Below are 55156 nucleotides of genomic sequence, written 5' to 3'. Positions count from 1 at the left end.
CCGGAAGCTAAGCCCGACAGCGCTGATGGTACTGCACCCGGGAGGGTGTGGGAGAGTAAGTCACCGCCGACCTAAAACTACAAACACCGCACAAGGGCGGGGGAGAAGACACACCACACCAGGTGATGCTTCACCCCCGCCCTTCGGCATGCCCAGACATTGCCCGCACCAACAATTATATTATGTCATTGCAACATCATTAGGTTACACAAGATAATTCTAGTAACATTCGTGGGTGTAAGAATACGTTTTTCGCCGGCTGGCGGGCTGTTATGGCTCGACGCTGGTTCCTCATACAAAGGTTAATTTATGGCACACAGCAGAACCCTCGCCGCAGTCCTCGCGGCCGTCGGAATCGCTTTCGCCGGGGTGCAGCCCGCCCAGGCCGAGGTCCAGGTTCCCTCCATCGATATGGCGGAGCCGGGTGGAGTGAGCGTCGATACGCTGCTCGACTGGGCGAGTAGCCAGTCCGAGGATGTACAGCAGGCTATCGCGGCGGTCATGGAGGAGGCCGAGGATACTGACCTCGCGGCGCTGTCCTCCGAAGTGCCCCAGGCCTTCACGGACACCAAGGCTGTGCAGCGCGGGGACTCCACCAAGAAGAGCAAGTTCTACTATCCCGCCCCGGTCCTCGGCTGCGGTATCGGGGATCTGCCGGTGACCGGTGCACTGGCCACAGTGCAACCCGGCCCCAACTACGGCTCCGGTCCGCTGCTGGGCAAGCGCAATCTTGCGGATCCCTATATCCCCGCCGGGTACGCCTACTTCCATGTGTTCACCGCGGATGAGCGTCTCGCACCGTCGGTGAAGGGCACGGACATGAAGGTGGCGTGGCTGAACCTGAAGACCATGAAGGGCGGCGTCAACGACCTCGATGAAAGCTTCCTCGGAGCGAATGTACACGCCCAGACCTCGGCGCTGGTGAACACCGGCTCCGGTCCCGTGATTGCCGCCATCGCCGGCACCGTGGCCTATGGCGACGATAGCTGCACGGTACTGCCGACCGTGGGCTCGACCACCGTCTCTTAATCTGTCCTGACAGAGAGAGCACAAGGGGCCGGATGCGATCGCGTCCGGCCCCTGATCGATGTTGTGGCGCTAGTCCGTGATCGCCTCGAGTGGGCGCGTCCGCGCGGCCGTCGCCGCCGGCCAGAGCGCAGCGAGCACGCCCACCAGCATGGAGCCGGCGAGCATGATCCCGACGGTGCCCCAGGGGATGACGATCGCCGTAAGCCCGGTGTCTTTCAGATTCTCGAGGAAGGCGCAGCCCACGGCGATGCCGACAACGGCACCGACGACGGCGCCATAGAGGGCGATCACTGCGGATTCCAGATAGAACATGATGCGCACCTGTCGGCGCTGCATGCCGACTGCCCGTAGCATGCCGATCTCTTGGCGGCGCTCGATCACCGAGAGCGCGAGGGTATTCACGATGCCCAGAATGGCCACGATCACCGCCAGCGCCAGCAGCCCGTAGAGAATGGAGAGCATGCCGCGCACCTCGCTGGCGGCTTGCCCCTTCACCTCATCGGGATCCTTGACCGAGGTCACCAGATCCCTATCGACCTCCTTGTCCAGGGCCGCCCGCACCTGGGCGGGGCTAAAGCCCGCCGCGGCGTGCACATAGATCTCTTGGGGCACCAGGCCCGTCTGATCGATGAGCTCTGCGGCGCTGGCTCGGGAGAGAACACCGCCGTACAAGGTGGAGGAATCCACTAGGGCCGTCACCGGCACCTCCACGTAGCTGTCTTGGCCGCGGATACTCACCCGCGCCATCTCACCCAGCCCCACCTGCACGTAGTCCGCAGCGGTCTCGCTGAGGATAAGGCCTGGGGCGTCAAGGTCGATCTCGCCGCCCACCGCGGTGAATTTCACGCTATCGAGCATGGAATTATCGGCCACTGGGGTGGTGGGCGGCCCGAAGTCATTGCCCATGGACACGTCATTGACCATGAAGGGGCCGGCGGAGACCACCGATATGGAGTCCACCTCGGGCAGGGCGGCGACGCGCTCCGCGGTGTCTTCCGGCATGCTTATTCCGGCGCCGCGTTCGCCGGTGAGCACAAAGTCGGCGGTGATGGAATCGTCCACGATGTCCTCGGTGGAGCGCTGCATAGAGGCAGCCAGCATGCCGATAGATGAGACCATGATCAGCCCGAGGGTGAGGGAGAAGGCGGTGGCCGCAGTGCGGTGCGGGTTGCGCTGCGAGTTGGTGGCCGCCAATCTGCCCACCGTGCGGAAGGGAGCGCCGAGGATCCGGCCCAATCCACCCACCAGGGGAATGGATAGCGCCGGCCCGGCCAGCCATAGTCCCAGCACCAGCGCCAGGGTTCCGGCACCCACCAAGGACAGCGGTATGCGCAGGGCCTCGGTGTCGATGAGAACCGAGACGATGCACAGCACAGCGCCACTCAGTAGCGCCGCGGCGCCGGCCAGGGTGCGCCACTTCAAGGAGGCGCGGGTGGGCGGCTGCGGCCGCATGGCTTGGACGGGGTGAATGGACCCGGCTTTGCGCGCCGGCGCCCATGCCGAGAGCACAGTGACCACCAGGCCCACGATCACCGGAGCGATGATGGTGGTGGGGGTGAGCGATACGCCAGCATCGGGCAGGCCCGCGTCGGAGCGATTGAGCAGCCAGGTGATCAGCCGCACGAGCCCCACGCCGGCGAGAACGCCAAGCAGAGAGCCCACCAGTCCGACCACCACGGATTCCGCCACCACGGATCGGGTGATCTGCGTGGCGGAGGCGCCCAAGGCCCGCAGCAGCGCGTATTCACGGTTGCGCTGGGCCACCAGCATGGCGAAGGTATTGGAGATGATGAAAGTGCTCACCAGCAGCGCGATGCCGGCGAATGCCCACAGGAAGTAGGTGACGAAGGAGAGGGCCGACTCGATACGTTCATTGGCTTGGTCTACGAGGTGCTGCCCGGTGCTGACCATGAAGTTCGGCAGGGCGTCGGCAAGCTCGGATTGCACGCTCTCGGCGGCGTCCGGGTCCTGCAGTGTCAGCGCGGCGAGCTGGGCATGCTCCCCATCGGTGAAGTGGGCGCGATAGTCCTGCTCCCGCAGCGCAATGGAGAGCCAGCCCGCCTGGTCGGAGGGGGCCTCGTAGATGCCGGTGACCTCTGCGTCGAGGCGGGTATCGGGGACCAGTACGGTCACGTGATCGCCGATGGAGATGCCGCCGCGCTCAGCGGCATTGCTGTTGATGGCGATCTGTCCCGCCGCGCTGGGCCGTGCGCCCTCGACGATAGTGCCCTGGCTGGGGATGTCCTCGCCGTGGAGAGTCTCCGGTGGCACGAGGGCAATGGCCTGGGTGGGAACCGCTCCGCTCTGGATGCGGGCGCCGTTGGGGTCGGTGAGGATCACGCTGGAGTCGCGACCCTGGATGGACACGGCGCGCACATCCGGGCGGGCGCGCAGCTCATCCACCTCCGCGAAGGGGATTCCCTGCGGCGAGCGTTCGGTGCCGGCGACCACCACGTCAATATCGTCGAAGGCGGTGGTCAGCGCCGAGTTCAGGGAGGAGGACAGGGTCGAGGTGAACATGGAGGAGCCGGCCACGAAGGCGGTGCCGAGTACCACGGCGAGCACCGTCAGCAGCAGCCGGAGCTTATGCGCGGCCACCGAACGCAGCGAGATCGTGCGCATGCGCGGCGGCGTCATGGTCGGTGTCGCCATCTACCGGCCCTCGATCCCGGCCATGATGGACATGATCTTCTCGGTGGTGGGCTCGGTGATGTCATCGCGGATGCTGCCATCGGCGAGGAAGATCACCCGGTCCGCATAGGCGGCCGCCGCCGAGTCGTGGGTGACGATCACCACGGTCTGGTTGAGCTCGTCCACCGCCGCCCGCAGAATCCGCAGCACCTCGGTGGAGGAGTTGGAATCGAGGTTGCCGGTGGGTTCATCGCCAAAGATGATATCTGGCCGCGACACTAGGGCGCGGGCGACGGCCACGCGCTGTTGCTGCCCGCCGGAGAGCTCGGAGGGCTGGTGGCGCAGTCGATCCTTCAGCCCGAGCCGCTCGGTGACCTCGGTGAACCATGCTTCATCGACGCGCTGCCCAGCGATGCCCACCGGCAGGGTGATGTTCTCCGCCGCGGAGAGCGTGGGCACCAGGTTGAAGGACTGGAACACAAACCCTAGGCGGTCGCGTCGTAGATTCGTGAGGGCGGCGTCGTTAAGCTGCGAAAGCTCGGTCTCCCCGATATAGGTCTCGCCGCTGCTCGGGGCGTCGAGCCCAGCCATGCAGTGCATGAGCGTGGATTTTCCGGACCCAGAGGGGCCCATGATCGCGGTGAAGCGGCCGCGCTCGAATTCCACGGTGACATGGTTCAGCGCCACCACCTGGGCGCTGCCCTCGCCATAGGATTTGTATAGATTCACGGCGCGGGCCGCGGGGATGGTGGGCATGGGGTCCTCGCTCTCTACCGGGGTCAATGGATCGTCATTCACGGCGCTTATCGACGCTCACTCGCGGAATATCCCGCCGTACTGGTGCTAAATCTACGCTGCTGGCCGGTGAAGGGATCGGTGAACGCCAGATGGGTGGAGCACAGCTGCAGGGGAGTGGCGTAGTTCTCGGGCTCATCGGCTGCGACCGTGGGATAGAAGGGATCGCCAAGGATCGGCGCCCCGGCCGCGGTCATGTGCAGGCGCAGCTGGTGGGTGCGGCCGGTGTGGGGGTGCAGCTCATAGCGGGCCAGGGGTGGCTGGGGGCCATAGTCGGCTTCGAGGCGCTGCTGCTCGGCGGCGCTGAGCGGGGTCACGGCCAGCACCTCGGTGATCGCGTTGATCGCCGCGCCGGGCAGCTCCGCGGCCTGGATCTCACCTGGGGTTTTGTGGATATGGGAGCGCCACACCGTGCCAGGGGTGATCTCCGCGTGCAGCGGCGCGATGGCCGTGTAGCGCTTGTCCACGGCCCGCTCGGCGAAGAGTCGCTGGTAGGCGCCGCGCACCTCGGGACGGGTGGTGAACATGAGGATTCCCGAGGTGAGCCGGTCGAGGCGGTGGGCCGGCACCACATCCATATTGCCGGTGCGACGACGCAGCCGCACCGTGGCGGTTTCGGTGATGTGGCGCCCGCGCGGCATGGTGGAAAGAAACGCCGGTTTGTGCACCACCAGCAGGTTCTCGTCGTGGTGCAGGATAGGGCAGTCGAAGGGGATGGGCGGCTCCGGGGCGGGGATGCGATAGAACCACAGATCGGCGCCCACGCTCACCATGTCCTGCGGGGCGTAGGCGCGGCCGGTGGGGGAGACCACTTCGCCGCGGCGGAAGCGGGCGAGTATGGCCGCTTCATCGTCCTCGGGGTGGCGGTGGCGCTGGTTGAACACCACATCGGTGAGGAACTCGAGGGCGCTCACCGCCCCGCGCGGGGTGTCCGGCAGGCGGACGCGGGACGGGGAGAGGCCATTCTTGACGGGCAGAGGGGGTTCGCGGCGGCGCCGCCCAGAGGAGGAAGTCATCGTAGTGTTCAGCGTATCTAAAAACCGTGCTGTTACGTACGTGTCCATGTTGTTTATTACCATGAGTGAGACAGTGCCGCCGCGTTGTGCGCTGGCCGAGCGAACTCCACGCTGAAGAAGAAGCGGAAAGAAGATACTGTGGCGAAGTTTTTGTATCACCTCGGCAAACTGTGTTTTCGGTTGAAGTGGATCGTGGTTCTGCTGTGGGTGGGCATTCTAGCGGCCGTCGGCGTGAGCGCCGTGGCCTTCCAAGACGGCTTCGATGATGCCTTCTCCATCCCCGATATGCCCTCCAGTGAGGCGGGGCAGATGATGGAGCACAACTTCGAAGGCGGCGTCTCCCCTGGCTTCGCCACCGATGTGGACCTGGTGTTCCAGGCCCCGCCGGGCGAAAAGCTGGCGGATCCGAAGAATCACGAGGCCATCCAGAAGGTGATTGACTCCCTGCGCGCGGATCTGCCCGAAGCCGCCGAGGAGCGCACCTTCGGCAACCCCGTGGATGTTAATCCCAAGCTCATCGAGGGCGTGGTGGAGCAATCCGTGGAGAAGGGCCTGCCCCGCGAACTCGCGGAAACCAATGCCTACTTCCTCCGCGTGCTCAGCGATGATGGCACCATCGGCACCACCCGCTTCGCCTTCGATGCCCCCGCGCCGGGGGATGTGAACCAGGAGCAGCGCGATGCGGTGAATAAGGCCATCGAGCTCGGCCGCGAGGCGGGGATCACCGTGGAAGCGGGCGGCCCGGGCTTCGCCGAGCCCATTGAGGTGCAGTCCAAGTCCGAGATGATCGGTCTCGGGGTGGCGCTGATCGTGCTGCTGTTTACCTTCGGCTCCGTGGTGGCCGCCGGCATGCCGCTGATTACCGCGGTGATCGGCGTGGGCATTGGCGCGCTCGGCATTGTGCTGGGTACTGCCGTGGTGGATCTGAATAACATCACGCCCGTGCTGGCGCTCATGCTCGGCCTGGCCGTGGGCATCGATTATGCCCTCTTTATTCTTTCTCGCTATCGCGCCGAGTTGGATGAGAAGGGCGAGGAGCAATCCCTGGAGGAGTCCGCGGGCATGGCCCTAGGCACGGCCGGTTCGGCGGTGGTCTTTGCCGGTCTGACCGTGATTATCGCCCTGGCGGCGCTCACCCTGGCGAAGATTCCCTTCCTTTCCTGGATGGGTATTGCCGCCGCGGCGACGGTGTTTGTGGCGGTGCTGATCGCCCTTACCTTCATCCCCGCCCTGCTGGGCGTGCTCAAGGGGCGCGTATTTGGGTTGAAGATCCCCGGGCTGCGCTCCACCAAGCGCGAGGCAGGCCCCTCCTATCAGCGCAGCTCCGGGCTGGCCTATCGCTATATCACGAAGGTGCAGCGCTATCCGGCGCTGGTGCTGGCGGCGGTGACCATCGGCCTGAGCGCTTTGAGTATTCCCGTCACGCACCTCGATCTGGCGCTGCCCTCGGACTCGGTGGCCGAGCGCGATACCACCCAGCGCAAGTCGGCCGAGCTCTTGGCGGAAGGCTTCGGCGAGGGCAAAAACGCCCCCTTCCTCGTGGTCATGGATGTCAGCGATATGAACACCCAGGCCGCGGCGCTGAGCTCCTATCGTGCCGCCGCCGGGATCCCGGAGGATGCCGGGGTGGAGCAGCTGGCCCCGCTGACCTATCAGATGGCGGCGGAGAAATTTAATGCCAACGCCGATGTGGCCCACGCCCAAGTGGTGCGGGTGAATAAGGCCGGCACCTCCGCCCAGATTCTGGTGACCCCGCGGCTGGGCCCCAATGATCCGCTCTCCACCGAGCTGCTGCACGCACTGCGCGCCCAGGCCGATGACCTGCGCCGCAGCCTCGGCATCGAGATCGGCATTACCGGCCTGACCGCCGTGCAGCAGGATGTGACCACCAAGCTCGACCACGCCATGCCCATCTATCTCTCCGTGGTGGTGGGCCTGGCTATCGTCTTGTTGCTCATGGTCTTCCGCTCGCTCATGGTGCCGCTGGTCGCTGGTCTCGGCTTCCTGCTCAGCGTCGGCGCCGCATTCGGCACCACCATCCTCTTCTGGCAGCAGGGGCTATGGGGCATCGTGGACACACCCGGGCCGATCATTTCCTTCATGCCGATCTTCCTCATCGGCGTCACCTTCGGCCTCGCGATGGACTATCAGGTCTTCCTCGTCACCCGCATGCGGGAACGCTATATCGAATTGCAGAAACACCCCGAGGAGAACACCACCCCCTTCAGCCTGGTGGATGCGTCCACCGTCCAGGGCTTCCTGCTGGGCTCGCGCGTGGTCACCGCCGCCGCGCTGATTATGATGGCGGTCTTTTTCGCCAATATCACCCAGCCGCTGCCCTTTGTGAAGATCTTCGGTTTCGCCCTCGGCGTCGCTGTGCTTGTCGACGCTTTCCTCATCCGCATGGCCCTCGTGCCCGCCACCATGTTCCTTTTGGGCCGGGCGACCTGGTGGATGCCGCGCTGGCTCGATCGCATCCTGCCCTCGCTGGATGTGGAAGGAACTAGCCTAGAAAAAGAGATGGAATCGACGGCGAGTGGGCGTCGATAAGCAGGAAAAGAGCTATAGCCATGAACTACTTTGATGTCACCAATCGCCTCGAGGGCCAGCACGGTCGCGCCGGGGTGATTCACACCCCGCACGGCGATATTGCCACGCCCGCGTTCATTCCGGTGGCCACGAAAGCCACCGTGAAAACCCTCACCCCGGAGCAGATTCGGCTCAGCGGGGCGCAGGCGATTCTCTCCAACGCCTATCACCTCTACCTGCAGCCCGGCCCCGATATTGTGGACGAGGCCGGCGGGGTGGCCGCCTTCGAGAACTGGCACGGGCCCACCTATACCGACTCCGGCGGATTCCAAGTGATGAGCCTCGGCGTGGGATTTAAAAAGGTGCTGGCCATGGACACCTCCGGGCTCGATGCGGGGGATATTCGCGCCCGGAAGAAGGACCGCATGGCGCTGGTGGATGAGGACGGCGTGGATTTCCGTTCCATCATCGACGGCTCGAAGCACCGCTTCACCCCCGAGGTGTCCATGCAGATCCAGCACCAGCTGGGCGCGGACATCATGTTCGCCTTCGATGAGCTCACCACCCTAGTGGATACCCGCGAGTATCAGGAGCAGTCGGTGGCGCGTACCCACCGCTGGGCGCAGCGCTGCCTGCTCGAGCACGAGCGGCTCTCCGAGGAGCGCCAGCACCGGCCGGAGCAGTCGCTCTGGGGCGTGGTGCAGGGAGCCCAATATGAGGACCTGCGGCGCCAGGCCGCCCGGGGGCTGGTGCAGCTCTCGAATGAGCAGGAAGAACAGGGCCAGCGCGGCTTCGGCGGCTATGGCATTGGTGGGGCGCTGGAGAAGGAGAATCTGGGCACCATCGTCGGCTGGGTATGCGATGAGCTGCCGGAGGATCGTCCCCGCCACCTCTTGGGTATTTCCGAGCCGGACGATATCTTCACCGCCGTGGAGTCTGGGGCCGATACCTTCGATTGCGTGGCGCCGACGCGGCTGGGGCGGCGCGGCGGGGTCTATACCCTCGATGGCCGGATGAATCTGGCCGCCGCCCGCTTCAAGCGCGACTTCAGCGGCATCGACGAGGAGCTCGGTGGCTATGTGAGCGAGAACTACTCCCGCGCCTATATCCACCATCTGCTCAAGGCCAAGGAGTTTTTGGCCGGCACCCTCTGCACCATGCACAACCTCTACTTCATGGTGGGGCTGGTGGATCGTATCCGGGCGTCGCTGGAGGGCGGCTACTACTACGAGTTCCGGGATGAGTTCATGGGGCGCTACTACGCAGCTAAGCGCTAGGAGCTGCGCGCGGGGGAATCCTGGGTGGCGGTGGCGGCGATAATGTCCTGCCTAGCACGCGCCACCCGGGAGCGGATGGTGCCGACGCGGCAGCCGGCGATCTTGGCTGCCTCTTCGTATTTATAGCCCAGTACCTGGGTGAGGATGAGGGCCTCGCGGCGGTCCGGGGGGAGTTTTTCAATCACCATCCGCGCATCGATCCACTCGGGTAGGGCGGCCGGGGTGGTGGAGCGGGGGACGTCATCGATTTCGGTGATGGATTTGCGGGGGCGCGCCATATCGTGGCGCACGCTATCGACCCAGACGCGGCGGGCGAGGGAAAGCAGCCAGGTGCGGGCGCTGGACTTGGCGGCGAACTTCGGCAGCGCCTTCATCACGCGAAGATAGGTTTCCTGGGTGAGGTCATCGGCGTGATCGCGGCCGGCGAGATGGGCGAGCAGGCGCCAGACATCTGCTTGGGTGGCCTGAATGAACTCCGTGAGGGCGGCTTTGTTGCCGCGCCCAGCGGCGAGTGCGAGTTCGGTGACGTGCTCGTCATCGCGCTCGGGGTTCCCTGCGCCGGCGGGTGCTCTCATACCTGATGATCCTAGCAAAACGGATCGCGAACTAAGGCTTGCCTTCGGTAATACCTATGGGTTAGGCGATGATTAATTGGAATTTTAGATACAACGGGTATACTTATTAAGCAGTAGCCATCAATTAGATGGCGCCTATAAAAATTCCTTTGAGGAGGACCCATGGCTGAACAGCACAATTCTGACCTAGATGCCATCGTCAACGGCGGTGCCCGCACCCCCGGTGGCGAGCAGACCACCCGCCTGAATGGCGCCCCTGTGAGCAGTGAAAACCACTCCGTCACGCAGGGCCGGCAGGGCAGCGTCGACCTGCGCGACGTGCACCTGCTGGAGAAGCTGGCCCACTTCAACCGTGAGCGCGTGCCCGAGCGCGTGGTGCACGCCAAGGGCTCCGGTGCCTTCGGCGAGCTGCACATCACCGAGGATGTGTCCCGCTATACCTGCGCCGATCTCTTCCAGCCGGGGCGCGTCACCCCGATGCTGGCGCGTTTTTCCACCGTGGCCGGCGAGCAGGGCTCCCCGGACGGCTGGCGCGATGTGCGCGGCTTCGCCCTGAAGTTCTACACCCAGGAGGGCAACTATGACCTCGTGGGCAATAACACCCCGGTGTTCTTCATCCGCGACGGCATAAAGTTCCCGGACTTCATTCACTCCCAGAAGCGCCTGCCCGATACCGGCCTGCGCGATGCCAATATGCAGTGGGACTTCTGGACCCGCACCCCGGAGTCCGCCCACCAGGTGGCCTATCTCATGGGCGATCGCGGTATTCCTACCAACTTCCGCCATATGGACGGCTTCGGCTCCCACACCTACCAGTGGGTGAATGAAGACGGTGAGCGCTTCTGGGTGAAGTACCACTTCAAGACCCAGCAGGGCTGGGAGTTCTGGACCGATGAGGAGGCGGAGGCCGCCGTGGGCGCCAATGCTGATACCTCCCGCGAGGATCTCTTCAACGCCATCGAGCGTGGCGACTACCCGCGCTGGGACGTCAAGGTGCAGATTATGCCCCTCGACGAGGCCGAGGATTATCGCTGGAACCCCTTCGACCTCACCAAGGTGTGGTCCCAGAAGGATTATCCGCTCATCGATGTCGGCTACTTCGAGCTCAACCGCAACCCGAAGAACTTCTTCGCCCAGATCGAGCAGGCCTCCTTCGAGCCCAGCAATCTGGTGCGTGGCATCGGCTTCAGCCCGGACAAGATGCTCATCGCCCGCAGCTTCGCCTATGCCGATGCGGCCCGCTACCGCGTGGGCGCCAATGCCCACCACCTGCCGGTGAACCGCCCGTTGAACGAGGTCAATACCTACGCCAAGGATGGCGCGATGGCCTATGAGTTCAATGATCCTTCCGATCCTGTCTACTCCCCGAACGCCTACGCCAAGGGCGCCGGTACGGACGATGATAAGGAGACCTCCGGTTCCGGCGTGACCGTGGGCGTGGCCGGAGATCTCGGATTGTGGGATGAGACCCACGGCACCGACTTCACCCGCGGCGCCTATGTGCAGCACCCCGAGGATGATGACTTTGCCCAGCCCGGCATGCTCTACCGTGAGGTGCTTGACGACGCCGCCCGCGAGCGCATGGCCGGCAATATTGCCCGCGCCATGGCTGGGGTGAGCGAGCAGGTCGAGCAGCAGGTCTATGAGTACTGGGGCAAGGTGGACCCCCATCTCTCCCAGCGCGTCAAGGAGCTCTTCACCCAGAGCTAAGACCGCGCGCAATGCCCGCCCCTGTGTCTCGGGGGCGGGTTTTTCGCGTCTGGGGTAAATGGTGTTCACCATCGCATAAATCCTAGGAATGTGACGGGTGACTCACTACTGTGTGGCGTATAACACTTTCGCACAGTAGTAAGGAGACTCCCATGAAGACCATCAACCACTACGTCGGTGGCCGCGAATGGGCGGGCAGCTCCACTGCCACCCAGGACGTGATGAACCCCTCCACCGGCACCGTCCAAGCCCAAGTACGGCTGGCCAGCACCGCCGATGTGCAGGAAGCCATCAATAACGCTCGAGTTGCTCAGCCCGAATGGGCCGCGTTGAACCCGCAAAAGCGCATGCGGGTGCTCATGGAATGGATCCGGCTGATCAACGAGCACATGGATGAGCTGGCCACCGCGCTCTCGCTGGAGCATGGCAAAACCTTCGCCGATGCCCAGGGCGATGTCCAACGCGGCCTCGAGGTGGTGGAAGTATCCCTCGGGGCCCCGCACTTCCTCAAAGGCGAGTTCTCCGACTCGGTGGGCACTGGGGTGGACACCTACTCCATGCGCCAGCCGCTCGGCGTGGTCGCCGGGATCACCCCCTTCAACTTCCCCGCCATGATCCCGCTGTGGAAGGCCGGCCCGGCACTCGCGGCCGGAAATGCCTTCATCCTCAAGCCCTCCGAGCGCGACCCCTCCGTGCCCCTGAAACTCGCCGAGCTATTCACCGCCGCAGGCGGGCCGGACGGAGTATTCAACGTGGTGCACGGCGATAAGCAAGCAGTGGACGCCCTCCTCGACTCCGAGGTGATCCAAGCGATCGGCTTTGTCGGCTCCACCCCAATCGCCCAGTACATCTACACCCGCTGCGCCGAGACCGGCAAGCGCGCCCAGTGCTTCGGTGGCGCCAAGAACCACATGCTCATCCTGCCCGACGCCAACCTCGACGAGGTGGCCGACGCCCTGGTGGGCGCCGCCTATGGCTCGGCCGGCGAGCGCTGCATGGCGATCTCCGTGGCCGTGCCCGTGGGCGAGGAGACCGCCACCGCGCTGCGCGCGAAACTGGTGGAACGCATCGAGGGCCTCAAGGTGGGCCACTGCCTCGACCCCGATGCCGACTATGGCCCGCTGGTGGCCGCCTCCGCGGTGGAGCGGGTGCGCTCCTATATTGACGCCGGAGTGGAGGCCGGTGCCGAGCTGGTCGTCGACGGCCGCGAGCGCGGCGCCACCGACAGCAGCTTCCAGGGCGAGGACCTCAGCGGCGGCTACTACCTGGCGCCCACCCTCTTCGACCACGTCACCCCCGAGATGTCGATCTACACCGACGAGATCTTCGGCCCCGTGCTCACCATCGTCCACGCCGAGAGCATCGACGAGGCCCTGCGCCTGGCCACCGAACACGCCTATGGCAACGGCGTGTCCATCTTCACCCGCAACGGCGGCGCCGCCCGCGATATCGCCCAGCGCATCCAGGTGGGCATGGTGGGCATCAACGTCCCCATCCCCGTGCCCATCGCCTATCACACCTTCGGCGGCTGGAAGGCCTCCGGCTTCGGCGACCTCAACCAGCACGGCCCCGACGCCTTCCGCTTCTACACCAAGACCAAAACCGTCACCTCCCGCTGGACGCGTGACGACGCCGCCATCACCCCCCACTCCGGCTCCCACTTCGTGATGCCGGTCGTGGACTAAAGAGAGAAGGAGAGAGCAATGACCACCATCGCTTTCATCGGCCTCGGCAACATGGGCGGGCCCATGGCCAGCAACCTCCACGCCGCCGGCTACACCGTCACCGGCTTCGACGTGGTGGAACCGGCCATCACCGCCGCCCGCTCGGCCGGGATCGACGTCCACGAATCCGCCGCTGCCGCCGCCCACGACGCCAGCATCATCATCACCATGCTCCCCAACGGTGCGCTTGTCGACGCCACCCTCCGCGAGATCATCGCCGAGCACCCCGGCAACGCGCTCTTCATTGATTCCTCCACCATCGGCGTCGACGAAGCCACCAGCAACGCCGCCACCGCCGCCGCGGCCGGGCACCGCTACATCGACGCCCCCGTCTCCGGGGGTGTGGTGGGCGCCCGCGCCGGGAAGCTGGCCTTCATGGTCGGCGGCGAGGTCGAGGCCGTGGAGCAGGCCCGCCCCGTGCTCGAGGTCATGGGGGCATCCCTCACCCACTGCGGCGGCCCCGGCGCCGGCGCGGCCGCCAAGCTATGCAACAACATGATCCTCGGTATCCAGCAGATCGCCATCGCCGAGGGCATGGTGCTCGGCGAAAGACTCGGCCTCAGCCCCCGCGCCTTCTTCGACGTGGTCTCGAACTCCACCGGCAGCTGCTGGGCTCTCACTACTAATTGCCCCGTACCCGATGTGGTCGATAGCGCCCCCGCCAATAGGGACTTCGCCGCCGGCTTCTCCACCAACCTCATCTGCAAAGACCTCGCGCTGGCCATCGACTCCGCCACCCAGACCAGCACCGACACCCAGCTGGGCCGGCACGCCCTCGAGCTATTCACCCAGCTGCAGGACGCGGGGGAAGGAGAGCGGGACTTCTCCGTGGTGATCAACCAGGTGCGTGCGGCGCAGTAGTTAGCGTGGCTGGGGGTGGCCGTCGATAAGCGACTGCAGCTGGGTGGCATAAAAGCCCACCAGCTGCTCGTGGGGAAAGGAGGCAAACTCCACATCCCCGCAGCGGCGCATCAGCGATAAGCCCGTGAGCAGGGACATCGCCGCCTGGGCGCGCAGCCGCGGCGCGGGAAAAGGATGCGGGGCCTCCGCCGCGATGCGGTCAGTGAGCACCTGCAAAATATCGCGCTGAATACGCTCGCCGATCGCCTGCAACGACGCCAAGGAACCATCCGCGATCGTCAACGCCCGCACAATCGAATAAGGCGCAGCCCACGGTGCCGTCAGCGTCTCCTCAATCGCAGTGGCACCCAGCTGGGCAAACGGGCCCGCGAACAGCGCCTGCGCCGACTCCGAAAAATCGAGAGTAGCCGCGAACAGGTTCTCCTTGCTGTGAAAATGCTTCACGATCAGCGCCGGCGACACCTCCGCCACCTGGGCGATCTCCTTCAACGACACCCCCGCGAAAGAGCTCTCCGCAAACAACTCGCGGGCCACCACCAGAATGCGGGTGCGGGCGTTCGCCGAATCAGTGCTCATGCCCCGCATTATAAGTACACCGGCCAGCGCCGGTGCCCAGAAAGGCAGAAAACATGGTACTCGGACTCAGCGGCATCTTCGGCTAGGGGCTGTGGATAGAAAAAGGGGTTATGCACAGGATGGCGTCGATAAGCGTGCAGCGTGATGACAACGCGCGGCGGGTGGGCCACGATGTGAGCCATGACCACCCTGCAGCGCGCCCGCGCCGATCTCGCCGCCGCCCTCGAGGCCGCCGAATCGGTGCTCACTACTGCCAGCGACGCCGAGATCGCCGAGCAGTGGGAGGAGATCGTCGCCATGGATGCGCTCATGGGGCTCAAAGCGCACATCGACGTGCTACTCGCGCACCGGCTCGCCAACGGACTATCCAGCGTGGTCGCCGGAACGGGGAAATCCGTGCGGGTGCTCGAAGAAGACTTCGGCTGGTCCCGCAGCCGCGCCACTACTGTCTCCACCCAGGCGCACCGGCTCTACGGGCCCATGGTGGATGACGCCACCGAGGAAGACGACGAGGTCCGCGCCCGCCGCGCCGAGGCCGCCGAGCTGCGCACCGCCAGTGAACATCTGCTGCGCCAGGCCCTCATCTCCGCAGAAACCCGCACCGTCATCGAAACGAAACTCGCCAAACTCAAAACCGACAACGCCCTGATCCGCGAAACCCTGCGCAATCAGCTCGTCACCTACGCCACCACCCATAGCTACGCCGACGTGCGCGCCGCCGCCATCGAACGCGTCCGCACCCTCAACGCCCGGCTCGGCGCCAACCCCGATCGCGGCCGCCGCAAGCGTTTCTTCCGCATTACCCGCACCGATGAAGACGGCACCTGCTCCATCAACGCGAAACTCCCCGCCGCCGCCATCGCCGACTTCAAAGCCCAACTCGACGCCGAACTCCGGAAACCGCGACCCCACGGCGATACCCGCACCTTCGACCAGCGCAGCGCCGACGCCGCCTGCGCCGTCATGAACCGCGGCGACACCAGCCGGAGCAGCGCCATGGTGTTCAGCTTCTCCGCCAAAGACTTCGACCGCGACGACCTCATCGCCGCCGGCTACACCCTGCCCACCAACACCGGGATCAACCTCACCCTCGACCAGATCGAGGAACTCGGGGCCAACAAATACGGCTTCTACGTCATCCACGACCCCTCCACCGGGATGGCGCTGCGCGTCGGCCGCATGCGTCGCACCGCCACCTTCGCCCAACGGCTCGCCCTCTTCGCCTCCGAAGGGGTGTGCTCCCACCCAGGCTGCTCCACACCGCTGTCGCGATCCGACATCCACCACATCACTGCGTGGGAACACGGCGGCACTACTGACATCGAAAACCTCACCGCGAGATGCCGCACCCACCACACCGACAACGACGACACCCAACGCGACCCGCGAAGACACCACGCCCGCCGCGACCCCCACACCGGAATCGTCGGCACCGCCCGCGGCACCCCGCACCCATCGGTGAACATCAACAACGGCTACGCCGCCTCCCGCTCCGCCGGCAGACGCATCCGCAACCAACCATGGCCGCCCGGGTGCGAACCACCCGCGAGCTAAACCCCTAGTCGCCTCAGCCCCTCCGCGCCCAGAATGCGGTGGGGCTTCAGGTGCGCGCAAAACAACCCCCAAGGATCAGGATTCCTTGGGGGTTGGTGGCGAGAACAGTACTACTGTTCAGACACCTGCGGATCGGGCTCAGCGGCGGAGTCTTCTGCAGGCGCATCGTCCTCCTGCTGGGAGGAACGCTCCTTGGCCAGGCGCACGCGGTCATCCACAGAGACACCGTAGATGGCGCGGGCCAGGTAGAAGCTGGAGACGCTTACTACTGCCAGTAGGAAAGCGATCGAAATGATGGCGCGAACGAGGTTATTGGGGTCAAACCCCTTGGTGGAGAAGTCGTTCACCAGGTTCGCGATAATCAGCAGTGGTAGTGCTACTCCCGTGAGCGGGCTCAAAAGATTCACGCGGGTCAGCGCATCCTTGGCCTCCCAAATGGAACGCACGGTAACCATGGCAATGAATGCGGCCAGGAGCACGAGGGCTCCGACGATAATGTCGCTGATGGTCATGACTACCTCCTGCCTTTCGAAAGGATGCGGGCGAGCGAAACAGTAGTGAGCGCACCCATGATCGAGGCCAGGAGGGCTACCTCATAGGCGATGGATACGGGGTGCGTGAGGGTCCAGATGAGGTAGATGCCCAGCATGCAGTAGAACACCATGTCGGCCAGTAGTGCGCGGGTGCCCGGGTCCTGGGAGCGGATGGCGAGCGACAGCGCGATGGTCAGCGCGATGGTGAAGGTGGCGATGCCGAGGTAGCAGATGATCTCAAGAACGCTCATTTCTTGTCTCCTTTCTGCTGCTGTTGCCGTTTGGCGGCCTCGATACGGGCTTGTTTGACGCGGTCGACGCGCTTTTGCTCTTTGCTTTTGGCGCTGTTTTCGTCGAGTTCCGCGAGCGGGAAGTCGATATCGTTGCGGTAGCCGTCGCCGACGTTGCCGGCATACATCCATGCGCTGTAGTGCAGGGGGGTGTCTGCGACGCGGGGCGCCAGTTTTTCTTCCATGTGCGCCAGGTCGGCGATCACTTCGGCGGGATCGGATCCGTATACGGCCTGCACGAGCAGGATGTAGCCGGATTCGGATTCGGCGCCGTCGATGGTCTCGACGGGCCGGAAGCCCACGGATAGGGTGCCCGGGGTCATGGTGATGGAGGTGGAGAACAGCGTGCGCTCCCATTCACCGGTGACCCGCACGGGATAGTTGACGATGATCGGATCTTGGGTGTTGTTGATGCGAACCGTGTCGATTGCGACTTTGCTTGCCGACGCAATCACTTGGCCAATCAACCAGATGGTGTAGCTAATCCAGTGCATTGTTGTCCTATCCTGCCGCCCCGGCGACGACGCCGACGGCCTGATCGAAGTTGTCTAGGACTGCCTGCTGGTAGCTGCTCACGTCCAGTAGTCCTTCGCTGGCGGTGAGCACCACATCGAACATGGTGCCGGCGAAGATGAACATGGCGAAGGACAGCAGGATCATGACGGCGGCCGGCGCGATGATCGGTTTCGCGATCACGTAGTCGGCGGGGAACTGGGAGGTCTGCATCGGCTTGCCCCAGAACACCTTCCGCCACACGCGCAGCATGCTCAGTAGTGCGCCCATGGAGGCCACGATGATGGTGGTGATCACGATCCACGAGGCAGTAGTGGCGGGGCGCGCCACCTCGGCCATGATGAAGAGCTTGCCCCACAGGCCCGATAGTGGCGGGAAGCCGACGATGGAGAAGGAGCCGGCGGCGAAGATGGCGGCTACGAGAGGGTCGCGCCGCATCAGCCCGGAGAGTCGAATGATCCGGCCGGTGCCGTAGGTTTCCTCAATCGCTCCGGAGGTGAGGGTCAGGGCACCGATGGTGATCATGTGGTGCAGGGCGTAGAGCAGGCCGGCGGCGAGTGCACGCTGCGGGTCTAGGGTGGTGAAGGCGAGCATGACCAGGATGAAGGGCATGCCGTTGACCATCTGGTAGGCGAGTACGCGCCGGATGGTGTGCTCGGCGAGGCCAGCGAAGCCGCCGACGAGCATGGAGGCCACCATCACCACGATGATGAGGGTGTTCCAGCGGTCGTCGAGGTCGAAGATCACGGTGTAGATGCGGAAGATCATGTACACCGCCACCTTGGTGTGCAGGCCGGAGAATAGCGCCATGACTGCCGCCGAGGATCCCGGGTAGGTGCGGGGGAGCCAGGTGTGCACGGGGAACACGCCGGCCTTGATGGCGAGGGCGATCATCACGATGCCGAGCGCCACGGTCACGGGGCCGTTTCCTGCCCCTGCCCCGGCGAGGGCGGCGATGTTCACCGAGCCGGCGACACCGTAGAGGATGCCGACGCCGATGAGCAGTAGTGTCGAGGCGGTCAGGTTCACCAGCACGAATAGTCGGCCCGATGCCATGCGCGACCAGGTGCCGGTCATGGCGAGCAGACCATAGGAGGGCAGCAGCATGACCTCCATGAACACGAAGAAGTTGAACAGGTCGCCGGTCAGTAGTGCACCGTTGATGCCTGTTTGCAGCATCAGCGTGAGCGCCGGGTAGAACCGGGCGCGGGTTTCGCCGACAGTAGTGGCAAACCAGTTCGCCGACAATGCCACGATGGCAGTAGTGACGATCATGACCGCCGAGAAGGGGTCGGCCACGAAGGGGATGGCGACGCCGCCCACGTATTTGCCCACGTTGTGGGCGATGGGGCCGTGTTCGGCGGTGTAGCTAAAGAGCCACAGCCCGGCGATGATGGTCCCCGCGGGCACGATGAGGTGCAGGGCGTCGCGGGCGGTTTTGTTGGGCAGTAGTGTCGCGATGCCCGCGATCAGTAGTGGGATCGCAACAAACAGCGGAAGAACAATGTCCATTAGTCGTTTTCCTCCGCATCCTTCAGGTGCCGCTTATAGCGTTGCTTGAGCTTTTCGGCGCGGCGGGGTGATTGGTTGGTGCGGACTTTGCGGCCGGCGGTGTTCCACGCGGCGGGCGCTTCGGGGTCGGTGGGGTTGCGGGTGTCGTCGTCGAGGCCGAGTGCTGCGAGCGCCAGCATGAAGGTGACGGTGGCCATCGTGATCACGATGGCTGTCAGCACGAAGGCTTGGGGCAGCGGGTCGGCCATGTCGGCGATGTCGGTGCGGTCGCCAAAGACTTCGCCGCGGTAGGCGGGGACGCCGGCGACGAGGATGATGATGTTCGCGGCGTGGCTGATGAGCGACATGCCGAGCACGATGCGCATCATGCCGCGTTGCATCACGAGGTACACACCGCCGGCGACGAGGACCGCGATGGTCAGGGCCATGATCATTGCTGGTGCACCTTCTTTCCTTCTTGCTTTTCGACGTCCATCTGGTGGTGGAAGTCCGGGTCGGTCAGTTCCGCCTCGGGGTCTTCGTCGAAGCTGACATCGGGCAGGGGCGACTCGTCGTCGCGGACGAAGGCGAGATCGCCGGGGTAGGCACCGGGGCGCAGGCGGCCACCGAGGGCGTTGATGCCCATGGTGATCATGCCGAGCACCGCCAGGTAGATGCCCATGTCGAAGATGAGCGAGGTGGTCAGGTGGATGTCACCGATGTGGCCGTGGATGGCGTAGAGGAAGGAGCCTTCCGTCAGCCCCAAGAAGCCGGGGGTGAGCGCCAGGATGATGCCGAAACCGATGAGCAGGAAGGGCGTATTGGGCTTGACGATGCGCTCGTCGGCGGGTTTCGCCAGGTAGCCGAGGGCGATTGCGCCGCCGGCGACGAGGGCCGCCACGAATCCTCCGCCCGGGTCCTCGTGGCCGCGCAGGAAGATCAGCACGGACAGCACCATGAGCACGGGTACAACAACCTTGAACACGTGCCGCAGCGGGGTGGCGTTGAGATCCTCAAAGCCGAAGCGCGGCGGCTTGGTGCCCGGCAGGAAGCTGTGCTTCGGCACCGAGTACACCACCGAGTAGATGACCACACCGGCCATGCCCAGCACCGACAGCTCGCCCAAGGTATCGAGTGCACGGAACTCCACCAGGATCACCGCGACGATATTGGTGCCGCCGGAAATCTCGGGGGCGTTATCGATGTACCATTGCGCGATCTCGGAGCGGCCGCCATTGCGGGCCAGCAAACCGTAGACGGCGAGGAAGGTGACAATACCGGTGGCGATCGCCAGCACGGCCGACCAGTAGCGGCGTCGGTCCGAGGTCCGGTGGAAGTAGCGCGGTTGCAGGCGTACCACCAGCATCATCATGACGGTGATGAGGATTTCCACGGTGAACTGGGTCAGTGCCACGTCGGGCGCGCCCAAAAGCAGCACCTGCAGGGTCACGCCCACACCAGCGGTGCCCACAAGCACTACTGCGTGCAGCCGGGACTTGGCGCGCATGAGGCCGCTGACGGACATCACCACGATCAGTAGTGGCACCAGATCCAGCAGCGTATCGGTGCCCTCCACGCGCGGCGGCATGGCAACGCCATCGACTCCGCCGCTGAAGAAGCTCACCATGAAGCCGAGGATGCACACCACCACCAGCGGTGGGGCCAGGTGCCGGGAGGGGGAGAAGGAATCCGCCATGCGGCCCACGGCCTTGCCCCAGCCGGCGGCGGAGCCCATGAGCACGGCGAGCGCCTGGTTGCCGGTGAAGGGAGCGAAGGTGTATTCGCCGATCGCCTTGAAGAGCGGCTTGCGGTAGATGATGGTGAGCAGGCCGGCGGCCAGCACACCCATGGAGATCATGAACGGAGTGTTCACCCCGTGCCACAGCGCCAGGTGCAGTTCCGGCTCGGAGGCGACCGAGCCCACGGCGGCGGCGATGGGCTTATCCAGTACGCCGAGAACAAACACGATCGGCAGCGACATCAGGCCCGGCAGGGCGGCGGGCAGCCACAGAGCTACTGGCGCTTCGTGGACGTCATCCACCGAGCGGTCGCCGTCGATAAACGCCCCGAACAAGAAGCGTGCGGAGTAGGAGAAGGTAAACCATGCGCCCACGGCGGCCGCGATCAGTAGTGAGCTCACGCCCGTGGAGGTCAGCGGCGCCTCGGTGAAGGCCTCCAGCATGCCCTCCTTGGAGACGAAGCCGAAGAGCGGCGGCACGGCGGCCATCGACATCAAGCCGATGGCGGCGGAGGCGAAGGTGAAGGGCATCTTCTTATACAGCGGCCCCAGGCGACGGATATCGCGGGAGCCGGCCTGGTGGTCGACCACGCCGATGAGCATGAACAGGCTGGACTTAAACAGCCCGTGCGCCAGGGTGTGCACGAGGGCGGCAGCCAGCGCGAAGGGGGTGCCCACGCCGATCGTCGCCACGATCCAGCCCAGGTGGGAGACGGTGGAGTAGGCGGTGAGGCTCTTCAGGTCGGTCTTCTGGATGGCGAAGAATGCCGCCATCACAGCAGTAGTCATGCCCACCGAGATCAGCAGTACATTCCAGGTGTGGTTGTCTGCAAAGACCGCGGAGAAACGCATGAGCACATAGACGCCGGCCTTCACCACGGCGGCGGCGTGCAGGAACGCCGACACGGGGGTGGCGGCGGCCATGGCCTCGGGCAGCCAGAAGTGGAAGGGCAGCTGGGCGGATTTAGTGAAGGCCGAGACCGCGACCAAGACCGCCAAAACAGTAGTAAGGTTCGGATCCGCCGCCCAGAAGTCGGAGGCGAGAATCTCCCTGATGGAGGTCGTGCCGGTCTTGGCCACCATGATCGCCACCGCGGTCAGGAGGGTGAGTCCGCCGGTGAAGGTGAGGATCAGGGTGCGGATCGCGCCCATCTGGCCGCTGGATCCCTTGGCGCGCCCAATGAGCATGAAGCTGGCCATGCTCACCAGCTCCCAGGCGATGAACAGCACCACGATGTCGTCGGTGAGCACCAGCAGCAGGATGGAGAAGGTGAACGCGGACATCAGCCAGTAGAAGCTGAGGTTGAAGTCATCGTTGTGCAGATAGGCGGCGGAATATATGAAGACCACGCCGCCGATCACAAGCGCCAACAAAGCAAAGAAGGTGCTGAGAGGATCCGCAATAAAATTCAGGTTTACATCTACGCCTGTGGCGGCGAAATCGCTGATCCACGTCATGGAGAAGGTGGGCGAGTCGCCGTCAATGATGTCCGGTAGCTTGGCGGCCAGCACACCCGCTGCTGCGAAGAACAGCAGCGCGAGCGGCCAGCCCGCAAGCCGGTCACCCAAGCGAACTGCTAGTGGAGCCAACACCACGGTGGCTGCCACTAACAGCAATACGGTCGATAGGGTCATAGAAAGTTCCACACTAGGAGTCCGGGAAAAATTGCCGCATTCTACGTTACCAGCTGGGTAAATCGGTGGGCCTCTCGCCGAATCGTCCTTGAAAGCGATAGATTTAGTGCTCATGAAAAGCTCTTCCATGCTCACTCGCTTCCTGGCTGTGCTCGTGATTGTTGCTCCTGTGCTTCTCGCCACTATTGCGGCGGCTGTGATGAGGATGGAGCCCGCCGATGCGTGGTCCACCAAGGATGAGCCCTCCGGCGCGCCTGCGGCCGCCAGCCCGGCCGGCTACTCGGATGCGGATCTCCTCGCGGCGCGCCGGGCAGCCAGTAGTGCCGGCACCCAATCGGGATTCTTAAACTCCGGTGTGAAGGAGCTAAGCGATGGCTCCCGCCAGCTCGCCGAGGGCACCACCCAGCTGCGCGACGGCATCTCCGCGGCCCATAGCGGCTCCGGCGAGCTCTCCGCGGGGATGGTGCAGCTGCAGGCCGGCGTGGGCCAGATGGGCCCGGGCGCCCAGGAACTCGCCGATGGCATCGAGCAGGTCGCCGGGGCGCTGGTGGGGGTGGAGGCCTCCCGCGGGCAGCTGCTGGCGGCGCTGGATCAGATCGACAAAGAGCTTGAAGAGTCGGTGGATCCCCGCTCGGAGGAGCTTCGCGAACAGCTCAACGAGTACCGGCCGCAGCTGGAAAATATCACCCTTAGCGAGGAGCAAAAAGCCCAGTTCACCCGCATGCGGGAGGGCTCGCGGGAACTCGCCAATCAGCTCAATACCCCCGGCTATGCCTTCCACGATGGCATCTTCCAGGCCACCCAGGGCGCCAAGGATCTCAACCAGGGCCTCGCCGAGCTGGAACGCGGCAGCGTCCGCGCCCAGGAGGGGGCCACGGCCTTGGCCGATGGTGCTGAGCGGGTAGAGAAGCTGGCCGAGGATAACAAGAACTCCATCACCGGTATCCAGCGCGCCCTGCCTGCCCACACGGCCCAGGCAGACCCCGCCGAGGTGCCGGAGGCCCCCACCAACGCCCTGCCCCCGCTCTATGCGCTGCTCATCGCGGCGCTCGCCATGGGGCTCGGAGCGGCAGTGGGCCTGGCGCGGCTGTCCCTGCTGCAGCAGCTCGTGGCTGCTGTGGGGATCGCGGCCAGCGCGGCTGTGGCCTTGGCCATTGTGGGGGATCTCGGAGTCCTCGCTCTGGCGCTCTCCGCTGGGCTGCTGCTGCTCGCCACGATGGCCGGGTCGGCCATCGCGCAGCTGGTGCAGCTTCTCCTGCCGCAGCGCTTCGCCCCAGGTGTTGTCGGGGCAGTATTCCTCCTCCAGCTCCTCGTCGTGGGCTTGGTGTGGAAGAGCGCCACGACCGGCACGGTGGAGCTCGGGGCGCAGATCGCCACGGGGTTGATGCCGCTGCACTATGCCACCGCGGGATTGAGCGCCATCGGCAATAGCGCCCACGGGGTGATGGCGGGCAGCTCGGCGGCGGTGCTCGCGATCATGGCCGCCGGTGGTCTCTGGCTCGCCCGCCGCCAGAGCCCCAGCCCCAGCCCCAACCAGAGCCCCAGCTCCGCCGAGCCGGATGAGGTGCGAGAGGATGGCGTCGATAAGCCCGCGGCGACGGAGCATGTGGCACAGTAGGGGCCGTGGCTGCTTCGACTGAGAAAAATACCGACAGTGGGGCCGATAAGGACGCAGGGCCCGTTGATATTTCAGGCATGCCGCTGCGGCGGAAGACCTCGGTGGTGCTTAAGGAGATCTTTGCGCCGCATGTGCCGCACCATGTGAGCGCCCAGAAGAAGTGGGAGCGCCATTCCGAGGGCCCGATGCTGGTGGCCTCACTACTGTTTTTGGTGCTGTATGCGTGGACGGCCCTGGGCGCCAATGATGCGCTGCTGACCAAGATCGCCAATGTGGGCATGTGGGGCGTCTGGCTGTGCTTTTTGGTCGACTATGCGGTGCGGCTGGTGCTGGCGGAGAATTCCTGGCGCTGGTTTGTGCGCCATCTGTGGGAGCTGGCGCTGATTGTGCTGCCGATGTTCCGCCCGCTGCGTATTTTGCGGATTTTGCCGACGTTGGTGATTTTGCAGCGTTTTTCTGCGGCGAATGCCCGGGTGAGCGTGGCGTGGTACACCTCGGTCACGGCGGTGCTCGTGATTTTCGTGGCGGCGATCACGCTCTATGAGGCGGAGGCGACGCAGGATGGCAGCCAGATTGTGGATTTCGGCGACGCGGTGTGGTGGGCGTTGGTGACGGTGACCACGGTGGGCTATGGCGATATTGCGCCGGTGAGCTCCCAGGGCCGGTTGGTGGCGTCGGTGCTGATGCTCACCGGTATCGCGATCGCCGGTGTGGTGACCGCGATGTTGTCCTCCTGGCTGGTGGAGCAGGTGCAAACCACCTCCTCGGAGACGGAGGAGTTCATGGATTCCGTCCGCCACCGGGAGCTGCTCACGGCCGTGCAGGATCTTTCCCACGAGGTGCGCGAGCTGCGGGAGGAGACCTCCACGCTGAAAAGCGAGCTCGCAGAGCTGGCTTATCGACGCCACCCTGACGCCACCGCCGACCCGCCGGAGAGCAGCTAGCTACTCGGCGTCGGTGGCCTCGAGCACGACCTCGTCGCGGACGCGGTGCCGTTCGCCGAGGAAACCGCCGGCGGCGCTAATGAGCGCCACCACCACGAGGATGAGCATGCCGGGCCAGGCGGAGGGCTGCTCGCCCGAGCTATTGAGCCAGGCGGCCACGAAGGGCAGCATGCCGGAGATCGTCCCGGCCACATTGGAGCCGATGGCGATGCCGGTGTAGCGCAGCTGGGCGGGGAAGAGCTCGGAGAGCAAAAGCCCGGAGACCGAGTAGCTGATGGTGACCACGCTCAGCCCGATGCACACCGCGAGGGTCAGCAGAGCCACATTGGCGGTGTCGATCATCATCCACACCGGATAGGACAGTAGTGCGGTGGCGATCGATCCCCAGCCGATGATGCGGCCCGGGCCGATCTTTTCGCCGAGGCGGCCGAAGATGAGGTTGATGAAGATCTGGCAGACTGCCGCCAGCAGGGTGGCGTTCACCACGTCCTGGCGGGCCATGCCGAGGGCGGTGGTGGCATAGCTCATCACATAGGTGGTCAGCACGAAGAAGCCGCCAATACCGAGCAGCGCCGCAGAGACCGCCAGGATCAATTGGCGATAGTAGGAGCCGAAAAGCTCCGTGAGCGAGCCCTGCTCCTCGGCATCGTTGTCGGCCTCGGCGGCGAGGGCGCGAAAGACGGGGGATTCTTCTACCTTGAGGCGGATCCACAGCGCAATGCCGAGGAAGGGGAAGGCCAAGAGGAAGGGGATGCGCCACGCCCAGGAGTCCACGGTCTCCTCCGGCATGAGCAGAACCAGGGCGAATACTCCGGAGGAGAGCAGGGTGCCGACGGGGGAGCCGATTTGGATGAGCGCGGCATAGCGGCCGCGTTTATCGGCGGGGGCGTGCTCAATGGCCATCGTGGTGGCGCCGCCCCATTCGCCGCCGACCGCCACGCCCTGGCCGAGGCGCAGCACGGTGAGCAGCACGGGGGCCCAGAGGCCGATGGAGTCGTAGGTGGGGAGTAGGCCAATCAGGCCGGTGGCCATCCCGATCACCACGATCGACAGGATAAGCGCTGGCCGTCGGCCCAGCTTATCGCCGATGCGGCCGAAGAGTAGTGCGCCGAAGGGGCGGGCGAAGAAACCGACGCCGAAGGTCGCGAAGGCCGCGAGCGTGGCGGTGGTGTCATCGGCATTGGAGAAGAAAAGATAATTAAACACCAGCGCCGATGCGGTGCCGAAGAGAAAAAAGTCGTACCATTCCAACACGGTGCCCACGAAGGCGGCGCGGGCGATCTTGCCCACCTCGCGGGAATCTACCTCCACGGTGCCGGGCCCCTGTGGGTCGCCGTCCGCGATGGTGGGTTCAGTCCTGCTCATGTCGAGCCTCCTAGCTCTGTATAGGGCATTGCAGTCAAGGCTAGAGGCAGCGGCGGGGTTGGTGCAGGATGTATCCCCCACCAGAGGGCCACCGCATAGCCCGCATGATGCATGTTCGATCCGAGGAGACAGCAGTTGTTATGAGCCACAGTCCGATTGTGTTGGTGGAGAACGCGAGGATTCTCACCCAGAATCCGCAGCAGCCCAGCGCCACGGCGGTGGCGATGCTGCAGGGGCGGTTCGTGGCGCTCGACGAGGATGCCCGCCGCCTGCCCGCGGATCGACGCATCGACGCCGGCGGCGCCACCCTTGTTCCTGGCTTTAATGATGCCCACGCCCACACCGTGTGGTTTGGCCAGACGCTGTCCGAGGTGGATCTCTCGGCGGCGTGTACCACCACCGAGGTCTATGACACGATCGCCGCCGCGGCCGCCGATGTGGGGGAGCGGGACTGGGTGATTGCCGCCGGGTTTCGTCCCCGCGCCCTGCAGGATGGCGAGCTGTCCATCGCCGCGCTCGACCGCGCCGCGGCGGGACGGCCACTACTGATCAAACACGTCTCGGGCCATGCGAATACCGTCAATACCCCGGCCCTGTGGGCGGCCGGGGTGGATCCCTCTCACCCGCCGCTGGTAGACGGCGGCGAGGTGGTCTGCGATAGCACCGGGGCTGCCACCGGTCTGCTCGACGAGAATGCGATGCGGCTGGTGCAGCAGGTGTTGCTGCCGGAATCAAGCACCGAGATCGCCGCCGCCATCGAGAAGGCAACCGCGCACTATCTCTCCGAGGGGCTGACCTCGGTCACCGATTGTGGCGTGGCCGGCGGCTGGATTGGGCATAGCCCGCGGGAGATCGGGGCCTATCAGCAGGCCACCCGCCATACCCGGATGCAGATCATGCCCACCATCGACGCCCTGCACGAGATCGCCGGCCACTCGGCGGATGGCTATGGCTATGGCCTCGACGGCGGCATCCGTACTGGCCTGGGCGATGAGTGGCTGCAGATCGGGCCCACCAAAATGTTTATGGATGGCTCGATACTGAGCACTACTGCGGCGATGGCGGAGGACTACCTGTGCTGCCCGCACCGCGGCTATTTTCAGGGGGATCCGGCAGAGATGCGTCGACAAGCGCTCGGCGCGGCGGCGGCCGGCTGGTCGCTGGCCCTGCATGCGCTCGGCGATGCGGCGGTGGATCTATCGGTGGCTATTCTCTCCGAGATCATTGACACCTATGGCGCGCCGGCGATTCCACACCGCATCGAGCACGGCGGGGTGGTGCGTGATGATCAGCTGGCCGCGATCAACGGCCGCCCCATCGTGATTGCGCCGCAGCCGCGCTTCGTGCACGCCTTCGGCGATGCCGTGATCCGGGTGCTTGGCGAGGAACGCGCCGCCTTCTCCTATCCGGCTCGCAGGCTTCTCGACGCCGGCCTCATCCTGCCCGGAAGCTCGGACCGTCCCGTCACCGACGGGGCGCCCTTGCAGGCCATCGAGTCCTTCGTGACGCGCACCACCCAGTCGGGGCAGCTCTACTATGGCAGCGAGCGCCTCAGCGCGGAACAGGCTCTTTACGCCTATACCGCCGGATCGGCGGCGGCCACCGGCTGGGCGGGCCGCAAGGGCCAGATCATGCCCGGGCAGCTGGCCGATTGCGTGCTCTTGGATCGCAACCCGCTGCAGGTAGCGCCCGAGGAGATCGGCCGCGTGCAGGTGCTGGCCACGATCCTGGGCGGGGAGCTGGTCTACGGCGAGCTCTAAATAACGCCGCCGGACATGCGAAAAGGCCAATCATCCGGTGGATGATTGACCTTTTCCAGTGGTCGGGATAACAGGATTTGAACCTGCGACCTCTTCGTCCCGAACGAAGCGCGCTACCAAGCTGCGCCATATCCCGTCGCTACCTGAAACACTATAGGACAGCGCCGGAAGAAACTACAAAACAGCAGCTAGTGGCGTTCCGTGAGGCGCAGCAGGGTGGCGGTGGGCGGGCAGTTGAGCCGCACTGGCGCATACTTCGAGGTGCCGAGCCCGCGGGAGACATACATGTGCATCCCATCGAAGCGGTGCAGCCCGTGGGCGCGCTCGCGGTCGATGCCGCAGTTGGTCACGATGGAGCGCCCACCGGGCAGGCAGATCTGGCCGCCGTGGGTGTGCCCGGAGATGCTCAGCTGATAGCCGTCCGCGGCGAAACGCTCCAGCACCCGCGGCTCGGGGGAGTGGGTGAGCGCGATGGCGAGATCCGCATCGGCATTGGGCGGGCCGGCGATCTGCTCATAGTCGTCGAGGTCATGGTGGGGGTCATCCACCCCGGCCACGGCGAGGCGCACATCGCCCACCTTCACCTCCACCCGCTGGTGGGTGGCGTCGTGCCAGCCCCGTTCGATGAAGGCGGCCCGCATGCCCCGCCACGGCAGCTCCACGCGGGAGGGGGTGCGCTTCTTCCCCAGCAGGTAGTTGAAGGGGTTCACCGGCCGCGGGGCGAAGTAATCATTGGTGCCAAAGACGAACATGCCGGGCACATCCAGCAGCGGGTTAAGGGCCTGCAGCACATAGGGCACCGCCTGCGGATCGCCCAGGTTATCGCCGGTATTGATCACCAGATCTGGGTGCAGCTGGGCCAGCCCGGAGACGAACTGCTGTTTGCTGCCCTGGGAGGGCAGCATGTGCAGATCGGCGATGTGCAGGATGTCGAAGGAATCCTTCTCGCGCAGCACCCCGGGCTCGAGCAGAGGCAGCTCGAGGGTGTCGAGGCGAAAGTCGCTGGTGTTGGTGATGCCTTTGAGCGCAACGCCCGCGCCAAGGGCGGCGACGGCGGCGCTCGCGGAACCAAGTCGGCGGAATAATGCAGTCACACTTCACACCCTAGCGATATCGTTGAGGCATGAGCGAATTAGAACAACAGATCCGCGCCGATCTCAAAGAGTCCATGAAAGCGCGCGACAAGCAGCGCTCCAATGCCATCCGGCAGCTGCTCTCCGCCGTGCAGTATGAGAAGACCTCCTCCGGCACCGAGCTTGTCGACGCCGACATCCTCGCCGTCATTGCCCGCGAGATCAAGAAGCGCCGCGAATCCGTCACTACCTATCGCGACGCCGGGCGCGAGGAACTTGCCGCGGTGGAAGAGGCCGAGATCGCCGTCTTCCAGAGCTATCAGCCGGCGCAGCTTAGCGACGCCGAGCTGGAGCAGCTGGTGGACTCCTGCATCGCGGAGACGGGCGCAAGCTCCATGCGTGAGATGGGGGCGGTGATGAAGTCCGCCACCGCCCAGGCCGCCGGCCGCGCCGATGGCGCCCGCATCTCCGCTGTGGTCAAGGCCAAGCTCAGCTAGAAATTCCGCAGAAGATCGTTAATCGCGTTCGAAATCTCGTCGGGATCGGGCAGCGGCGGCGGGGGCTCCGGGTTCGACCGCGAGGATGGGGGCGGCGGTGGCGGCGGGGGCGCGGAGCCATCGGAGATCTTCAGCGTCACCGTCGATCCCTGGTGGATGATGGGCTCGTGCTCGATGCCCTTCACCTCACCGCGCGGGGTGCCATTGCCGGCCACGAACTTGACCTGGGCGCGAAGCCCGGCCTCCTCTAGTGCACGGACGGCATCCTTTTCCTGCATGCCCACTACCTTCGGGATGCGATCTTTGGCGGTGCCTTCTCGGAAACGCCCGTGGGCGGGGGAGAGTGAGCCCTGCGCTGCTGCGGGAATCTGCTGTGCCGCAGCAATCCAGGTGCGCGCCGGCTCCTTACCGCCATAGAGGTCGCCGCGGCCGCACTGGCGCACCGGGGAGGTACACAGCGGGGCGGCCGAGGTGCCGTCATTGTAGATGTAGGTGGCGGCGGCGAAACCGGAGTTGAAGCCGAGGAAGGAGCTCGACAGGTTGGACTCGGTGGTGCCGGTCTTGCCCGCAGCCGAGCCGTTCCAGCCCATCGACTTCGCCGACTCGGAGGCGGTACCGGAACGGAAATCATCGCTGAGAGCGTCGCTCAGCGCCTGCGCCACGCCACTGGAGAGTGCCCGCTCGCACTCGGGGCGATCGAGCTGCACCTCCTTGCCCTCGCGGTCGGTGATCTCCATGATGGGGTTGGGTTCGCACCACACGCCATCGGCGGAAATGGTGGCGGCAACATTCGATAGCTCCAGCGGGTTTACCGCCGTCGGGCCGAGCGTATAGGAGCCGAGATTGGCGTTTTTCATGTACTCGGCGATGGAGCTTTCCCCATCGAAGCTGCCCGGTGCCGTATAGGAGCGCAGGCCCAGCTTCACCGAAATATCCACCACGGAGCTCACCCCGACCTTCTCAATAAGCTCCACAAAGGTGGTGTTTGGCGACTTCGCCAGCGCCTCCTTCAAAGACAGCTTCGGCGGGTACTGGCCGGCGTTTTCCACGCAGTAGGCGCCGGGCGGGCAGCCCTCGGCGCCGCCCTCGCCGAGGCCATAGGCCTCATAGCGCTTCGGCACCTCGAGCTCGGTGTCGATGCCCATGCCCTGCTCGATGGCGGCGGCGGCGGTAAAGACCTTAAAGACCGAGCCGGCGCCATTGCCCACCAGGGTGGAGGTCTGCGGCAGGATCGTTTGTGCGGCCGCGCCATCGAGGCCATAGGTGCGAGAGGACACCATCGCCTGGATCTCGCGGGAGTATTTTCCCGGATTAATCACGTTCATCACCTGAGCCACGCCCGGGGTGGAGGGGTCGGTGAAGCTGGTGACCGCGTTTTTCGCGGCGGCCTGGACCTCCGGGTCAAGGGAGGTGCGGATGGTATAGGCATTGGTGCGCAGGTCCTCCTCGCTAATGCCCTTCTCCTCCAGATAGCGGATCACATAGTCGCAGAAGAAACCGCGATCGCCGGTGGTGATACATCCATTAGGCAGCCCCTGCGGCTGCTCCAGCACCCCGAGGGGTTCCATGGCGAAGGCCTCGGCGTCCGCGCGGGAGATGTAGTTCATCTCCGCCATCGCGTCGAGCACCACATTCCGGCGCGAGGTGACGCCCGCAATATTGGTATAGGGATCCAGCGCGGATGAGGACTGCACAATGCCCGCCAAGGTGGCGGCTTGGGGCACGGTGAGCTCGGCGGCGCTAATGCCAAAGTAGGTGCGGGCCGCAGCCTCTACCCCGTAGGCGCCATTGCCGAAGGGGACGAGGTTGAGATAGCGGCCGAGGATTTCGTCTTTATCCAGCCGCTTTTCCAGCTCTGCGGCGGCGCGGATCTCGCGGAACTTGCGGGTATAGGAGGTTTCGATGGCCTCGGCCTGCTCCTCATCATTTTCCGCCTCCACCAAGAGCGCATAGTTCTTGATGTATTGCTGATCCAGGGTGGAGGCGCCCTCGAGCACGCTACCGGCGAGCAGGTTCTTCACCATGGCGCGCCCGGCGCCCTGCCAGTCCACCCCGTCATGCGCATAGAAGCGGCGATCCTCGATGGAGACGATGGCGCGCTTCATGGCCGCAGAGATCTGATCCGGGGGCACGTCGAAGCGGCGCTGTTTATAGAGCCACGCGATGGGGGCGCCGTTTCGGTCTTGGATCTCCGTGACGCCCGGGGTGGTGCCGTCGGTGAGATTCTCGATGTCAGCCGCCATCGACTCATGGGCGCGCGCGACTGCCGCGCCGGAGAGCCCTGCCAGTGGCGTCAGTGCCACGGCACTTAGCACACCAGCGGCAACGGTGGCGAGGAGAACTTTTCCCAAGGATGCAATGCTGGTCACTTCCCTTACAGTACGCAACCGCTTGGCGCTTGTGAATCCACAAGTACCCCCTTTTTATGCCGTATTCGACACTTCCGCGACACTGTGAATACACTTACAAGTATCAAATTGCTGATCAATGAGAGGCGTGTTTTGCAGATGACTACTTCACTCATTTTGAATCGAGAAGCGGCCCGCAGCGGAATGCACTCCTCTTCCACCGAACCCGTTGAACGCGAGGATTGGGTGACTCGCGCGCGCTGCCGCAACAGTGATCCGGATGCCTTGTTTGTGCGCGGTGCAGCCCAGCGTCGGGCGGCCCAGATCTGCGAAGAATGCCCCGTGAGCACCCATTGTTTGGCCGATGCTCTGGATAATCGGATCGAGTTCGGCGTCTGGGGTGGGCTGACGGAGCGTCAGCGCCGTGCGCTGCTGCGGAAGAACCCGCACATCGAGAATTGGTCCAACTATCTCGCCCGCGGCGGCGAACTGGTGGGCATTTAGCCACAGCGAACACAGCCAGCACTTTTTATAGCAAAAACGACGGGCCCGTAAGTTATCGTACTTGCGGGCCCGTATGTGTGTGATGTGCATCTACGTCCCCTTGGGGGTGGGGCGGGGTCCCGCTAGGGCGCAGAGATCACTAAGGTGGGGCGCATGACTCAATGGGAATACGCCACCGTACCGCTTATTAGCCACGCCACTAAGCAGATCCTCGATACCTGGGGAGAGGACGGCTGGGAGCTCGTGACTGTGATCCCCGGCCCGAATCCGGAAAATCTCGTGGCCTACATGAAGCGGGTGAAAAATGACTAGCTCGATCAGCGCCCGCCTGCAGGAGCTTGGCATCACCCTTCCTGCCGTAGCCGCGCCCGTGGCGGCCTATATTCCCGCCGCCGAGGTGGGCAACCAGGTGTGGACCTCGGGTCAGCTGCCCTTCGTGGAGGGTGAGCTGCACGCCACCGGCAAGGTGGGGGCGGAGGTCTCTGCCGAGCAGGCGAAGGACTGCGCCCGCCTGGCCGTGCTCAATGCGCTGGCCGCCGTGGATGCTGTGGTGGGTATCGATAATGTGGCGCGGGTGCTGAAGATTACCGGCTTCGTCGCCAGCGCCGAGGGCTTCACCGGCCAGCCCGGAGTGGTCAATGGCGCCTCGGAGCTCATTGGTGAGATCTTCGGTGAGGCCGGTCAGCATGTGCGTTCGGCTGTCGGGGTGGCGGAGCTGCCGCTCGGCGCGCCGGTCGAGGTCGAGCTCGTCGTCGAAAAGCGTGCCTAAATTGATAGTCGTATACGAGGCAACAGGGTTAAGCTAGTGGGTATGGAGCATCCCGCTTATAGTCAGCTACGCCCAGTATCTCCGTCCGTGGGAGTCGTGCTGTGCCCTAACCCCGGCTACAGCTCGCTCGAGGGCACTAATTCGTGGGTTATTCGTGCCAAGGGTGATCCGCGCAGCATCGTGGTGGATCCCGGCCCGGAGGATGAGGGGCACTTGAATGTGCTCAATAAGAATGCCTCCGAAGTGGCGGAGGTGCTATTGACGCACCGCCACGCGGATCACGCCGATTCCGCCCAGCGTATTCGCCAGCTCACCGGTGCGCCGGTGCGGGCTTTTGATAAGCGCTACTGCTTGGGTGGGCCGGCGCTGGAAGATGGCGAGATCATCAAGGTCGAGGGTGTGACCCCGCAGATCGAGGTGGTACACACCCCAGGCCATACCAGTGACTCCGTGTGTCTATTCGTGTGGTCGGGTAAGCCCGGCAAGTCCACCTTGGAGGGCATTATCACCGGCGATACTATCGCCGGCCGCCACACCACGATGATTTCCGAGACGGACGGGGATCTCAAGGACTATCTGAAGACGCTGAAGATGCTGAAGAAGCGGGGCAAGAATGTGCGCATGCTGCCTGGCCATGGCCCCGATGCGGAGGATATCTCCGTCTTTGCCAAGAAGTACCTGGAGCGCCGCAAGATGCGCCTGCAGCAGGTGGAGGATGCGCTCGAGAAGCTCGGCGATAAAGCCACCGTGCGTGGCCTGATCGATGAGATCTACACCGATGTGGATCCGGTGTTGCGCCACGCCGCAGAGCAGTCCACCCGCGTGACCCTGCGCTATTTGGGCGTGGACGTGCCCTCGAAATAAACCTGCGTACATGAGGGCGGCACGGCGTGCGGCGGTGCCGTCCTCTGCGCAGCTGCGGCTGTCCGTGCATACAGCAACACCGCTGCCTTCTCCCATACCGGGGAGGCAGCGGTGTTTTTGTATGTTTTAGCGGGCGCGGCGGGCCAGCTGATCCGTGGCGACGATGAGCACGGACTTGCCCTCGAGGCGGATCCAGCCGCGGTGAGCGAAGGTCGCCAGGGCCTTATTCACGGTCTCGCGGGAGGCACCCACCAGCTGTGCGATCTCTTCCTGGGTGAGGTCGTGGTTCACGCGCAGGGCGCCGCCCTCTTGGGTGCCGAAGCGGTTGGCCAGCTGCAGCAGCGTCTTGGCCACACGGCCGGGCACATCGGTGAAGATGAGATCGGCCAAGGAGTTGTTGGTGCGGCGCAGGCGGCGGGCCAGCACGCGCAGCAGCTGCTCGGAGATTTCGGGGTGGGCCGAGATCCACTTGCGTAGCATCTCCGAGTTCATGGTGGCCGCGGCCACCTCGGTGACGCAGACGGCGGCGCTGGTGCGCGGGCCGGGGTCGAAGATGGAGAGTTCACCGAACATATCGGAGGGGCCCATCACGGTCAGCAGGTTCTCCCGCCCATCGGCGGAGTGGCGGGCCAGCTTCACCTTGCCGGAGGTAATGATGTAGAGCCGGTCACCGGGCTCGCCCTCTTCGAAGATGGTGGTGCCACGCGGAAAACGCACCGTTTCCAATTCCTGGATGAGGGTGGCTACCGCCACTGGGTCGACGCCTTGAAAGATGCCTGCCCGCGACAAGATTTCCTGTACGGATTCCACTGTCTAACTCCTTGTATCTTCGCTGAGTACGGCGCGAAGGATGCAGCAAAGTGGGCCCACATGTCGAGGAGCGTCTGTATACCAACATATCCAGACATCTATCGGTCAAGATCGGCAGTGTGGGATAGGCACCCGCGCCGTGTTTGTCTTCACTCATCCTACTATGGAGTGTGTCACTATTTGACATCTTGCCCAGCTATCTCGGATAAGCCGCTGGTCAGGGGATTTTTAATGCGATCGCGGGATGGCGGGCCGCTGTGTAGTTATGCAAATTTGGGGGTGAATGTGAGCAACCCATTCCTAGCGTGTGACCTAGCGCGCTAGGTGATTTATATGTGATCACCTCAGTGGCGGCTGAGAAACTCACACAAGCAAAAAGGTAGGAGGTCTTATGCCGCGGCTTGGTCTGGGGTGCGCTCTGTGGTGGTGTCGCGCTCTGCCTGGGCCAGCGGTGCGGCCTGCTCGCGCTCGCGTCGCTGCTTTCGGGCGCGGGAGGTCGTAGAGGAGCTCTCGCAGCGCTCCATACCCATGGCGAAAACCGTCAGTACAACTGGGGTTGCAAGTGCAAAAAGTGAACTCATGGGACTCCATTCTACTAGTGGGACAGGCGGGGGTGATTGTGTGTGGCTTAGTCTTATATCTATGGGACGAACTTTTGGCACCACCCCGCTCGCCCGCACGCGACGCGCACGGAAGGTTAGCAGGATGCTCGCAGCCGGCTATCCGGATGCGCACTGCGCCCTCGATTTCTCCAACGCTTTTGAGTTGCTTATCGCGACGGTACTCAGTGCCCAGTGCACGGACAAACGAGTCAATGAGGTGACCCCGCATCTCTTCGCCCATTTTCCCACCGCCGCGGCGATGGCCGAGGCCAGCCCTGAGGAACTCGAGGAGCTGATTCGGCCCACTGGATTTTATCGCAATAAAGCCAAGGCCGCTGCCGGCATTGCCATGGCCTTATCCGAGCAGTACGGCGGGGAGGTGCCGGGCACCTTAAAGGAGCTCACCGCGCTTCCCGGGGTGGGCCGCAAGACCGCCAATGTGGTCTTAGGAAATGCCTTCGATGTTCCCGGCCTCACGGTGGACACGCACTTTGGCCGCTGTGTGCGCCGGCTCGAGCTCACCGAAGAGAGCGATCCCGTGAAGGTGGAGTCGGTGCTGGCCGAGCAGCTGCCCCGCGCCGACTGGACGATGTTCTCGCACCGGATCATCTACCATGGCCGCCAAATCTGTCACTCGCGTACCGCCGCCTGTGGGGTGTGCTTTCTGCGGCAGCAGTGCCCCAGCTATGGCCGTGTCGGCCCCACCGAGGTGCCCGAGGCACTGCGCCTGCTGCGCGCCCCCGATGAGCAGGCCCAGCGGCATCTGCTGCAGCTCGCGGGGATCGAGGAGGCCTAGATGCGCACCCATATTCGTATTTATCTGGCATTCGTGGTGGTGTCGATCGTGCTCATCGCGTTCATCGTCACCCGTCTGCTCAGCGGCGAGAACCCGCCCGCCCCGGAGGCCAGCGATTCCCCACAGCCCACCGATACCTCCCCGGTGACGGCCAGCCGCCCCGCTTGTCCCGCGGCGGATCTGGGCGTGGAGCTGCCCTGTTTGGGCGCGGCGACCGAGGGCGAGGCCTCGCCCTATGTGCTGGTGAATGTGTGGGCGTGGTGGTGTGGTCCCTGCCGGGAGGAGCTGCCGGTGATCGAGGAGTTCGCCGCCCGCCACCCCGAGATGACGGTGGTGGGGGTGCACGCGGATCGGGATGCCGGCCGCGGTGCGGCGCTGCTCGAGGATCTCGGGGTGGATATTCCCAGTTTCCAGGATGATCGTGGGGCGGCCTCGGCGGCGTGGTCGCTGCCCGGGGTGGTGCCGGTGACGGTGGTGCTGCGCGATGGCGAGGTGGAGCGCATCCTGCCGCAACCCTTCGATTCGGTGGCGGCCCTCGAGGAGGCGGTGCGATGACTCCGGACGCCAGCGGGGTGAATACCCGGCTGCGCCCCGAGGCGGCCCCGCTCTGGCTGGCACCCTTGGTGCGGGCCGTGGATGAGGGCCATGTGCATCGGGCGCTCTCGGATCGGGCGCGCCAGAGCGGCCCCCGCCGCGATCGACAGGCGGCGGTGCTCATGCTTATCGACGGCAACCCGCAGCAACACCAGCTTCCGGCCAGCGCCACCGTGCTGCTCACACACCGCTCACCGCGGATGCGCCATCATTCCGGGCAGATTGCGTTTCCCGGCGGCCGGGTGGATCCCACCGATATCAACGCGGTGGACTGCGCCTTGCGCGAGGCCCACGAGGAGACGGGTCTCGACCGGATGACGGTGACACCGGTGGCCCAGATGGAGGAGGTGCACGTGCGCCGCAGCGGCTACCCGGTGCATCCCGTGATCGCGTATCAGCACGCCCCCGCTGCGGTGGCGCCGGTAAGCCCCGAGGAGGCGGATGATGTCTTCCGAGCCTCCATAGCGGAGCTGGTGGAACCAGACAATCGCCTCATGGTGGAGCACGGTTCTTGGCGGGGTCCGGCGTTTCGTTGTCGTGGCTACATTGTGTGGGGCTTTACAGGCGGTATTCTGAGTGCAGCTTTGGACCACGCCGGCTGGGCGCAGCCGTGGGCGCAGGATCGGGTGTACGATCTGGGCGCTACCCTAGCCGCGTCGCGTAACAACGAACGCCACTCCTAGCCCCTAGAATCACTATGTCCCTGCCGCAGAGAAGAGAGGCGCCCTTATGGATCCCAGCGTGATAGTGGATGGCGTTGTGGTGTTTCTCCTGCTCTTCGCGCTTATCGACGGCTGGCGCCACGGCATGGTGGGGTCGGTTTTTTCCTTTATCGGCATCGCTGCCGGGTTAGTCATTGGCTTTGCCTTGGCCCCGCTGGCCATGCAGCAAACCGAGAGCAACCAGCTGCGCATCGTGATCGCCGTGACGGTGCTGGTGCTTGCCTCCTGCATTGGCTATTTCATTGGCGGCACCGCTGGGGCCTCGCTGCGTGAGAAAGTCACCCAGCCGCAGCTGCGCCGGGTCGATTCCCTCGCCGGCGCCTTCTTTCAGGTGATGGTGGTGCTCATCGTGGCCTGGCTGCTGGCGACGCCGCTGGCAGAGGGCAACTCGCGGCTGGCGAAGGGAGTGCGTAATTCCACCGTGCTGCAACAGGTGGATACCCATTCCCCGCGGGCCCTGGCTGCACTGACGGATAAGCTGCGGGTGCTGCTCAATGATTCGGGCATGCCCATGATCACCTCGCCTTTCCAGAGCCCCAAGCCGGAGCAGGTGCAGGCTCCCCGCATCGAAGTCAGCGATGTGGCGATGGTGGAACGGGTGCGCCCCTCGGTGGTGCATATCATCGGCGAGGCCCCGCAATGCCAGCGCCGGCTCATGGGCTCGGGCTTCGTGGTGGCCCCGGATCGCATCATGACGAATGCGCACGTGGTGGCCGGCACGAACGAGGTGGATCTTGATACCGTGCTGGGCTTCCACACCGCACGGGTGGTGTACTACAACCCCGTGATTGATATCGCGATCCTCGCCACCGATGGCCTCGGGATCGATCCTCTGCCCTGGGCGGAGGAACCGGCACAGAGCGGCGCGGACGCCGTGGTGATGGGCTTTCCCGAGTCCGGCCCCTTCGAGGCCGCCCCCGCCCGCATCATCGATTCGCTCTTGATCAATAGCCCCACGATCTACGCCGATCAGCGCATCGACCGCGAGGTGTACACCGTGCGCGGCAGCATTCGCGAGGGCAACTCTGGTGGCCCGCTGCTCAGCGAGGACGGGCACGTGCTGGGTGTGGTCTTCGGTGCCGCCGCCGATGACACCGATACCGGCTATGCCCTCACCCGTGCCGAAGTAGAGAAGCACGTGGCCGATGCCACGGGCCTTGAGACCCCCGTGAATACGGGGGCCTGCGTTGTGGGCTAGCCGAGGAAGCGTCGATAAGCGCCCTAGAGAGAGCGCGCGAAGGAGACGAGCACGGAGCTGAAACTAGCGGGTGCTTCGAGATGCGGGATGTTTTTCGTCTGCGGAATGTGCACCACGCTGGTCTCGGATTTGACGCGCTTGGCGGCGCGCTCGGCCAGTCGTGCCCACGGGGTGGAAGAATCCTGCAGCAGCAGCACCGGCTGCTCCACCGGGGCGGTCATCCACCGCAGCGGCACGGGGGCGAGCTCGATGCGCGCCACCTTAGCGCGCGCGGGAGAGGTATTGGCGATGCTATAGGCCACCGTGCGCAGCTGCATCTCCTTCTTGCCTGCGGTGGTGGTATGAAAGCCCTCCGCAGTATTAGTCACCAGATTCACCCGGGCCGTGGACTGCGGGGTGGTGAGTAGTGCATGCAGGCGCGGCGGCAGCAGCGCGCTGAGATGGCGCAGAATCGGGGTGCCGAACATCCACGGATAGCTGAAGGTGCAGCGCCGCAGATCGGTGGGGTGCGCGGCGGCAATCGAGACCAGCGCGCGCACGGCCTCGGGATGATGAATGGCCAAGGCCCAGCCCACCGCGCCGCCCGCGGCATGGCCCACGACCACCGCATCCTTATGCCCGGTTGCGTGGATCACGCCATAGACATCCCCGGCGAGGGTGCGCAGATCATAGTCGCTGGGTGGCTTATCCGACATGCCGAAGCCGCGCATATCGATGGCCACGCAGTGGTAGCCAGCAGCGGCGACGGTGGGCAGCACGTGGCGATAATCGAACCAGCCGCCGAGCGCGCTGTGCACGAACACGATGAGCGGATCGTGGGGATCGCCGGCGGTCGCGGCGTGGAGGCGGATGCCGCGGGTGTGGATCCATTCGTGCGTAAAGGGGCCCTCGAGGGCCACAGCGCTGGGAATGGCGGGGGAATGCTCGGTGTGATTCCGTCGCCAGCGTGGCGGGAGCAATCGCTGACTCAGCGGACGACGGGACACAGCAGACTCCTTAGGCATACGGTGCGGGTGGAACGATATGGAAAACCCCCTTTATCCCTGCAGAATACCTGAGGGAAAAGGGGATCAGAGCGGGTGCACTGACGGCTTAGGTGTACATGCCGTCCTGCTCGCGCTTCTCGAGATTCTTGGTGGCCTTGCCCGGGACAAGGGTCTTGAGATCATTCACCGACTGCACCGTCTTCTCGGGCTTGCCGATGGTTTTCACCTTGCGCCAGCCAAAGAGGGCGAACGCAGCAGCGAGCACCACCATGATGAGGAACACGATGAGGAACGCTGCCCAGCGCGACAGCCAGGTGGACAGCAGCTCGGCGAGGAAGAAGAAAAAGAAGAAGGACGAGTAGAGGGCGATCGTGCCGGCTACGCCGAAGAGACCGCCACCAATGGCGCCCTTCTTGGCTTCCTGAGCAACCTCGGCCTTGGCCAGCTCGACCTCAGCGCGGAAAAGATTGGACATCTGCGCAGTAGCGTCGCTCACGAGATTGCCGATAGAGCCCTCACCGGGGCCACGGGTATCCGCGTCGCTGAGGGGAATCGAGTTAACCTTCGGCGAAAAAGCGGGTGCCCCTTCGCTGTACATTCCCTTAGAACTGCTCACCGTCTTGATCCTCCGTTAGTGGTATTTTCTTAAACTCTAGTTGTGCACCATCGTGCCACGAATTCGGCGCGGTTGTGAACTCGACACGGAAAGTCATCAGCTCGGCCGCCATGGAAATATTCCGCAATCCAGCTATCCACCAGCATATCAATGCCGCATCGGCGAGTATTGCGACTGCTCATCGCAAGCGCGCCAACTTACGTGATGCCGCCGCCACCAGCGCCCACTCCGCGCTCGTGGGCGCCACGGCTCTCAAGAAAATCGCAGCTGATTCTGAGATATCCGCCCTCGAGGTCTACGGGGTGCTCACCCCGGCGCTGGCTGAGACATTCCAGCGTGCCCCGCTGCAGGTGATGGCGAAATTAGACCGCATTGCAGGCGGGGAGGGGGTGCCGGAGCGCCAGGCCTCGCGGCTCAGCGTATTGGCGCGGCTCGTGGGGCAGGTAGAAACGTGCGCGCTGCTGCACGGGGAGATTCTGGGCCACCGCATCTTTGGCCCCCGCTCGGTCGTCGTGGGGTACGCCACAGTGCGGCTTAATGCCATGGCCGCGGGGCTTGATCCCAAAGGGCTGGCGATGCCAGAGCCCTATCTACTGCGCGACCCGGCCGCGCACACCGCCCTGATTCGCGATTATTGCCGCGGCGAGGTCGATCCTCTCGCGCTGGCGCACTTTGCTGCCTGGCGCCGCGGCGGCGAGGAAGCCGCACGGGTAGCCGATCGCTTGTAGCCTGCCCCGCCGAGCCGCACTTGCTAGCTGGAGCGCAGTGCGCCCCAGCGGGTGCTGAGCCACCAGCTGCCCATCCCGAGCGCCAGAGCGGCGGCCACGGCGCCACCGATGCCCAGATCCTTTTTCGACGGGCTAGACAGCAGCGGCACGGGGTTTTTGAAGTTCAGCACCGGCCACTCGGCGGCCAGCGCATGCTTTTTCAGCACGCGATCGGGGTTGACGGCCCGCGGATGGCCCACCATCTCCAGCATGGGAATATCGGTGGCCGAATCCGAGTAGGCATAGCAGCGGGCGAGATCATAGCCGTGGCTGCCGGCCACCTTGCTGATCTCGGTCGCTTTGGTAATACCACGGCAATAGAGCTCGAGCTTGCCGGTGTAGGCGCCATCGACCACTTCTAAACGGGTGGTGATGGTGTGATCCGCGCCCAGCTCGTGGGCGATGGGATCGACCAGCTCCTTCACCGAGGCGGAAATGATGATCACATCGTGGCCGCGGGCATGATGCTCCTCGATGAGCTCGCGGGCCTCGGCGAAGATGGTGGGCACCACGCGATGCAGCAGGGTGTGGTCAATGGTGTGCTGCAGATCCTCGATGCGCAGCCCCTTGACCATCTGAGTCAGCTGATCCTTGGTGTCATCCATCTGGGATTGGGAGTGCCCCGCGATCATGTATCCCGTTTCGGCGAGCACCAGAGTGAGCGCCTCTTTGGTACTGAGCATGCCGTGGGAAACGAGCGTGCGGCCGAAGGCAAAAGCGGAGGAGGTGGCGATGATCGTCTTATCCAAATCGAAGAAGGCAGCAACGGGTGCCTCTGGGTGCTGTTCGGACGCCATGACCCACCTCCTCGCGTGATACTGATGTGAAATAAGTGACTAAGAGTGATGCTACTGAGAAGTGGCTGTGCCTGCATCTTTAGGCCTCTGTGGGGCTATTGACGTGCTATTCAAGCTGTGACATACTCGGAACCGCACGACCCCGATATACAGTGTGGTCTGCCCCGGCCCGTCCCCCCCCCAAGTGGCCGGGTAACCGCAGACGGCCCGCGCATACCACCCCCCATCCCGCGCGGGCCGTCTCTTAATTTTTGGGGCCATCCTTCGCCGCTGCTGTCGCCCGCGCGAGGCAGGGCGCTCGCCGCGCGGGGCCAACCCGCTGACGCTAGTGGGGCCACCCGCTTATTGCACCGGCACATATTCTCCGCTGTGCACAACTCGCCGCGGCAGCAGGTTATGCACAGCCCCCGGGGTGCGAGGGGCGACGCTCAACGCTGAATGGGCCACACTCTGGGGCCATGAGCGCTACCCGTGATCAGTCCCAGGCCCCCGTTGTCATCGCCGTCTGTGATCCTCTCGTCCACCCGGAAGCCATTCATATCGCCGCCGCGACCGTCCGCCAGGTGGTGGAGGTGTCCACTGCTGAGGAATTGGCGCGCCACCACCATTCTGCTTTCGCCATCCTGGTGGATGAGCAGGGTGCCCAGTTCCTTCTCGAGCGGCCCCAGCCGCGCCGCGACAAGGTTTTTCTTGTCGCCGCAGACCAGACGCCGGTGAACTTCGAGCTGGCTATGAAGATTCACGCCGAGCAGGCCTATGCCCTGCCGGCCGAGGCGGCAGCCCTGCTCACCGACCTCGGGCGGGATACGCGCAGTCAGGAAGGCCTCGTCGTGGGGGTGACAGGCTGCGTCGGTGGCTGCGGCGTGAGTACCTTTGCCGGCGCGCTGGGCGTGCAGCTCGCGCAGCGCGCCCCCACCACGGTGGTGGATACCGACCCTAGTGGCGGGATGGATCTCATCCTCGGAGTGGAGGAGGAGCCTGGCCCGCGCTGGGATGAGCTGGACTTCAACCAGGGCGATCTCGCCGCCGCCGATGTGCGCGCCGTGCTGCCCACCGCCGCCGCCAGCTGTGTCAGCCACCGCCGCGATCGCGGTGCTGGCCCGCCGCCGTCGACCGACACCATCCTTGGCGCCCTGCGCACCTTGCGCGAAGAGGGCTACACGGTGGTGGACCTGCCCCGAGCCGACGCCCTGGACCCAGACATTGTGGCCGCTCTCGATCACCTCGTGGTGCTCGTTCCCCGCGAGGTGCGTGGCGTGTGCGCCGTGGCCGCGCAGTTGCCGCAGCTTCGCCGCACCCATGTGCCCTTAAGTTTTGTCACCATCAGCCGCACCTGGGCCTCTTTGAGCACTGCTGAGGTGGAGTCCGTAGCGGGTATTAACGTCAGCGCGGATGTGCGCTGCAGCACCGGGGTGGCCAAACAACTCGAACAAGGCGGGCTGCGTGGCCGCTGTCCGCGGATCCTCGCCCGGGCGGTGGAGGATATCTGCACGGATATAGAGCACATCCAGCAGCGCGGACAGCAGTGGTGAGGCGGCCATGAATAGCGAACGCATTCTGGATGCCGTGCACGCTCGGCTCGCCGCCTCCGAGCAGCCCCAGCCCGAGGCCGCCGTGATCGCGGAGCTCATCCGCCAAGAAGCGGGGGTGATCTCTGATCGGGAAGTATTCACGCTGCTGCAGAAGCTGCGCCATGACTCCACTGGCGTCGGCATCCTCGAAGGGCTATGCAGCCTCGAGGGAGTCACCGATGTGGTGGTCAACGGGGTAGATCGCATCTATTTTGATCGCGGGCACGGCATGGAACACGCCGCGCTGAGCTTCGACTCGCCCGAGCAGATTCGCGCCCTAGCGACACGCCTGGCCGTTGCCTGTGGCCGCCGCCTCGATGATGCCCAGCCCTGTGCCGATGGGAAGCTGCGACGCGCCGACGGCAGCTCCATCAGGGTGCACGCCCTGCTGGATCCACCGAGCGATACCGGCCCGCTTATCAGTCTGCGCATGCTGCGCTCGGCGGCCGCCAGCCTCACGGAGTTAGAAGAACGCGGCACCATGCCGGCGGAGGTCACCGAGTTTTTACAAGCCATGATGGCGGCGCGGAAATCCTTTGTGGTGGTAGGCGGGACCGGTTCTGGGAAAACCACCATGCTCTCGGTCCTGCTCGCGGAGGTGGATCCGCGGGAGCGCATCATCTGTATCGAAGACACCGCCGAGCTATCACCGGCGCATCCGCATGTGGTGAATCTCGTGAGCATGGGAGCCAATGCGGAAGGCCGCGGGGAGATCACGCTCTCGCATCTGCTGCGCCAGGCGCTGCGCATGCGACCCGATCGCATTGTGGTGGGAGAGATCCGCGGCGCGGAGATCGTTGACCTACTGGCTGCGCTCAATACCGGCCACGAGGGCGGTGCTGGCACCCTCCACGCCAACTCGCTCAGCGAGGTGCCCGCCCGCATGGAGGCGTTGGCTGCCTTGGGTGGGATGTCGCGGGAGGCGCTGCACGCCCAGCTCACTGCCGCCGTGGAGATAGTGATCGCGATGCGGCGCACCGCCACGGGCCGGATCATCAGCCAAATCGGTGTGGTGCATTCCCAGCCTGTGCGCATCGAGGTGATCTGGGATGCGCGTCATCCGGCAGCTGATGGTCTCGCGATTGCGGAGAGTTGGCAGCCATGATCTCCATAGCACCACTGACTCCGCTCGCCCTCGCTGCGGCCCTGCTCTGCACCACAGGTGCGTGCCCGCGGCAGCGCATCGGCCACCGCGCCCGACGGCGGCGCGGCGGCGCCGGCTGGGTGTGGATAGCGATCGCCGTGGTGGCCATCATCTGTGTGCTCGGGGCGGTGGCTCTCACCTGCGCCGCACTCGTGGTGGTGGCCACGATCGGCTATGTCGTGCGCGATATGCACCGCCGTCGCCGGCAGCAGCGCGCCGCCGCGGCCGCCGGCCAGTGCGCCGGGGTGCTGGCGGCGAGTATCCGCGCCGGGGCAAGCCTGCACCACGCCCTAGCGACCGCCGCTGAGACCGCCGCTGCCACCCCTATCGCGCAGCCCCTAGCCGCCGCCGTGAACCGCGCCCGCAGTGGCCGTAGCCCCGCCCCCGCGCTCAGCGGCGCCACCGAGATTCCCGAGCTGGCGCGCATTGGGGCGCTCTGGCAGCTCAGCGAGCAGCACGGCATCGGATTGGTGGCACTGCTGGAGCGCACCCAGCAGCAACTCGATCAGGCACAGCGCCATGACAGCACTGTGCAGGCCGCACTCCAAGGGCCGATGGCTACCGCCGTGCTCCTGAGTGTGCTGCCTGCACTCGGGGTGGGGCTGGGCAGCCTGATGGGCGCAGCGCCGCTGGCCTTTCTCAGCGGCACCACCTTCGGCGGAGTGCTCCTCATGCTCGGCACCGCACTGATGTGCAGCGGTGTCCTCTGGACATATTCGATCATCAACACCGCACGGGGGAGCTAAACCACCATGACATTCCTCTTTCTCGCCCTCGCCCTGCTCGCCTATCCCCAGCCCACAGCACGCACCCGACTGGGCACCGATCCCAGCTCGAGAACTCGCCGCCCCCGCGATGATCCGGTGGTCAGGCCGCAGGATCGCGCCGCAGACATTGAGCTTCTTGCGGCCTGTATCAGCGGCGGTATGTCCCATGCCGCTGCCGTGAGCGCCGTGGCCACCGTGGCCGCGCCCGCAGACCGGCAGCTATGGGACACCGTGGCAGCCCTGCTCCGACTGGGTTGCAGCGCCGAGAAATCCTGGCAGCCCTTCCTGCACCACTCCGTGTTCGCTCCCGTCGCCGAACTGGCGGTGCTGAGCAGCCGCGGGGGAACCTCTATTGCCAGCGGGCTCGACAGGATCGCCGCCTCGGTGCGGCACACAGCAGAAAACAACCAGCGCGCCGCCGCTGAGCGCGCCGGAGTGCTCATCGCCATCCCCCTCGCTGTGTGTTTCCTTCCGGCCTTTCTCATTCTGGGACTCATTCCCATCATCGTTGATATCGCCAGCACCCTGTTTTAAACCCACACCACCACTTAAAGGAGTCACCATCATGAACAGCATCTATCACCTCATCCAGGCCCGTCTTGCCCAGCTCCACCGCGAGGAAGAGGGAATGAGCACCATCGAATACGCCATGGGCAGCCTCGCGGCTGCCGCGCTTGCCGGGGTGTTATTCCTCGTCATCAATTCCGGAGCGGTCTCGGACGCGATTGAATCCATCATCACCGATGCGCTGTCGAATTCCCCGAGCTAGCCGCCGGCTCCTCGCGGCGGAGGAGGGCTCCGTCACCATCGAGGCCGCCCTCGGGCTGGCCTCGCTGGTGGTGGTGTTTGCCCTCACGATTAGTGGCGTCGTGGCACTGGCGGCGTATCTTGCGGCCATCGATACCGCAGGGGCCGCGGCCCGTGCCGCCGCTATCGGCGAGAGTTTCATACCGCCCCGAGGAAGCGTGCAGATCACCTCCAGCAACGGTGTCATGGAGGCCACTGCGGCCATGTCCTCGCCTGTCGGCACCCTGCATGCCACCGCCCGCTTTCCGGTGGAATACACCGCCGGCGGCGTACCTGGGGATAGCTGATGTGGCGCGATGAACGCGGCTACGCCACTGTCCTGCTGGTGGCCATGATCGCCGTGCTGTGCAGCATCGTGGCGGGCATGGCCACCGTGGGCAGCCTGCTCATCGCCCGGCATCAGGCCCAGCTGGCTGCCGATATGGCGGCCGTGGCGGGTGCCTATGCCCATAGCGACGGCCACGATGGGTGCCGTATGGCAGAAGAGGTGGCGCGGCACAATAGTGCAGCTCTCGGCTCCTGCGCAGTCGATGGTGCCGATATCATCGTCCAGACTGTCGTGCGTGGCCGAGAGGCTGTGGCCCGCGCCGGGCCTCTTTAGTCACCTGCAGCGCCGGTCATGCTCACCAACGCCCCCAACACAGCGATAGCTGCATCCTTATCCAGGGGTTGGTTGCCATTGCCGCACTTGGGCGACTGCACACACGAGGGGCAGCCCTCGGCGCAGGAACAGGAGCGCACCGCTTCAAAGGTGGCGCTGATCCATTCGGGGAAACGGCGAAAGCCAGTATCGGCGAAGCCCGCCCCGCCCTCGTGGCCGTCATAAACAAATACCGTGGGAAGCCCAGTATCGGGATGCTCCATCGTGGATACCCCGCCGATATCCCAGCGGTCGCAGGTAGCCAGCAGCGGCAGGATGCCGATGGCCGCGTGCTCGGCCGCGTGCAATGCCCCCGGGGCCTCCGCCGCGGAGACCTTCAGCTGCTGCAGAATCGCGGGATCCAGGGTGTAGGACACGGCGCGGGTGCGCAGCACCTGGGGAGACATCTCCAAAGGAATCTCCTCCAGCGGTTGGCCGTTGGTATAGCGCTTCACATAGCCCACCACTTGCTTCGTCACCTCCACCTCGAGGTTGGCCACCCAGAGTCCAGGCGCATAATTCACCAGCGCCTCCTCCTCTGGTGCGGCAAGGATCCGCAAGGTGGTGGAGCTGCGGGAAAAGGTGGAGTACGGGGGCTGTTCGGGGTGGACGAGGGCGAGATTCTCTGCCACATCGAGCTCATCCACCACGAAGCTTTCTCCCTGGTGCAGATACACCGCACCGGGAAAGACCTGGGCTTGGGCGCGCGCGGGGTCCACGGTGCCGAGCATGCGGCCGTCGGTGGAATCGACGATGAGCACCTCGCCACCGTCGTTGCCGCGCAGTGCCACCTGGCTGTGAATGGTGTCTACCTGCCGTGGATCGGCGGGGTAGTAGTGGCCATGGCGGTGGCGCAGCAGCTGATCCTCTACCAGCTGGGGCAGGACCTGCCCCGCGCCCAAGGCGTCGATATCCGCCAAGTTCAACGGCTTTTCTGCGGCCGCGCAGAGCACATGTTCGCTCACCACATAGGGGTTGGTGGGATCAAAGACGTGTTCTTCCAAGGGGCGCTCGAGCAGGGCCTCGGGGTGGCGGATGAGGTAGGTGTCCATGGGGTCGCTGCGGGCGACCAGCACATAGAGCGAGCCTTGGCCGCGGCGCCCCGCACGTCCGGCCTGCTGCCACATCGAGGCCACGGTGCCGGGAAAGCCGGCAGAGACCACCGCATCAATACCTCCGATATCGATGCCCAGCTCGAGGGCATTGGTGGTGGCCACGCCCAGCAGCTCCCCCTCGTCGAGGGCCCGTTCGAGGGCGTGGCGATCCTCGCGGGTATAGCCGGCGCGATAGCTGGCAATCCGGCGGGCATAGTCGCGGTGACCGGCGTGAATGAGCTCTTCGGCGCAGCGTAGCGCCACGGTTTCCGCAGTGTGGCGGGAGCGCACAAAGGTCAGGGTGCGAGCACCTTCGGCGAGCAGCAGCGCCATCACATCGGCGGCCTCGGTACTGGCGGCTCGCCGCTGGGGCGGTTGCCGCTCATCCTCACTCGGGAGAAGGGAGGGCTCGAGGAGCATGATGGTCTGTTCGCCCGCAGGCGCGCTATCGCGCTCCACGCTGGTGATATCGAAGTCGGGGACATCGATGAGCCTGCTGGCGTGTGCCGCTGGGTCGCGGGAGGTGGCCGAGGCCAGCACGAAGGTGGGGTGCCCGCCGTAGTGGGCGCAGAGCCGGCGGAGCCGTCGCAGGACTAGCGCCACGTGGGCGCCGAACATCCCGCGATAGACGTGGGCCTCGTCGATCACCACATAGCGCAGGTTGCGCAGCAGCCGGGTCCAGGAGCCGTGGGCGGCCAGAATGGAAGCGTGCAGCATGTCGGGGGTGCTAAACACGAAGCGAGAGGCGTCGCGGATGGGGCGGCGCGCGTCGATGGGGGTGTCGCCGTCATAGGGGTGCGGGGCGACGTCGTGAAGCGCAGAAATGGTGGAACACAGCCGCGCTACGGTGTGGAGTTGGTCATTGCCTAGGGCCTTGGTGGGGGTGATGTAGAGCGCGCAGGCGCGGTCATCGGCGGCGAGGGCGCTGAGGATGGGCAGCAGGTAGCCGAGGGATTTTCCCGAGGAGGTGCCGGTGGAGATGATGGTATCGCGGCCGGCATGGACCGCTTCGGCGCATTCCACCTGGTGGGCATAGGGGCGGGTGATGCCCTCGTGTTCGAGGTGGGTGCGCAGCTCTGGCAGCACCCAGTCGGGCCAGTCTTGGTAGGCGGCGGGTCGGCTCGGGCGGGTGCCGATGAACGTGGGGGTGGCGGTGGGGAGCGCAGTGCTGATGATGGTGGTGAGTTCGGCACCAAAAGAGGACATAACTGCGCCACTTTCTGTTGGTTTTGTGTGCTTATAAAAAATAGTATTAGCGCGTTGAGCTGCGGAAAGGCAGTAATTTTCAAATATAGACTATCCCTTTGCTGAAAAACATGACACACTGGGACTCGGTCGGACGTTTTCTGATAGCTGAAAAGCATCAGATGTGACCAGCCCACTGAGTGGGCACACAGAGGAATCGAAGAGTTTGTAAGCGCCACATAGAGCGCCACACCACGTTGTGAACAATCCGGTGAATAAGACGCCCTCCCGGCATGGCTCGTGCAATAGGAGCCAGGTCGTATCGCACTTCAAGAAAAAGATTTGAGTTAGTTTTTATGGCACAGGGAACTGTGAAATGGTTCAACGCGGAAAAGGGCTTTGGTTTCATCGCCCCTGAGGACGGCTCTGAAGACGTCTTCGTCCACTACTCCGAGATTCAGGGTGGCGGTTTCCGTACTCTCGAGGAGAACCAAAAGGTTGAGTTCGAAATTGGCGAGGGTGCTAAGGGGCCGCAGGCCCAGGCAGTAACTGCCCTCTAAACCTCCTTGCGTGTCGGCCTTCGGGTCGATCTGCTTGAAGCCCAGCGTGTAATGCGCTGGGCTTTTGTGGTGCGTGCGGGGTGTGTGCGGGGTGTGTGCGGGAACAGCTGCCGCTGTCACCGCGCCCCCGCGATCGCCTGCTGGCCTGCGCTTGTGCCAGCGCATGGCGTCCCCCGTTGCTGGTACCCCAGATAGCACCGTGGAAGACCCATATATTACTGTGTACGCTAAATGACCACAGATAAAGAAGATGGGTACTGGTGCAGATGTGTCTGCGCGGTGACGCGTGGAATGTGACTAGTGTTCATCGTGGTCGGATCGTGCGGTAGCGCGAGTGTCCTGGACGCTCCCGCGGCAGGAAGTGACCGCTTCATGCACACCACCGCCCACCTCACTAACCATCTTGAGATAGCTCCAATACACGTGAGCAGCAGCCGCGAGTACCGCTGAGACGGCACCGTGGCTGCACCACGCGAGGAAAGGTAACCGTGGCTGAAGGAACGAAGCGCCTAGTGATTGTCGAGTCGGCGACCAAGGCGAGGAAGATCCAGCCGTATTTGGGCGATGACTACATCGTCGAAGCATCGGTGGGGCACATTCGTGACCTCCCGCGTGGTGCTGCGGACATCCCCGCGAAGTACAAGAAGGAGTCGTGGGCTCGGCTGGGCGTGGATGTGAACAACGAGTTCGCGCCGCTCTACTTGGTGAGCCCCGATAAGAAGAAAAAGGTCGCCGATCTTAAAAAGAAGCTGAAGCAGGTAGACGAGCTCTACCTGGCCACAGACCCCGACCGCGAGGGCGAGGCCATCGCGTGGCATCTGCTCGAGGTGCTGAAGCCGAAGATCCCCGTGCGCCGCATGGTGTTCAACGAGATCACCAAGCCCGCCATCGTGGCCGCCGCGGAAAATACCCGCGAGCTGGACATGAATCTGGTGGATGCCCAAGAGACCCGCCGTATCCTCGATCGCCTCTATGGCTACGAGATCTCGCCGGTGCTGTGGAAGAAGGTGATGCCGCGGCTGTCCGCAGGCCGCGTGCAATCGGTGGCCACCCGCGTGATTGTTGAGCGCGAGCGCGAGCGCATGGCCTTTGTCTCGGCCGAGTACTGGGATCTGGTGGCGGAGGTGGCCGCGCAGAACGCGAAGGCCGATGAGCCGCGGGATTTCCAGGCGAAGCTCACCGGGGTGGAGGGCAAGCGCATCGCCCAAGGCCGCGACTTCAACGATGCGGGCGTGCTGCGCAAGCCGGATGATGTTGTGGTGGTGGATAAGTCCACCGCCGAGGCCCTCGAGGAGGGCCTGAAGGGCCAGCCCTTGCGGGTGAGCGCGGTGGAGGAAAAGCCCTATACCCGTAAGCCCTATCCGCCGTTTATGACCTCCACGCTGCAGCAGGAGGCCGGGCGCAAGCTGCATTACACCTCGGAGCGGACGATGCGCATCGCGCAGCGCCTCTACGAAAACGGTCATATCACCTATATGCGTACCGACTCCACCACGCTGTCGCGCGCCGGCCAGGAGGCGGCTCGGGTGCAGGCCCGGGAACTCTATGGCGAGAGCTATGTGCCCTCCAGCCCGCGCCAGTACTCCCGCAAGGTGAAGAACTCCCAGGAGGCGCACGAGGCGATTCGCCCCGCCGGCGAGTCTTTTGCCACCCCGGCCTCCCTGTCGGGCCAGTTGGATGCCGAGGAGTTCAAGCTTTATGAGCTGATTTGGCAGCGCACCGTGGCCTCCCAGATGGCGGATGCCAAGGGCACCTCCATGAAGGTGAGCATCGCGGGCACCGCCCAGTTGTCCTCTGGGGATCAAGAGGTGGAGTTCTCCGCCACCGGTCGCTCGATCACCTTCCCCGGCTTTTTGAAGGCCTATGTGGAGACCTCGCGTCTCGCCGATGGTCGCAATGTTGCCGATAATGCCGAGAAGCGGCTGCCGCGTCTCAGCTCCGGGGATGAGCTGCGCACCAAGGATGTGCACGCGGAAAGCCATGCCACCAATCCTCCGGCCCGCTACACCGAGGCGAGCTTGGTGAAGAAGATGGAAGACCTCGGTATTGGTCGCCCGTCCACCTATGCCTCGATTATCAAGACCATTCAGGATCGCGGCTATGTCTTCCCCCGCGGCAATGCGCTGGTGCCCTCGTGGGTGGCCTTTGCCGTCGTGGGGCTGATGGAGTCCAACTTCTCGGCATTGGTGGATTATGACTTCACCTCCTCCATGGAGGATGAGCTCGACGATATCGCCGTGGGTAATGAGGATGGCCACCACTGGCTGAGCGATTTCTACTTTGGCAACAAGGCCGCATCCGAGAACACGGCGGAGTCGATCGCGCGTTCCGGTGGGCTGAAGTCGCTTATCGACGACAACCTGGAGAGCATCGACGCTCGCTCCGTTAATTCCCTGACCCTCTTTGATGACGATCAGGGGCGCCCCATCGTGGTGCGCGTGGGCCGCTATGGCCCCTATCTGGAGCGCGTTGTCGGTACCCAATCCGATGGCAGCCCCGAGTACCAGCGGGCGAACCTGCCGGATTCCACCACCCCCGATGAGATCACTCTCGAGGCCGCAGAAAAGCTCTTCGCCACCCCGCAGGGCGGCCGTGAGCTGGGCCGAAACCCAGAGAATGGTCGCATGGTGGTGGCCAAGGAGGGCCGCTATGGGCCCTATGTGACGGAGCTGGTGACCAACGATGAGGAAAGCCACATCCTCGAGGTAGCGGAGCAGATCATCGCCGAGGAGCGTGCGGCCGAGGACGCCGAGCGCGCCAAGGAGGGCAAGCGCGCCAAGAATTGGGAGACCAAGACTGCGGCGAAGCAGAAGGAAAAGCGGATCCGCGAGATCATCGACGAGCGCCTCAAGCCCGGCACGGCCTCGCTGTTTAGCTCGATGGAGCCGGCCACGGTGACCCTCGACGAAGCCCTGAAGCTGCTGTCCTTGCCGCGCGAAGTGGGCGTGGACCCGGCCGATAATGAGCTCATCACCGCCCAAAATGGCCGCTATGGCCCCTATCTGAAGAAGGGCAATGACTCCCGTTCGCTGGGCGATGAAGAGCACATCTTCAGCATCACTCTCGAGGAGGCGCGCCGCATCTATGCCGAGCCGAAGCGCCGCGGCCGGGCCGCCGCCAAGCCGCCGCTGAAGCAGCTGGGCGATAACGATGTCTCGGGCAAGCCCATGTCCGTCAAGGACGGCCGTTTCGGACCCTATGTCACCGATGGCACCACCAATGCCTCGCTGCGCAAGGGCGATACCCCAGAAACCATGACGGATGCTCGCGCCTGCGAGCTGCTCTCTGAGCGGCGCGCGAAGGAAGCGGAGAACCCCAAGGCCTCGAAGTCCGCTAAGAAGTCGCGGAAGAAGGCGAGCAAGAAAGCCAGCAAGAAGGCCACGAAGAAGAGCAGCAAGAAGTCGGTGAAGCGCACCACCAAGAACGTGGTGAAGGCCGGATCGCGGCGGCGTTCGACGAAGTAATGGCTGCAGGCGTGGTGCGGGTGACGGCCGTGGTGGTGCGGGATGAGCACGGCCACGTGCTCGCCGTGCGTAAGCGCGGCACCACCCGGTTCATGCAGCCCGGCGGGAAACCGGAGCCGGGCGAAAGCCCCACAGACACCGGCATTCGGGAATTGCGCGAAGAGATCGGGCTCGTGCTTAAGCCAGAGGAGCTGGACTCGCTCGGGCATTTCGAGGCCCCAGCCGCCAATGAGTCGGGCTGGGTGGTCTCGGCTGATGTCTTTGTGTGCACCCGTCTGCTCAGCGCGGCCGAGGCCGCGGCCATCGCGCCCGCCGCTGAGATCGAGGAGCTGCTGTGGATGGATCCGCAGCGGCTATCCGACTATGGCGTGGAGTGCGCCCCACTGATGGTGCGGGAGATTCTGCCGCGCCTCGGCGCCTAGGAGCGCTCCGCCAAGGTGGGGCGGATGGGGCGCGCCAATTGCGTCATCTCTTGGCGCCCGCGCAGCTCCACGGACTTCAACACGGTCCAGCGGGCCTGCTCGGCCTCGTTGGCGTCGCGCAGCGTGGAGGCGGAGGTCAGGGTCTTGCCGGGGGTGTCCTTGGCGAGTTCGGTGAGGCGGGCGGCCTGGTTTACCGCATCACCAATCACGGTGTACTCGAAGCGGTCATGGCCGCCGATATGCCCGGCCACCACGTGTCCGGTTGCGACACCGATACCGCATTCCAGCTGGCTGTCCTTGAGCCGGCGCTGCAGATCGCGGGCCGTGGCTAGGGCGGCACCGGTGGAATCGGACAGCGATACCGGCGCCCCGAACACGGCCAAGGCGGCGTCTCCCTGGAACTTATTGATGATGCCGCGGTGCTCATGCACCGATTCCACCACGTGCTCGAAAAACTCGTTGAGCACGGTGACCACTTCCTCGGGGGTGTGGTGCACGGCGAAGGTGGTGGAGCCAATAACGTCCACGAAGAGCACCGCCACCTTGCGGTCCTCGCCGCCCAAGGTGGGCCGTTCCTCGAGAGCACGGCTGGCGACCTCGGCGCCGACATAGCGGCCGAAGATATCGCGCACCCGTTGGCGCTCGCGCAGCCCGCGCATCATTTCATTGAAACCGGCTTGGAGCACACCCACCTCGGAGCCGTCGTAGATGTCCACGGCCACGTCCTTTTCGCCGCGGCGTACCCGGTTGATGGCGTCTTGTAGCTCCATGATGGGATCCACCACGCTCATGATCAGCAGGGTGGTCACGAGCAGCCCGGTGATGAGCGCCAGGACGCAGAGCGCCAGAATGGCGGGCAGAATATCGGCGGGATCGGTGGTGAAATATCCCACCGATTGTCCCGTGAGCAGCAAGATGATGCCGACGATGGGCATGGCGGTGGTGGCCAGCCAGGTCAGCCGCATGCGATGCGACACGGGCGGCTCGAGGGTGGAATCTTCGAAGCGCCGGGCCAGCGCTTGGGTGGCCACGGGACGCACAAGGCGCTGCGCCTCGAAATAGGTGAGCAGCACAACCGCGGAGCCGCCAAGGAAGGTGGCGAAGAAGATCACCGCGGCGAAACGCCCCGAGACACTGCTGGCGACGATGGTGAGAATCGCGATACCGATCAGCCACACCACGCCCGCAATAATTGCCTGGTAGACGGGGATGCGCATCACCAGATTGCGCACCATATTGCGGTCATGTTCATCGGGGTGGCGCTGCCACATCAGTACCGGTTTGAAGAGATAGTAGGTGGCGATGGCACCCACGATCATGGCGAAGAACACGTAGAAGATGCCGATGGAGGCGACGTCGAAACGCGACTGGCCAAAGTTCGTGCCCTCAGGCAGC

At 64.6% G+C, this 55156-nt stretch carries 51 protein-coding genes and 1 tRNA gene (1 of these 52 cut by a window edge); 30 read left to right on the top strand and 22 right to left on the bottom strand.

Annotated features, from left to right (window positions below):
• Positions 1 to 309: 309 nt before the first annotated feature.
• Positions 310 to 1029 carry a hypothetical protein gene (locus KRX12_RS06365; RefSeq protein ID WP_218366094.1) on the top strand — a complete coding sequence of 240 codons (720 nt, stop codon included), beginning with the start codon at positions 310 to 312 and terminating at the stop codon, positions 1027 to 1029.
• A gap of 69 nt (positions 1030 to 1098) precedes the next feature.
• Here the strand turns inward: KRX12_RS06365 and KRX12_RS06360 are convergent, their stop codons facing one another.
• The 3 genes from KRX12_RS06360 to KRX12_RS06350 are packed head-to-tail and all read right to left on the bottom strand — an operon-like array spanning position 1099 to position 5471.
• Positions 1099 to 3681: an ABC transporter permease gene (locus KRX12_RS06360; RefSeq protein WP_218364908.1), complete on the bottom strand. Its 2583-nt coding sequence runs from the start codon at positions 3679 to 3681 to the stop codon at positions 1099 to 1101.
• Positions 3682 to 4416: an ABC transporter ATP-binding protein gene (locus KRX12_RS06355; RefSeq protein WP_151550304.1), complete on the bottom strand. Its 735-nt coding sequence runs from the start codon at positions 4414 to 4416 to the stop codon at positions 3682 to 3684.
• A 47-nt stretch (positions 4417 to 4463) separates the two neighbouring features.
• A complete protein-coding gene (locus tag KRX12_RS06350) occupies positions 4464 to 5471 on the bottom strand; it encodes a pseudouridine synthase (RefSeq protein WP_218366093.1) in 1008 nt (335 codons plus the stop codon).
• A gap of 138 nt (positions 5472 to 5609) precedes the next feature.
• On the opposite strand from KRX12_RS06350, the gene KRX12_RS06345 reads away from it, so the two are divergent.
• Positions 5610 to 8021 (top strand): MMPL family transporter, encoded by a 2412-nt coding sequence (locus tag KRX12_RS06345; RefSeq protein ID WP_218364910.1) that lies wholly within the window; start codon positions 5610 to 5612, stop codon positions 8019 to 8021.
• 20 nt (positions 8022 to 8041) lie between these two features.
• The gene (tgt, locus tag KRX12_RS06340; RefSeq protein ID WP_218364911.1) at positions 8042 to 9277 is read left to right on the top strand and encodes a tRNA guanosine(34) transglycosylase Tgt; all 1236 of its coding nucleotides are present in this window, start codon (positions 8042 to 8044) and stop codon (positions 9275 to 9277) included.
• On the opposite strand, the gene KRX12_RS06335 is transcribed toward tgt, so the two are convergent.
• Positions 9274 to 9852, bottom strand: coding sequence for an RNA polymerase sigma factor (locus tag KRX12_RS06335; RefSeq protein WP_151529424.1), 579 nt, complete (start codon positions 9850 to 9852; stop codon positions 9274 to 9276). The two genes, tgt and KRX12_RS06335, sit on opposite strands and share 4 nt — an antisense overlap.
• Positions 9853 to 10014: 162 nt before the next feature.
• Between KRX12_RS06335 and KRX12_RS06330 the strand changes: the two genes are divergently transcribed.
• From KRX12_RS06330 to mmsB, 3 genes are all read left to right on the top strand, one after another.
• Positions 10015 to 11562 carry a catalase gene (locus tag KRX12_RS06330; RefSeq protein WP_255550112.1) on the top strand — a complete coding sequence of 516 codons (1548 nt, stop codon included), beginning with the start codon at positions 10015 to 10017 and terminating at the stop codon, positions 11560 to 11562.
• A gap of 152 nt (positions 11563 to 11714) precedes the next feature.
• A complete protein-coding gene (locus KRX12_RS06325; protein WP_218366092.1) occupies positions 11715 to 13247 on the top strand; it encodes a CoA-acylating methylmalonate-semialdehyde dehydrogenase in 1533 nt (510 codons plus the stop codon).
• Positions 13248 to 13265: 18 nt separating this feature from the next.
• Entirely contained in the window at positions 13266 to 14147 is an 882-nt protein-coding gene (mmsB, locus tag KRX12_RS06320; protein ID WP_218366091.1) for a 3-hydroxyisobutyrate dehydrogenase, read from the top strand.
• Here the strand turns inward: mmsB and KRX12_RS06315 are convergent, their stop codons facing one another.
• Positions 14148 to 14723, bottom strand: coding sequence for a TetR/AcrR family transcriptional regulator (locus KRX12_RS06315; protein WP_218366090.1), 576 nt, complete (start codon positions 14721 to 14723; stop codon positions 14148 to 14150).
• A gap of 180 nt (positions 14724 to 14903) precedes the next feature.
• On the opposite strand from KRX12_RS06315, the gene KRX12_RS06310 reads away from it, so the two are divergent.
• Positions 14904 to 16277, top strand: a complete 1374-nt coding sequence (locus KRX12_RS06310; protein WP_218366089.1) for an HNH endonuclease signature motif containing protein — start codon at positions 14904 to 14906, stop codon at positions 16275 to 16277.
• 110 nt (positions 16278 to 16387) lie between these two features.
• Here KRX12_RS06310 and KRX12_RS06305 read toward each other — a convergent pair whose 3' ends face one another.
• The 6 genes from KRX12_RS06305 to KRX12_RS06280 are packed head-to-tail and all read right to left on the bottom strand — an operon-like array spanning position 16388 to position 22477.
• Positions 16388 to 16789: a Na+/H+ antiporter subunit G gene (locus tag KRX12_RS06305; protein WP_218366088.1), complete on the bottom strand. Its 402-nt coding sequence runs from the start codon at positions 16787 to 16789 to the stop codon at positions 16388 to 16390.
• A gap of 2 nt (positions 16790 to 16791) precedes the next feature.
• The gene (locus KRX12_RS06300) at positions 16792 to 17061 is read right to left on the bottom strand and encodes a cation:proton antiporter (RefSeq protein ID WP_218364917.1); all 270 of its coding nucleotides are present in this window, start codon (positions 17059 to 17061) and stop codon (positions 16792 to 16794) included.
• Positions 17058 to 17594 carry a monovalent cation/H+ antiporter subunit E gene (locus KRX12_RS06295; RefSeq protein ID WP_218364918.1) on the bottom strand — a complete coding sequence of 179 codons (537 nt, stop codon included), beginning with the start codon at positions 17592 to 17594 and terminating at the stop codon, positions 17058 to 17060. Before KRX12_RS06295 ends, KRX12_RS06300 begins: the two co-directional genes overlap by 4 nt.
• 7 nt (positions 17595 to 17601) lie before the next feature.
• Positions 17602 to 19125: a monovalent cation/H+ antiporter subunit D family protein gene (locus KRX12_RS06290; RefSeq protein WP_218364919.1), complete on the bottom strand. Its 1524-nt coding sequence runs from the start codon at positions 19123 to 19125 to the stop codon at positions 17602 to 17604.
• On the bottom strand, positions 19125 to 19559 hold the full coding sequence (locus tag KRX12_RS06285) for a sodium:proton antiporter (protein WP_151549694.1): 435 nt from the start codon (positions 19557 to 19559) through the stop codon (positions 19125 to 19127). The genes KRX12_RS06290 and KRX12_RS06285 overlap by 1 nt, the downstream gene beginning before the upstream one ends.
• Positions 19556 to 22477: a DUF4040 family protein gene (locus KRX12_RS06280; protein WP_218366087.1), complete on the bottom strand. Its 2922-nt coding sequence runs from the start codon at positions 22475 to 22477 to the stop codon at positions 19556 to 19558. The genes KRX12_RS06285 and KRX12_RS06280 overlap by 4 nt, the downstream gene beginning before the upstream one ends.
• A gap of 112 nt (positions 22478 to 22589) precedes the next feature.
• Here KRX12_RS06280 and KRX12_RS06275 point away from each other — a divergent pair, with 112 nt between their 5' ends.
• Both KRX12_RS06275 and KRX12_RS06270 read left to right on the top strand, forming a co-directional pair.
• Entirely contained in the window at positions 22590 to 24095 is a 1506-nt protein-coding gene (locus KRX12_RS06275; RefSeq protein WP_218366086.1) for a YhgE/Pip domain-containing protein, read from the top strand.
• Positions 24096 to 24100: 5 nt separating this feature from the next.
• On the top strand, positions 24101 to 25039 hold the full coding sequence (locus KRX12_RS06270; protein ID WP_218364922.1) for a potassium channel family protein: 939 nt from the start codon (positions 24101 to 24103) through the stop codon (positions 25037 to 25039).
• Here the strand turns inward: KRX12_RS06270 and KRX12_RS06265 are convergent, their stop codons facing one another.
• Entirely contained in the window at positions 25040 to 26404 is a 1365-nt protein-coding gene (locus KRX12_RS06265) for an MFS transporter (RefSeq protein WP_218364923.1), read from the bottom strand.
• 140 nt (positions 26405 to 26544) lie between these two features.
• On the opposite strand from KRX12_RS06265, the gene KRX12_RS06260 reads away from it, so the two are divergent.
• Complete coding sequence (locus KRX12_RS06260; protein ID WP_218364924.1) at positions 26545 to 28164, top strand: amidohydrolase; 1620 nt, start codon at positions 26545 to 26547, stop codon at positions 28162 to 28164.
• A 59-nt stretch (positions 28165 to 28223) separates the two neighbouring features.
• On the opposite strand, the gene KRX12_RS06255 is transcribed toward KRX12_RS06260, so the two are convergent.
• Positions 28224 to 28300: transfer RNA gene (locus KRX12_RS06255), tRNA-Pro, on the bottom strand.
• A 52-nt stretch (positions 28301 to 28352) separates the two neighbouring features.
• Positions 28353 to 29258, bottom strand: a complete 906-nt coding sequence (locus KRX12_RS06250; RefSeq protein ID WP_218364925.1) for a metallophosphoesterase — start codon at positions 29256 to 29258, stop codon at positions 28353 to 28355.
• 29 nt (positions 29259 to 29287) lie between these two features.
• Between KRX12_RS06250 and KRX12_RS06245 the strand changes: the two genes are divergently transcribed.
• Positions 29288 to 29734 (top strand): GatB/YqeY domain-containing protein, encoded by a 447-nt coding sequence (locus KRX12_RS06245; RefSeq protein WP_218364926.1) that lies wholly within the window; start codon positions 29288 to 29290, stop codon positions 29732 to 29734.
• Here KRX12_RS06245 and KRX12_RS06240 read toward each other — a convergent pair.
• A complete protein-coding gene (locus tag KRX12_RS06240) occupies positions 29731 to 32103 on the bottom strand; it encodes a transglycosylase domain-containing protein (protein WP_218366085.1) in 2373 nt (790 codons plus the stop codon). The two genes, KRX12_RS06245 and KRX12_RS06240, sit on opposite strands and share 4 nt — an antisense overlap.
• A gap of 183 nt (positions 32104 to 32286) precedes the next feature.
• Here KRX12_RS06240 and KRX12_RS06235 point away from each other — a divergent pair, with 183 nt between their 5' ends.
• From KRX12_RS06235 to KRX12_RS06220, 4 genes are all read left to right on the top strand, one after another.
• Positions 32287 to 32586: a WhiB family transcriptional regulator gene (locus KRX12_RS06235; protein WP_151529441.1), complete on the top strand. Its 300-nt coding sequence runs from the start codon at positions 32287 to 32289 to the stop codon at positions 32584 to 32586.
• A gap of 153 nt (positions 32587 to 32739) precedes the next feature.
• Positions 32740 to 32898 carry a DUF4177 domain-containing protein gene (locus KRX12_RS06230; RefSeq protein ID WP_018019595.1) on the top strand — a complete coding sequence of 53 codons (159 nt, stop codon included), beginning with the start codon at positions 32740 to 32742 and terminating at the stop codon, positions 32896 to 32898.
• Positions 32891 to 33355, top strand: coding sequence for a RidA family protein (locus KRX12_RS06225; protein ID WP_218366084.1), 465 nt, complete (start codon positions 32891 to 32893; stop codon positions 33353 to 33355). The genes KRX12_RS06230 and KRX12_RS06225 overlap by 8 nt, the downstream gene beginning before the upstream one ends.
• Before the next feature lie 42 nt (positions 33356 to 33397).
• The gene (locus KRX12_RS06220) at positions 33398 to 34219 is read left to right on the top strand and encodes an MBL fold metallo-hydrolase (protein ID WP_151549685.1); all 822 of its coding nucleotides are present in this window, start codon (positions 33398 to 33400) and stop codon (positions 34217 to 34219) included.
• A 126-nt stretch (positions 34220 to 34345) separates the two neighbouring features.
• Here KRX12_RS06220 and glxR read toward each other — a convergent pair whose 3' ends face one another.
• Positions 34346 to 35029, bottom strand: a complete 684-nt coding sequence (gene glxR, locus KRX12_RS06215; protein ID WP_151529403.1) for a CRP-like cAMP-activated global transcriptional regulator GlxR — start codon at positions 35027 to 35029, stop codon at positions 34346 to 34348.
• 389 nt (positions 35030 to 35418) lie between these two features.
• The gene (locus KRX12_RS06210; RefSeq protein ID WP_218364929.1) at positions 35419 to 35610 is read right to left on the bottom strand and encodes a hypothetical protein; all 192 of its coding nucleotides are present in this window, start codon (positions 35608 to 35610) and stop codon (positions 35419 to 35421) included.
• A gap of 61 nt (positions 35611 to 35671) precedes the next feature.
• Between KRX12_RS06210 and nth the strand changes: the two genes are divergently transcribed.
• From nth to KRX12_RS06190, 4 genes are read left to right on the top strand one after another with little or no spacing between them, the layout of a single operon-like run.
• Entirely contained in the window at positions 35672 to 36427 is a 756-nt protein-coding gene (gene nth, locus KRX12_RS06205) for an endonuclease III (RefSeq protein WP_218366083.1), read from the top strand.
• A complete protein-coding gene (locus tag KRX12_RS06200) occupies positions 36428 to 36982 on the top strand; it encodes a TlpA disulfide reductase family protein (protein WP_255550110.1) in 555 nt (184 codons plus the stop codon).
• Positions 36979 to 37704, top strand: a complete 726-nt coding sequence (locus KRX12_RS06195) for a CoA pyrophosphatase (RefSeq protein WP_218366082.1) — start codon at positions 36979 to 36981, stop codon at positions 37702 to 37704. Before KRX12_RS06200 ends, KRX12_RS06195 begins: the two co-directional genes overlap by 4 nt.
• Before the next feature lie 46 nt (positions 37705 to 37750).
• Positions 37751 to 38941, top strand: a complete 1191-nt coding sequence (locus tag KRX12_RS06190) for a MarP family serine protease (protein ID WP_218364933.1) — start codon at positions 37751 to 37753, stop codon at positions 38939 to 38941.
• Positions 38942 to 38964: 23 nt separating this feature from the next.
• Here the strand turns inward: KRX12_RS06190 and KRX12_RS06185 are convergent, their stop codons facing one another.
• Complete coding sequence (locus KRX12_RS06185) at positions 38965 to 39927, bottom strand: alpha/beta fold hydrolase (RefSeq protein WP_218364934.1); 963 nt, start codon at positions 39925 to 39927, stop codon at positions 38965 to 38967.
• Positions 39928 to 40033: 106 nt separating this feature from the next.
• Positions 40034 to 40525 (bottom strand): phage holin family protein, encoded by a 492-nt coding sequence (locus tag KRX12_RS06180; RefSeq protein ID WP_151529440.1) that lies wholly within the window; start codon positions 40523 to 40525, stop codon positions 40034 to 40036.
• A gap of 92 nt (positions 40526 to 40617) precedes the next feature.
• Here KRX12_RS06180 and KRX12_RS06175 point away from each other — a divergent pair, with 92 nt between their 5' ends.
• On the top strand, positions 40618 to 41271 hold the full coding sequence (locus tag KRX12_RS06175) for a hypothetical protein (RefSeq protein WP_218366081.1): 654 nt from the start codon (positions 40618 to 40620) through the stop codon (positions 41269 to 41271).
• A 23-nt stretch (positions 41272 to 41294) separates the two neighbouring features.
• Here KRX12_RS06175 and KRX12_RS06170 read toward each other — a convergent pair whose 3' ends face one another.
• Positions 41295 to 42107, bottom strand: a complete 813-nt coding sequence (locus tag KRX12_RS06170; protein WP_218366080.1) for an HAD family phosphatase — start codon at positions 42105 to 42107, stop codon at positions 41295 to 41297.
• 458 nt (positions 42108 to 42565) lie between these two features.
• On the opposite strand from KRX12_RS06170, the gene ssd reads away from it, so the two are divergent.
• Genes ssd through KRX12_RS06135 form a run of 7 tightly spaced genes read left to right on the top strand, consistent with a single transcriptional unit; the run spans position 42566 to position 46997 of the window.
• Positions 42566 to 43639: a septum site-determining protein Ssd gene (gene ssd, locus KRX12_RS06165; protein WP_218366079.1), complete on the top strand. Its 1074-nt coding sequence runs from the start codon at positions 42566 to 42568 to the stop codon at positions 43637 to 43639.
• 7 nt (positions 43640 to 43646) lie between these two features.
• Positions 43647 to 44783: a TadA family conjugal transfer-associated ATPase gene (locus KRX12_RS06160; protein WP_218366078.1), complete on the top strand. Its 1137-nt coding sequence runs from the start codon at positions 43647 to 43649 to the stop codon at positions 44781 to 44783.
• On the top strand, positions 44780 to 45568 hold the full coding sequence (locus tag KRX12_RS06155; protein WP_218366077.1) for a type II secretion system F family protein: 789 nt from the start codon (positions 44780 to 44782) through the stop codon (positions 45566 to 45568). The genes KRX12_RS06160 and KRX12_RS06155 overlap by 4 nt, the downstream gene beginning before the upstream one ends.
• Before the next feature lie 6 nt (positions 45569 to 45574).
• On the top strand, positions 45575 to 46123 hold the full coding sequence (locus tag KRX12_RS06150; protein WP_218364940.1) for a type II secretion system F family protein: 549 nt from the start codon (positions 45575 to 45577) through the stop codon (positions 46121 to 46123).
• 31 nt (positions 46124 to 46154) lie between these two features.
• Entirely contained in the window at positions 46155 to 46358 is a 204-nt protein-coding gene (locus KRX12_RS06145; RefSeq protein ID WP_218366076.1) for a DUF4244 domain-containing protein, read from the top strand.
• Complete coding sequence (locus KRX12_RS06140; protein WP_218366075.1) at positions 46333 to 46683, top strand: hypothetical protein; 351 nt, start codon at positions 46333 to 46335, stop codon at positions 46681 to 46683. Before KRX12_RS06145 ends, KRX12_RS06140 begins: the two co-directional genes overlap by 26 nt.
• Complete coding sequence (locus KRX12_RS06135; RefSeq protein WP_218366074.1) at positions 46683 to 46997, top strand: Rv3654c family TadE-like protein; 315 nt, start codon at positions 46683 to 46685, stop codon at positions 46995 to 46997. Before KRX12_RS06140 ends, KRX12_RS06135 begins: the two co-directional genes overlap by 1 nt.
• On the opposite strand, the gene KRX12_RS06130 is transcribed toward KRX12_RS06135, so the two are convergent.
• Entirely contained in the window at positions 46994 to 49336 is a 2343-nt protein-coding gene (locus tag KRX12_RS06130; RefSeq protein ID WP_218366073.1) for a DEAD/DEAH box helicase, read from the bottom strand. The two genes, KRX12_RS06135 and KRX12_RS06130, sit on opposite strands and share 4 nt — an antisense overlap.
• 335 nt (positions 49337 to 49671) lie before the next feature.
• On the opposite strand from KRX12_RS06130, the gene KRX12_RS06125 reads away from it, so the two are divergent.
• The 3 genes from KRX12_RS06125 to KRX12_RS06115 all read left to right on the top strand — a co-directional run bounded on the left by KRX12_RS06125 (position 49672) and on the right by KRX12_RS06115 (position 53761).
• Positions 49672 to 49875: a cold-shock protein gene (locus KRX12_RS06125; protein ID WP_018019572.1), complete on the top strand. Its 204-nt coding sequence runs from the start codon at positions 49672 to 49674 to the stop codon at positions 49873 to 49875.
• Between the two features lie 488 nt (positions 49876 to 50363).
• Positions 50364 to 53339: a type I DNA topoisomerase gene (gene topA, locus KRX12_RS06120; RefSeq protein ID WP_218366072.1), complete on the top strand. Its 2976-nt coding sequence runs from the start codon at positions 50364 to 50366 to the stop codon at positions 53337 to 53339.
• Positions 53339 to 53761 carry an NUDIX domain-containing protein gene (locus KRX12_RS06115; protein ID WP_218366071.1) on the top strand — a complete coding sequence of 141 codons (423 nt, stop codon included), beginning with the start codon at positions 53339 to 53341 and terminating at the stop codon, positions 53759 to 53761. The genes topA and KRX12_RS06115 overlap by 1 nt, the downstream gene beginning before the upstream one ends.
• Here the strand turns inward: KRX12_RS06115 and KRX12_RS06110 are convergent.
• Positions 53758 to 55156, bottom strand: the 3' portion of a protein-coding gene (locus KRX12_RS06110; protein ID WP_218364946.1) for an adenylate/guanylate cyclase domain-containing protein. The gene runs 128 nt beyond the window's last position; 1399 of the gene's 1527 nt are visible here — the last part of the coding sequence; the start codon falls outside the window, past its right edge; the stop codon is at positions 53758 to 53760. The two genes, KRX12_RS06115 and KRX12_RS06110, sit on opposite strands and share 4 nt — an antisense overlap.

Source organism: Corynebacterium sp. TAE3-ERU2, from assembly GCF_019209955.1.
Lineage (GTDB): Bacteria > Actinomycetota > Actinomycetes > Mycobacteriales > Mycobacteriaceae > Corynebacterium > Corynebacterium megadyptis.
The sequence above is the reverse complement of the archived record's forward strand: the minus strand, read 5'-3'. Positions and strand labels throughout refer to the sequence as shown.

Bases quoted from the DNA above. Each gene is read 5' to 3' on its own strand.
- KRX12_RS06365 (WP_218366094.1), top strand. From the start codon at position 310: ATGGCACACAGCAGAACCCTCGCCGCAGTCCTCGCGGCCGTCGGAATC.
- KRX12_RS06360 (WP_218364908.1), bottom strand. From the start codon at position 3,681: ATGGCGACACCGACCATGACGCCGCCGCGCATGCGCACGATCTCGCTG.
- KRX12_RS06355 (WP_151550304.1), bottom strand. From the start codon at position 4,416: ATGCCCACCATCCCCGCGGCCCGCGCCGTGAATCTATACAAATCCTAT.
- KRX12_RS06350 (WP_218366093.1), bottom strand. From the start codon at position 5,471: ATGACTTCCTCCTCTGGGCGGCGCCGCCGCGAACCCCCTCTGCCCGTC.
- tgt (WP_218364911.1), top strand. From the start codon at position 8,042: ATGAACTACTTTGATGTCACCAATCGCCTCGAGGGCCAGCACGGTCGC.
- KRX12_RS06335 (WP_151529424.1), bottom strand. From the start codon at position 9,852: ATGAGAGCACCCGCCGGCGCAGGGAACCCCGAGCGCGATGACGAGCAC.
- KRX12_RS06330 (WP_255550112.1), top strand. From the start codon at position 10,015: ATGGCTGAACAGCACAATTCTGACCTAGATGCCATCGTCAACGGCGGT.
- KRX12_RS06325 (WP_218366092.1), top strand. From the start codon at position 11,715: ATGAAGACCATCAACCACTACGTCGGTGGCCGCGAATGGGCGGGCAGC.
- mmsB (WP_218366091.1), top strand. From the start codon at position 13,266: ATGACCACCATCGCTTTCATCGGCCTCGGCAACATGGGCGGGCCCATG.
- KRX12_RS06315 (WP_218366090.1), bottom strand. From the start codon at position 14,723: ATGAGCACTGATTCGGCGAACGCCCGCACCCGCATTCTGGTGGTGGCC.
- KRX12_RS06310 (WP_218366089.1), top strand. From the start codon at position 14,904: ATGACCACCCTGCAGCGCGCCCGCGCCGATCTCGCCGCCGCCCTCGAG.
- KRX12_RS06305 (WP_218366088.1), bottom strand. From the start codon at position 16,789: ATGACCATCAGCGACATTATCGTCGGAGCCCTCGTGCTCCTGGCCGCA.
- KRX12_RS06300 (WP_218364917.1), bottom strand. From the start codon at position 17,061: ATGAGCGTTCTTGAGATCATCTGCTACCTCGGCATCGCCACCTTCACC.
- KRX12_RS06295 (WP_218364918.1), bottom strand. From the start codon at position 17,594: ATGCACTGGATTAGCTACACCATCTGGTTGATTGGCCAAGTGATTGCG.
- KRX12_RS06290 (WP_218364919.1), bottom strand. From the start codon at position 19,125: ATGGACATTGTTCTTCCGCTGTTTGTTGCGATCCCACTACTGATCGCG.
- KRX12_RS06285 (WP_151549694.1), bottom strand. From the start codon at position 19,559: ATGATCATGGCCCTGACCATCGCGGTCCTCGTCGCCGGCGGTGTGTAC.
- KRX12_RS06280 (WP_218366087.1), bottom strand. From the start codon at position 22,477: ATGACCCTATCGACCGTATTGCTGTTAGTGGCAGCCACCGTGGTGTTG.
- KRX12_RS06275 (WP_218366086.1), top strand. From the start codon at position 22,590: ATGAAAAGCTCTTCCATGCTCACTCGCTTCCTGGCTGTGCTCGTGATT.
- KRX12_RS06265 (WP_218364923.1), bottom strand. From the start codon at position 26,404: ATGAGCAGGACTGAACCCACCATCGCGGACGGCGACCCACAGGGGCCC.
- KRX12_RS06260 (WP_218364924.1), top strand. From the start codon at position 26,545: ATGAGCCACAGTCCGATTGTGTTGGTGGAGAACGCGAGGATTCTCACC.
- KRX12_RS06245 (WP_218364926.1), top strand. From the start codon at position 29,288: ATGAGCGAATTAGAACAACAGATCCGCGCCGATCTCAAAGAGTCCATG.
- KRX12_RS06235 (WP_151529441.1), top strand. From the start codon at position 32,287: ATGCACTCCTCTTCCACCGAACCCGTTGAACGCGAGGATTGGGTGACT.
- KRX12_RS06230 (WP_018019595.1), top strand. From the start codon at position 32,740: ATGACTCAATGGGAATACGCCACCGTACCGCTTATTAGCCACGCCACT.
- KRX12_RS06225 (WP_218366084.1), top strand. From the start codon at position 32,891: ATGACTAGCTCGATCAGCGCCCGCCTGCAGGAGCTTGGCATCACCCTT.
- KRX12_RS06220 (WP_151549685.1), top strand. From the start codon at position 33,398: ATGGAGCATCCCGCTTATAGTCAGCTACGCCCAGTATCTCCGTCCGTG.
- KRX12_RS06210 (WP_218364929.1), bottom strand. From the start codon at position 35,610: ATGAGTTCACTTTTTGCACTTGCAACCCCAGTTGTACTGACGGTTTTC.
- nth (WP_218366083.1), top strand. From the start codon at position 35,672: ATGGGACGAACTTTTGGCACCACCCCGCTCGCCCGCACGCGACGCGCA.
- KRX12_RS06200 (WP_255550110.1), top strand. From the start codon at position 36,428: ATGCGCACCCATATTCGTATTTATCTGGCATTCGTGGTGGTGTCGATC.
- KRX12_RS06195 (WP_218366082.1), top strand. From the start codon at position 36,979: ATGACTCCGGACGCCAGCGGGGTGAATACCCGGCTGCGCCCCGAGGCG.
- KRX12_RS06190 (WP_218364933.1), top strand. From the start codon at position 37,751: ATGGATCCCAGCGTGATAGTGGATGGCGTTGTGGTGTTTCTCCTGCTC.
- KRX12_RS06180 (WP_151529440.1), bottom strand. From the start codon at position 40,525: ATGTACAGCGAAGGGGCACCCGCTTTTTCGCCGAAGGTTAACTCGATT.
- KRX12_RS06170 (WP_218366080.1), bottom strand. From the start codon at position 42,107: ATGGCGTCCGAACAGCACCCAGAGGCACCCGTTGCTGCCTTCTTCGAT.
- ssd (WP_218366079.1), top strand. From the start codon at position 42,566: ATGAGCGCTACCCGTGATCAGTCCCAGGCCCCCGTTGTCATCGCCGTC.
- KRX12_RS06160 (WP_218366078.1), top strand. From the start codon at position 43,647: ATGAATAGCGAACGCATTCTGGATGCCGTGCACGCTCGGCTCGCCGCC.
- KRX12_RS06155 (WP_218366077.1), top strand. From the start codon at position 44,780: ATGATCTCCATAGCACCACTGACTCCGCTCGCCCTCGCTGCGGCCCTG.
- KRX12_RS06150 (WP_218364940.1), top strand. From the start codon at position 45,575: ATGACATTCCTCTTTCTCGCCCTCGCCCTGCTCGCCTATCCCCAGCCC.
- KRX12_RS06145 (WP_218366076.1), top strand. From the start codon at position 46,155: ATGAACAGCATCTATCACCTCATCCAGGCCCGTCTTGCCCAGCTCCAC.
- KRX12_RS06140 (WP_218366075.1), top strand. From the start codon at position 46,333: ATGCGCTGTCGAATTCCCCGAGCTAGCCGCCGGCTCCTCGCGGCGGAG.
- KRX12_RS06135 (WP_218366074.1), top strand. From the start codon at position 46,683: ATGTGGCGCGATGAACGCGGCTACGCCACTGTCCTGCTGGTGGCCATG.
- KRX12_RS06130 (WP_218366073.1), bottom strand. From the start codon at position 49,336: ATGTCCTCTTTTGGTGCCGAACTCACCACCATCATCAGCACTGCGCTC.
- KRX12_RS06125 (WP_018019572.1), top strand. From the start codon at position 49,672: ATGGCACAGGGAACTGTGAAATGGTTCAACGCGGAAAAGGGCTTTGGT.
- KRX12_RS06115 (WP_218366071.1), top strand. From the start codon at position 53,339: ATGGCTGCAGGCGTGGTGCGGGTGACGGCCGTGGTGGTGCGGGATGAG.